The organism is Vibrio hyugaensis (assembly GCF_002906655.1).
GTDB lineage: Bacteria > Pseudomonadota > Gammaproteobacteria > Enterobacterales > Vibrionaceae > Vibrio > Vibrio hyugaensis.
The window spans coordinates 3,455,270-3,512,940 of sequence record NZ_CP025794.1; the positions used below are offsets into that span (position 1 = coordinate 3,455,270).

Consider the following 57,671-nt stretch of genomic DNA (forward strand, 5'->3'; position numbering starts at 1 on the left):
GCCAATGGTTAAGCCCACTGCGTCTTATTCAGATTGCGTTACGAGGCTTTTTTTCGGAATTAAGAAGTGAGTTGGGATCAAGTATGCATGATGCAATAGTAGAAGGACAAACTGGTGTATCGGTGCTCGGTTACGATACTGATAATCCAAAACAAGCACTGGTGCATGCAGCGCAAGCGATGGTTTCTTCTCCGAGTGGAGGCCAGAACTACTTCAGTTTTTATAATAGTGAACTGCATGATGAACTCGTCAAGCGTCATCATCTCGAAGCCTTTCTAAGAACACAAATTGAGAGCCAACTTGTTGACGTCTATTATCAGCCGATCATTGAAACACGTACGGGCAAAGTGGTGAAGTTCGAAGCGTTAGCACGTTTCTATCATCAGAATAAAACCTATGATACCCAAGAGATGATCGCGGTTGTCGAGGATTTAGAGTTGATTGCTGCGTTGGATGATCTCGTTTGCCGCACGGCACTCAAGCAACTTCCTCATATCCAGAAAGTTTACGGAGAAGAAATAGGATTAACGTTGAATCGTTCACTGAATACCAAGTTGGATGCGCTGCAAGTTTTGCAAAGTTCCTATGATTTGATTGCTGAAAGTGGTGTTGATCCGAATCGAATCACTATCGAACTCACGGAAACTGCGTATTTTGAACAAGATAAAGAGCATACCCTTGCTTTGAGTGAACTGCGTGACAAGGGCATCAAGATCGCTATTGATGATTTTGGTACTGGCTACTCTTCCTTTTCTTACCTTGAAGAAGGGCAGTTTGATCTACTCAAAATAGATCGAAAATTTATCAGAGGTATCGAAGAAGGGAGCACTCGTTACAACATCGTCAAAATGATCACTGAGTTAGCACACAAGCTTGGCGTGAAAGTGGTTGCTGAAGGGGTTGAGTCGCAACAAGAACTAAAAGAGCTTGCAGACCTTGGTGTTGATTTTATGCAGGGTTTTTTGTTTTCCCAAGCGGTGCCTGTGGTGCTACTGGACAAGCCACAGTGTCACAAAAAGCACTTTAACAACGTGAAAGTAAAACCGACGCAAGATGCACCACTGATGTCTCTCAGCCATACCGATGTTCGTCGACTTGATCCGGGTGAGCCATTGTCACTCGCCGTTGAGTACATGAACTTGAGCCCAACGGCGCCTTTGGTGGTCATTAATGAAAAGCAATGCGTTGGTCTGATTACTAAAGCTCAAATCAACTTGCACTTAACACCAACGATGGGGACCGATTTGGAATCGGAACGTGAGAATAGGATTTGGAAGCGACCAGTGAATCAAATCATGAATACAGAGTTTGAGCTGGTGGATGCGAACTTGCCTGTCTCGACCGTTCGAGAGCTAGTGACAGTAGGAACGGCCTTTCCATGGATACTTTGTGATTCACAAAATCAGTACCGTGGTTTGTTAACTCAAGAAGATGCGTTGAGTTATCTGGCAAAGAGCGAGTATTAGTTGCATCGCTCTTTTATACGGGCAGTGTTGGGGACTGGTAAAAGTGCTCAATGCTGCTTTCATTCAGTTCACTGCTCATTACATACAATTACGGCACCTTTTTCTACTTCTGTAATGGTATTTGGTCGGTAAGTTGTTGGTACTGAGACGGCCATCGGTGTACCAGTTTCGTAAGACAGCCCCACTTGAGTTCCGTATTTCTGATATTTCGTTTGAAAATCCATCATATCTCTTGAGCGAAATGGCTTTAATGTTCCTAGGTTGAGTCCTTTCTCTTTGCAGAACTGTTCCGCTTCAATTGGTGAGAGTGTATTTACTTCATTGGTGAAGACGTTATTGTCATTTTTATTCCATTGCTTGGTTAGATAGACGAACTGTCCATCTTTGCTGACAAATCCTCCTGAACCTGAGTAGTTGATTACGAGGTTCGCTTGTTGCTTTGTATCTTCCCCGTTACCACCGATAAAGATGATAGATGTAGGGATGTTGTTTGTATTTGCTTGTTCTGGTTTATCAAAGACAAAAATGAGTTTTGACGCGACTGGTTCAGAGTTCGCCTCACTTATGCTTTGAGGTTGAATTGGCTCAATATTGTTAAATACATACGTGTGCTCATAACCAGAGTCGAGTTCTGGGTAAATTTCGGTGGCATTGTTATTATGATCAATTAGATAGCTACGCTCTAATTTAGCCAAAGAAGTGGTGAGTAAGATGAACTTATCAATATGTCGGTTTGATGGCGCCGATGTGCTCTTATCTAAAAATGAAATCTCTAACTTAAACTGTTTACCCAGATCTTTGAGTTCGTATTGGCTTGCTAGTGTGGGTGTTGATGCCTCAACCGCGCCATCTTCGTAAAACTGTGTCCAAGATTGATTTACAAACTTGCCAGTCTCAGCGGGGTAACCATAGGTCATTCCACCTTTATGGCCGAAGCCGTGGTTGTGCATCTTTTCGTGTAGGTAGGTTGTTTTAGGTGATGTAGCTCCTTCAGAAAACAACCTAAAATCACGTACGCTTAACCACCCATCTCCAACCGTTGCAACGCCGTTGGCTTCTCGGGTCAGCATCATGTAGGTCGCACTCGGCTTATTTGCGATAAGACTTACGTGTTTCAATGTATGTGGTGAAGTATCGTTACCTTTGAATTTAGCAAAGTGGTCAGAACTGCTTTCTATTGAACGAGTTGATGTCAGTAGCGTTTCTACTTCACACCAATGATCTTCATGCCGGATCATGCGGGTTCTTGAATTCATATAGTTTTGAATGAAGCCGATAAACCGATGGTTATAGTCATAGTTATTCATTAACTGTTTAAAGCCACGCAACTCTTTTTCATATTGATAAACGTTCTCTGTCGTTGGCTGTGCGTATTTGTCGTCATTTTGTTTGACGTCGGCATAAGCTCGTATATGTGCTTTGAACAATGGTTGCTCATCAACGAAATAAGCAGAAGTGATGGGTTCATCAAACCATTCTGGCAGCTCAAAATTCACAGCTTGAAATGGTGAGATAACCCCCGTAATGCGAAAGTGTTGTCGATTGACTCTGACTAAAGGATTATTCAAGTAGCGTGGTGTTGTGTTCAACAAATCAAAGCTTGTTAAACCGTTATATCTAATTTTTACATCATCGATGTCATAACCTTCGAAAACGGAGCGACTTAGAGGAGATATCGCTTCTTCTACCAATGTAATCGTGTAGTCCTTAGGGACAACAGTGAATGTTTTCTGAGTTGTGACCATTGAGGGAAAAGACTCAGCAGTAACAGAGACTTTGATTTCACCTTTTTCAATTCCGGTAAGCGTTATCCCTTCCGTTGATAGAGTAAGCTCTGCGCTATCAACGGGTTCGACGTTCCAATCTAATGTTGAGCTGTTTGTTACGTTAACTTCAGACCCGTCGGTCATGGTTGCGATAGCTTGCAGTTCCAGAGGTACACCAGCCGTGATTTCTGCAAATGTTGATTCTAAAGAAAGTCGTTTTATTACGGGAGGCGTGACGAACAATGCCATATGGTTTTGATGTTCTAATGAATTAAATTTGGCGAGCGCTGTAATTGTGGTCGAGCCCATATTCTTTCCGACAACCACGTTTCTTTCTTGGTCGTCAAAGTCGGCAAACTCGTTATTGTTAACAATAAAGCTAATCTCAGGAGAGTTGGAAATATCAATGATACTTCCATCTGACAATAGGGCGTTTACTTTCAAAGGATGCTCTAGCCCTACGGGTAAAGAAAGCTCAGCTTCGTCAAAGCTGATCTCTGTAACGATAGCATCTGAAACCGTTAATGTAGCGGTACTTCGCCATCTATCAGAGAGTATGCCTGTTATGTTGGTTTCACCAACTTGAACGCCGGTTATCGTTCCTTTATGAGGACTAAGTTCAAATGTCGCGATGTCTGTATTATCTACGCTCCACTGAAATTCTGAGGCAGACGTAACTTCGTCAATGGAACCGTCTGAGTATGTGGCCCACGCTTGAAATGAATGAGATAACCCTTTAGGCAATGAATCGACATTGGGAGATAAACTAAGTTTGGTCACGACAGGTTCGGATACGCTAAACGGTACTTGATAGCGTATTTGTCCATCGTTCAGCGAGGCAATGAGCGTCGCTTGACCAGGTTTAAGCGCTTTGATGGTCAGTTTGTTCTCTTTTGTTTCTATTCGAGCAATGGTTACAGGGAGCACAGACCAAATCACTCGAGGGTCTTGTGTGACATTGATAGTGGATTGGTCTGTAAGTTCTGCCAGTGCTTGAACATGCGTTGAGAGGCCCGAAGGTATTTCAGCTTTATCGAGGGTTACATTGAGAGCAGAAAACTCAGCTGGAGTAATGACGATTGATACTTCGTCGGACAGCTCTGTGTTTTTAATTTTCGCCGTCAAGATTGCTGTCCCGGTAGAGGTAGCAAACAATTGGGTTTGATCTTGCTCTTGAACAATAGACGCCAGCGAGCGATCCCTGATGTCTAAATGGAGCTCCGGCGCGTTTGTAATTTCTTGCGTTGAACTATCCGAAAATTTAGCGAACGCGAGTATTTGAGAGCTCGAACCGACAGGCAGTTTTGAATGCTCTAGGCTAAGGGACAATTCGACGGGTATGGCTTTGCTGATAGAGATTTTCTTACCTGCCTCTAAGCTGGTATCTCCATATGTGCAGTTAAGTACAGTATTCCCTACACTCATTCCTTGGATGAGGTTGGCAGGATTCCCGAGTGTGAGTTGGGCGACAGTAGAGTCTGCGATATGGCACTGAAGTTCCGAAGAGTCAGTCAAATCAATGCGGTTTCCATCTGAATATTCCCCCATGACTTGAAAGGGAAGCATTAAGCCTTTAGGTGTTGAACCTTCGTTTGCCAATACGAGAGTTAATTTTGAGAGCGTTGCTTCGGATACTGTGATTTCTAAGCTTACAGAGAAGGCGAGACCATCTTTATTTACTGATGCGGTGATGGTTGTGGCTCCTTGTGATTTCGCAAGTAATAAGCCGCTTGAGTTAATCGTGGCGACCTTCTCATTCGAGCTATTCCAAATCACGGTATCTGTTTCGGTAAGCCAACCGTTATTTTCTGAATCAAGGAGTTGAGCGGTTAAATAGAGCTTATCCCCTTTGGGTAGTGACTGAGATTCAGCGTGAATGACTAACTCACGAGAAACCGTGGACTCTTCGTATGATAGGGAGAGAACTGGCTCTTTGTTGAAATCACAGCCTGTTAACGAAAATAGACAAAAGAGAATAGAGATGAGCGTTCTGTTTTTCATGTTGTTTTTGACTTTACACTTTCATTTTATTGCAAAATGTAAAGTTCAAGCGGAGAGATTAAATAGCAGGTTTGACGGCTGTTTCGCGGCGATGCTAACACGGAAAGCGAATCAGCCCTTCAAGAGATGCTGGCTTTTGAACTCTGCGAGCGAGTGGTGAAGTAACGGGCTAGTCGATCATTAGGCGATTTGCTATTATCGCCACCCCAAAATGACTTTTGAGTTTGCATTCAACATGATTCAACAATTGCTGTTAACTTTTCCTCCAATGCTATTTGGCGCCCAAGCGCTGTTGACCTTACTTTTGATTAAGGGTGATACCTGCCCAGGTCAACGTGGTCGCCTGCATAAGATGTTGCCATCAATTGGCGTACTTTGGTTGGCAGTGGCGTCGCTTCGTATTGAAGCTTTCATGATCGTATTCGCGATCTTCTATTTTTACTCTCAAGTTCAGACTAAGAAGACACGTGAGAAAGGGCCATTATGGGCTCTGCATCTAGCGAACGGTTTGGCCTTCGCGTACGTGAGCATTCAACTATTTGAGCAACCGCATTGGGCGGCAAGCGCTTCGGTGGCATTGATGATCTTCTTCTTAGGTGCCGTGTTTGCGCAGTTACTTCTGGTTATCGCACGCAGCCGTTTGCAAGCATTTCACCGAATCTTACCGGTTACGGGTGTTGTCTCAGGCATGCTGCTGGTCGTGATGACGTTGTTTTCTGCTTATCAGTTGGATGAAGCGACATTGAATAGCGTGACACAACATATTCTAGCGTCACTGGCGATGCTGATTATGGCAATCGTGGTTTGGTGCTGGCATATCTTCACTCATAAAGCGCCAAACAAAGTGCAATTGGCGGCAGCGCTGCTTCTTGCGTTGGCTTCAATGACAAGCTTACAAGGTCTGTTCCTATTGGGGGCATAGACCGAACGAATTAACACTTCTGTCTTCTTTTCTTTTTGTGAGCTCGGGATTTAGATCGAGCTCACTTTCAAATCGTTCGATTAAGTCTACGCTTTAGTTATAGCCTCATTCATTTCGAGAGAGTCTTGACGCACGTGCTCAACGGAATTGGGGTCAAATACCTTGTCTTAGAGGAGTGTCGCGATGGATTTAAGCAACGTAAGTAACTGGGACAGCATCATCTTGCTGGGTATCGTTAATGAAAAGCTGCGCTTAGAATGTGATAGCTTTGAAGAGTTGGTATCGATGTACGAGATGGATGTGGAATCGGTAGTGGGCAAGCTCGATATGCTTGGCTATCAATATGACCCACTGACCAATCAATTTAAATCTTACGAACGTTAGTTTCGTTTAATTGTCGAACTTTAAGCCATCTTGATCCCATCAAGGTGGCTTTTACATTGTTGGCGGGCCGTGGCAAAGAAGGCCTGTAAGTAACGTTTCTCTTTTTCTGAGTTGCGTGTTGCTGCGAACAATCTACGCCATAACCCTTCGCCGAAAGGCATACTGGTAATCAAACCTTGGCGCGAGAACTCAGAAATCGCCCAATTTGGCAATGCCGCTACCCCCAATCCCGCTGACACCATTTGTACGAGCATTAACGTGTTGTCTGCTTGTTTCCACTTGGCTGGCTCAACTCCCGCAGGGTGTAAGAAGTGTTTGACCACATCCAATCTTTGTTTCTGTACTGGATAAGAAAGCATGGTTTGATCTGCAAGATCTTCGGGTTCTATGACACTTTTGTTCGCTAAAGGATGGCTGGTAGAGGTAATCAAACGCATTTCGAAGTCAAACAGCGGCTCATAATGGACTTCGGAGCGTGGCTGAATGTCTGATGTAATCACCAAATCAAGCTCGCCAGCTAACAAGGCGGGAAGCGGCTCAAAGCCAAAACCGGAAGAGAAATCGAGCGTCACACTTGGCCAAGCTAATTGGTATTCCTTAAGTGCAGGCATTAACCATTGGAAGCAGGAGTGGCATTCGATCGCCATATGTAAGCGCCCATTCACGTCTTCTTTCAAGCTTGCGAGTTCGTTTTCTGCTTTGGCGAGTTTTGGCAAAACTTCATCAGCAAGACGAAGAAGAATTTCACCTTCTGAAGTGAATTTTACAGGACGGGTTTTGCGCAAAAATAATTGCCCGCCAATCCGAGATTCAAGATCTTTGATTTGATGAGAAAGGGCAGATTGCGTCAGGTGCAAAGTAGTTGCGGTTGCCGTTAATGACCCAGTGTCTCTCAGTGAAGTGAGGGTGCGTAAGTGTTTCAACTCTATCATGAATCCCATTCATCCTTTTATATCTGCCATGAGCTTTATTAACTTACCCATAAAAAATGGATATGTAAACGTCTAGACGTCCATTTATGCCGTTTGAATGCGAGTAATACCCCTCAATATGAATTTTTTTAATAAACAAGTTGAATAATTGGATGTTGTTCAATTTTATCACCAGAGCGATAGTTTTAGCCATCCAGACATCTTGTAAGGTTTTCTCTCGATGCTCTGACCTCAATATCAAACACTGTGAATAAGGAATACGGACATGGCAACGACAACGCATATTCTTGGTTACCCACGCATTGGTGAAAAACGAGAGCTTAAGTTTGCTCAGGAAAAATACTGGCGTGGCGAAATCGATCAGACGGAGCTTAAGCGAGTAGGGGCAAGCTTACGAGAACAAAACTGGAACACGCAAACAGAGGCGGGTTTGAGCTTCACAACCGCGGGTGATTTTGCTTGGTACGATCATGTCCTAACCACAACATTGCTATTGGGACATGTACCAAAGCGACACGCAAGTGGGTTCCCAGATTTAGACACACTATTTAAAGTCGGCCGTGGTCAATCTCAATCCGCTTGCGAATGTGCGGGTGCGGCAGCCTCTGACATGACAAAGTGGTTCAACACCAACTATCACTACATTGTGCCTGAGTTCAGCAAGGACGATACGTTTGAAGTTAGTTGGCCCCAACTGTTTGAAGAAGTAAACGAGGCGATCAAATCAGGTCACAAAGTAAAGCCTGTACTGCTTGGCCCGCTTAGTTACCTCTATCTAGGTAAGGAAGTGGAAGAAGATTTTGATCGTTTGACTTTATTGCCAAGGCTACTCACCGCGTATCAAGCAATTCTTTCTAAGCTTGCTAGTCAAGGTGTGGAATGGGTACAAATTGATGAACCTATTCTCTCGCTCGAGCTAGAAAGCAAATGGACTGATGCATTCAAACTGGCTTACCAAGTGATTCGTAGTGACGTAAAAGTGCTACTGACCACTTACTTTGATTCGGTCACGGATACGTTGGATAAAATCATCGAGCTTAATGTTGATGGCCTTCATATTGACTTGTCTGCGTCGCCAGAGCAATTGGAAGAGGTTGTGGCGAAGCTGCCTGAGGGGTGGGTACTTTCTGCTGGTGTGGTGAATGGACGAAATGTGTGGCGTTCAGATTTAAGTACTCAACTGGATCGCTTGCAGCCCCTCAAAGACAAACTTGGCGACAAGTTGTGGGTAGCGAGTTCTTGTTCGCTATTGCATAGCCCGGTTGACTTGGATTTAGAGCCGACTTTGAGCGATGAAGTGAAAAGTTGGTTTGCTTTCGCGAAACAAAAAGTAACGGAAGTAGCCTTGCTTGGCCGTGCGCTTGATGGGGACCAAAATGCGATTTTAGCTTGTGATACGTATAGTCAACCCATTAAAGATCGTAAAACCGCTTCGCATGTTAACAAACCCCACGTTCAGACTCGTTTGAACCAAATCACGGCGGCGCTCAGCCAGCGCAGCGCAGCTTATGCAGAGCGTGCCGTACACCAAGCTGAAGTGCTTGGCTTGCCACTCTTGCCGACCACGACTATAGGATCTTTCCCACAAACGGGAGAAATTCGGGGTCAGAGAAGTGCGTTCCGCAGCGGTCAACTTTCAGAATCGGATTATAAACAGGCATTAAAAGGACACATCGCTGATGCGGTGAAACGCCAAGAAGCGCTCGATCTTGATGTTCTTGTGCATGGAGAGGCTGAGCGTAATGACATGGTGGAGTATTTTGCTGAAAACCTGGCGGGCTTCCAAACCACTCAATTTGGTTGGGTACAGAGCTATGGTTCTCGTTGTGTCAAACCAGCGATTGTGGTCGCAGATATTGAGCGTGTAAAACCGATTACGGTGGAATGGTCGACGTATGCACAATCGCTGACCAACAAGCAAATGAAGGGCATGTTGACCGGCCCAGTGACGATTCTGTGTTGGACATTCCCACGTGAAGACATTACTCGCAAAGAAATTGCAGACCAGCTGGCTCTTGCACTTCGTGATGAAGTCTTTGACTTGCAAGAGGCGGGTATCAACATTATTCAAATCGATGAGCCAGCGATTCGTGAAGGCTTACCATTGAAGAAGCGTGACCACAAAGAATACCTAAACTGGGCTGTTGACGCCTTTAAGATCTCTGCCGGTAGTGCTAAGCCAGAAACGCAAATTCATACTCACATGTGTTACAGCGAATTCAACGAAATCATTGATTCAGTTGCCGCGCTTGATGCCGACGTGATTACTATCGAGACGTCGCGATCCAATATGGAACTGCTGAAAGCGTTCGAAGACTTTAATTATCCGAATGAAATTGGTCCGGGAGTTTACGACATCCATTCTCCGAACATTCCAACGGAGGAGTGGATTGAAGGCTTACTCAAGAAAGCGGCTGAAAAAATTCCGGCGCAACGTTTGTGGGTGAACCCTGATTGTGGACTTAAAACGCGTAATTGGGCAGAAACCGAAGCCGCATTAGGTAACCTTGTTTCTGCGGCTAAGAAGCTCAGAGCTGAACTCGCATAAGCGCTTAGCATCCAGAAACAAAAAAGCGAGGATACCTATCCTCGCTTTTTTATTTTATCGAGCGTCTAACTCAAGAAGATCGAGTCGCTTATTACTGTGCTTTTTGACCTGCGCTGCATGTTTGCGCTGACACCAACTCATCCGCCATTAATTGGCCGCGGGAGTTGCGTACTTTGATCCGGTACATCAAGCCCATATCAATTTGCTCACGCACCGCTGGTGTATTGCAGTAAGTGTATATACTGGTGTTCACTACTTGATTTAACGGCTTGGCACCAAGCGCATCATCGTTATAAATCATCATCATCTCAACCACATTTTTGTTGGATGAAATGCGTAAGATTTTTAATGGGCCGTATTCAAGCGGTAAACCCGCAGAAAGAACACCCGCACGGTTAGAAGCCATCAACTCAAGTTGATGTTGCTTATCATCATTTGATGAACAGCCTGCTAGTGCACCAAATGCGAGGAAAAGACACAGTAATTTTTTCATAACTTAAAACACTTTCTTGAACGGTTTTACGATGACATTTTCGTAAACGCCCGCCGCGATGTATGGATCGGCATCAGCCCATGCTTGAGCTTCTTCCAAAGAGGCAAATTCTGCTATGACTGTCGAGCCAGTAAAGCCTGCTTCACCCGGATTATCGGAATCAATGGCTGGCATTGGACCTGCAGTTAGTAGACGTCCTTCGTCTTGAAGTTGCTGCAAGCGCTCAAGATGTTGAGGGCGAACACTTAGACGTTTTTCCAATGAGTTCTCGACGTCCTGAGAAAAGATGACGTACCACATAGCATATTTCCTTAATTGGTAGGGTAAAGTCCTAATTTAACGCCTTTTTTGTGCTACTCACAAGTCAACAATGGAATTTGTGAGGTTGTTCCTAGCAATTCGTTATATTAAACCAACTTATTACTTTTGAATTGGGCGCGGCTTACCTTCGCTATCGATCGCGACATAGTTAAATGTAGCGTCGCACACCATGAAACGCTCTTCAATGCCGTGTTCTTTAATCGGTTTTACCCAAACTTCTAGATCGATGCTCATCGACGTTCTGCCGATTTTTGTGCATTCACCGTAACAGCACACTACATCGCCAACGCGTACGGGCTTTTTGAATGTAATACTCGAAACAGAAACAGTAACGATACGACCAGAAGAAATCTCTTTGGCAAGAATGCCGCCAGCTAAATCGAGCTGAGACATGATCCAACCACCAAAAATATCACCATTAGCATTGGTGTCAGCTGGCATAGCAAGGGTACGAAGCAGCAATTGGCCGCGAGGAGTGTGAATTTCCTGACTCATTTTGACATCCATTAACTCAAGCAACGCAATCCGAGAGGAATGCAATAGGGCATAACCAAAAGCTCGGACAGCAAGAAAAAACAGCGACCCTAGAGGTCGCTGCGAATCATCAATATGAGAAGATTATAGCAAAATTGAGCTTTTAATCATCAACCGAAGCATCGGAAGAGTTTTCTTTCTTCTCTTTTTGTTCTTTTGGCATGTGCTTGTAGATATAGAAGCCCGTCGCGATCATGTAAGTGAAGGTCGCGATCAACAAGCCAAAGACTTTGAAATTAACCCAAACGTCGAGTGGGAGCTTGAATGCAACGTAAACGTTGAGGCCAGCACAAAACGAGAAAAAACCGACCCATGCCCAGTTTATCTTGGTCCATACGGCTTCAGGTAGAGTGATCTCTTTACCAAGCATGCCTTTAATGGCGGATTTACCCATAGCATGACTGACGGCCAAACCGATGGCGAACAAGGCATAGATGATGGTTACTTTCCATTTGATGAAGTTGTCATCGTGGAAGAATATGGTCATGCCGCCAAAGATCGCCACCATTGAGAAGGTGATCAGTTGCATCTTTTCAACTTTTTTGTACAAAGCAAAGGTCAACACGATTTGAATAGCCGTCGCGACAATCAGTGCACCGGTCGCAACGTAGATATCGTGCATCTTGTATAGGACAAAGAAAACAATGAGTGGAATAAAATCAAGGATTTGCTTCATGTTGCAAAAAACTACCTAGTTATTGAGTTGAAGACAGTCTAGCGGAATCTGACGCAATGTGAATGGTTATAGCGATGTGGAAAATAAAATTGCCGCATTCGAAGCGGCAATTTCTGCGGTGTGTTGGTTTAGGCGACTTCTTGATAGCGAGTAATGAGCGTCTTCACGTCTTCAAGGTAACCTTCACGAAGTAGATTGTCGACCGTCGCTTCCAATTCGTCGTGAGACATGGTGAAGCAGGTTGATTTGCCCGTCATCAGGTTGAGGTACTGGTGATATTCTTCTTCTGTATAGTGCCCAACACGGTCTAGAAGCAAGGTTTTAATACCGTGGTGAATCAAGCCATAATAGGTATGTCGATGAAGCATCATAATCGTCTCCTTATCAAGTTTCCTCGCTAATAAAGAGAGGGCTCGAGTCTATGGATAAGTCGTTTGTACTTCAGCAATGCATATCGAATGCCAATTATTAATTCTCAGTTTCGAAATAGTTCGATGCTGCGTCTTTGTTTAACCAGTTATTCAACACATGTCTTAATGCGTTCAATGTCGTCGGCTTTTCTAAACGTCCATCCATCAATTTAGCGATCATCTCTAATTCTCTTTCTCCGGACTCACCTGAGAGGGCGATGATAGGCGTGTTTGGAGACAGGACTTTTATCTTTTCACTTGCTTCAAACCCATTCATTACAGGCATTTGAACGTCCATTAAGATCAAATCGACGTCATTGTTTTCAAACAGTTCGACCGCGTTTTCACCATTTTTAGCTTGTATGCTATTGACGCCAAGTTGGTTTAAATACATTTGTACCAACGCGCGTTGCACCTCTTTGTCATCAACGATGAGCACCGTTGGTGCATGTTTATCTATTTGTGCGCTAGATTTGGTTTTTTGTTCAGTGTGCCCATTTTTCCAATCCGTGAAATACGGTGTGCGCAAGGTTTCTGCTTTTGGTGCATTAGGGACGACAGGGAAGTAAAGGTGGAATTCGGTAAACTCTCCCAGCTTGGAGTGACACTCAATTCTGCCGCCGAATGAACGCATTACGCGCTGACAGTAGCCAAGGCCCAAACCGCTACCGCCGCTCTTTTGGTAAGAGAAGAAGTCGTCGAAGATTTTGTGAGAGATGGTCTCGTCGATACCTGGACCTGTGTCGCGGAACACCAAAACGTTCTCATAAGCGCCCGTATCAGTACTGATTTCAATTTGACTGTCTGGAAAAGAATCAAAATAGTAAATCGCGTTACGGATTAGGTTAAAAATAACGAAGTTAAATAAGGTCTCATTGAGCTTCGCCACAAAGTCGGTATGTTGTGGTAAACGAATCCTCTCAATTATCTTCTCATTTTCAAAACCGTAGTGGCTTACTGCCTGATCGACCGCCTTATGAATCGAGGACAGAGCGATAGGCTCGTGTGCTGGGGAACTGTCACTGACTTCTCGCAGAATGATATCAATCAGTTGCCGGCCTCGCTGGATCGCAGCTTGACCATTTTCGATGTCGATTTTTAACTGCTCAATCGGTGCTTGATTTTCAATGTGCTGCTTCAAAGCCTCAAATTGCAATTGAACCTGTGCAAGTGGGTTACGCATTTCGTGGGCGATTGAGTTGGCGAGAGCGCGACTTTGACGAATGCGACGATCAGCTTCAATCGTGCTTTGTACTCGAGTAAGTAAGGTTTGCAGCGCTGAAATCTCTTCATTTGAGAACAACTGATTGTTGATCTTATGCGGAGAGACCAATAGGTGCGTAACGGATTTCCCTTGACCGAATAGTGGCATGACTAACGCGGTATTGTTTGAGCTCATTTTCTCATACAAGGCTTTTATTGAACCTTTTGATGAACTCGCATAATCAATCTCGTCAGAGAGTTCATCCAAAACTAAGACAGACTTGTTTGATAATAAATAGTCTTCGTAAAACGTTTCGGTGTAATTACTGGTCACTAAGCGGAGTTTGTCGTTTGGGATTTGAAGCAAGATACCCAAACGTCGCATCGCGTCATCAATCGACAGTTTGAAATCTTCTTCTAGTGCTAAGATTTGTTGTACTGGCGTTTTCTTATTGCCGTAAATTAAAAACGACGAATAACGGCTAACTCGCTTGTAGAGTAGGCCCCAAGTAATGCCGATCAGAGCGCAGATAGGTGTTGCGATTAGCCATTGTTTGCTATCAGTTAGTGGGATGAAAATTGCGCCCAATGGCAGAACAAATATCGCGCACACGAGTAGTGAACTGAGCGACATGTATGCGAGGTATTTGACGCTGTAAAAACGAGAGGTTAGCAATGCATAACCGACAAATAGCATCTCACTGATGGATAAGGCTGGTGGCAACCAGGTTAAGGAGAAGTCCCCTAGGAAGTAAGTCATGCCAAGGTGGATGGTGGCAGTGGATAGCATGAATACCAAGATGCCAGCGATCATATAGTTGGTTTTGGCGAGCGTCAGTCTACTGCTATTCGCGCGCATTGCGACCAGATTGACCAATGTAAGCACCACAAAACTCACTAAGCCAATGAAGAAATAGGAAGTATGCGGGCCAAACTCGATGACGAACTCACTAGGTCCAACGATATCGACATGCTCTACGGTTAGGTTAGGCTGCAAGTTGATAAACAATGAGTAGACCGTTAGAGTGATGAAGATAAGCTGTTGCCAAGGGTGAACTTTGCCTTTTCTTTGCTCAGCAGAAAGCTGACAAGAGAAGTAATAGGCAAACGCAAATGCGAAGAAGGATGCCAGGTTGGCAAATTTGGCCATAAACACACCTGCGTCTGCCCCCAAATTAGGCAATAAGTCGGTGTGGAAATAGGCGTTGCTGCTTATCCAGGCAATGATACAAACTGAATAAGCGATGTACGGAGCGTGATGCGTCCCAAAGATGACTTCATTCTTTTGCTTCAGACGATAGCAATAGTAAATGAGCCACATGAATACCACAGCGACGGTAGCGAGCAGTGTGATGGCTTTTGCGTAGGTCAGTGCTTCTAGGTTGAACTCAAACATATTCATCCCTTGCTAATGAACCTTGTTTTCGAATCTCTCGAATCGCGTGCTTATAGGCACGAAAATCGGTTTGACTGAATGCTTTGACCATCATTTCGAAATTCCAAAATCCCCGGTAAGTATCTTTGCCGTCATTGTTGAGATCGCAATATCCTGAGTGGAAATACGCGTTCTTATCGATAGACTGATAAAAGTTGAGCATGAAAGGTTGCTCAATAATGGTGAAGCCTACTTTATAGCCTGCTTGATGCAGGACGTTCATCAATTCTTTTTGCGCAAGGTAGAGGAAGTAGAGTTTTTGTTGTGTATTTCCACTTACTGTCAGGCGCAGGACTTCACACACAGATTTTGTGTCAGACAATAGTAACTTGAATTCACGATCAAATTCTGGGAGAGAGTAACATTTTAACAGAGCCGATGGTGTAAAAAGCTGCAAGCGTGTTAGCTCGGAATGCCCGTGGTTTGGTAAGCAGTAGTGCCAGTGCTTATTGCTAAATTGTGGTGCGTAACTTAACCAGGTTTCATGGGTTGACCAGTCTTGGATTAATGCAGAAGCAACCAATGTCGGGAGCGTTTCACCGTCTGGATGTTTGAGTAGAATGAAGTGCTTACCTGTTTGTGATAGCGACAACAAAGGCAGCATTTCGTACCACTTCTCACCTTGTACAAAAAGCTCAAGGTTGCTTAAGGTAATAGCATTACTGAGCGACATTGCATGTAAGTGTGTCGGTGTTTTTACCAAAAGTTGAGTATCTTCTACATGTTCGATCAATGCACCGTAGTAATTGCTGTCTTCAAAAGGTAATTTTGTATTATCGTTTGGGCTTTCTGTTTTTGACGATGTTGCTTTGATCGCTGCGATTTCGCATTCACACCAAAACTCTAACCAATGTATGAAACACTGTGCAACAACTTGTTCCAAAATTGCAATGTAAGAAGACAACGTTGAAGGGTAGCGTTGTACTAAATCACGATAATCCATCGATTCAAACAGCACTGAATAGCTTTTAGAACGATGCTCTGGGAATAGAGCAATGAGTTGTTTTCTTCGATAGTCAGTGACAGATTGAAATAGGGATTGGCGTTCTTGCGAATTAAAACCAGTAAGGACAGCATTGATCAGCGCGCGTTGTTTTTTTTCGATTGGCATGCTGCTCGCGGAAAGCACACCTAAAGGCGACGTAAAGTTCATGAGATAACCTAGCCAAGGTTTATGGTTTTTTATTTATGTCGCTCTTATATCATTTAGAAGAAAATATGCCATCAGTTTCTATTTAAATAGTTACCTAAGGCAAGCTTATAGTTAAAAAGCCGCTCGTTGGAGCGGCTTGACTAAGCGATAACCTAACTATGCTTCTTGCTTTTGAAGCTCAGCTTGTTCTGCTTCTTCTTCAATTAGCGCATCAACGATAACCGCACAAGCAGCATCACCAGTGATGTTTAGCGCTGTACGAATCATATCGAAGATACGGTCAAGAGCGAACAATAGTGGTAGACCTTCGATAGGAATACCAGCCGCTAGAAGTACCGCAACAACAAGGAATGAAGGTCCTGGAACACCTGCTTGACCAACTGCGCCCAAGGTAGAAGTCACGATGATCGCAATGTAAGCACCCATACCAAGGTCGATGTTGAACAGCTGTGCAAAGAAGATAGCAACCAAACCGTAGTAGATTGCGTTACCAGACATGTTGATGGTCGCACCAAGTGGCAGAACAAATGACGCAGTTGAGTTCTTAACGCCTAACTCTTTCTCACATGTGTCCATTGTCACTGGCAGCGTTGCCATAGAAGATGCGGTTGATAGAGCAACTGCTTGTGGCTTCTTCATTGCTGATACGAACTTCTTCGCAGAAGTTTTAGTGAAGATGTGCACCATGGCAGGGTAAACCACGAAGCCGAATACGAGGATAGCTGCTACGTAAACGACGAACAGTTTGAATACCACCATTAGAGCACCGAAACCGAACGTACCCACGGCTTCTGCCATCAGGCCAAATACACCGATAGGAGCAATGATCATCACCTTGTTGATCATCCAAACCATTGCGTCAACGATGCAGTTAACACCATTGATGATTGGCTCGCGACGTGATTTTTCTTGTTTTGAAATCGCGATACCGAAGAACATACAGAACACAAGGATCTGAAGGATGTTCGCTTCGTTTAGTGATTGGAAAACGTTAGTTGGGATCATACCAGTGATGGTTGCCCAGAAAGTAGGTAGCTCACCTTTTGAAGCGTATTCTGCTGAGAACATGCCCTCAACGCCAGAGACGTCGATGCCCATGCCCGGTTGGAATACTTCACCCATGACTAGCGCAAGTGCTACTGCTAGAGCGGATGTCAGACCAAAGTAACCTAGGGTTACCAAGCCCACTTTACCTGCAGATTGGCTGTTGCCTAGACCTGCTGCACCTGAGATAAGCGCTACCGCGACCAGAGGGATCACAAGCATCTTGATCAGGTTGATGAAGATAGCACCTAGTGGTGCAAATACTGTCGCGCTTTGACCCATGAAGGCACCAACGGCAGTACCTACGATCATTGCAATGACGACTTGTACGCCAATGTTGTTTAGCAAACTCTTTTTGTTTAACACTTCCATAACCTCTGTGCTAATAAAATGTAAAATCCTAAAATTACCCACCAATCTAAAGTTGTTATTTGGATAATTATATCGCCTTGCTTTTTACACTTATCATTCACAATTAGCAATACAATTCCGGTACAAACTCACCGACTAATTGGGAATTTCTTGATTGATGATAGTTTTTTAATCAATAGCAATCGTTTGCTATTGTTCGAGGTAATGGTTTTGGTTGGTGTTGTTTATAAAATGGATGGTAATAGAGGGGCGGTTTTAGAAACTGAATGTTAAAAAAAAGATCGATTCCTAATGTTTGATAAGGAATCGATCTCATATTCGTTAAATCAGTAATACGTTATTTTTGTGTTGCTGCTTTCATAGCAGAAACGAATTCACCTAGCTTGTCGAGCATAATTTGCGGTTGTTCAACGTGCGCTTCAATGATCTTCACCACGGCTGAACCAGAAATCGCACCAGCGGCGCCAGATTCTAGTGCTTGTTTCACCTGCGCTGGCTCAGAGATGCCAAAACCAAGCAGCGCTGGTGGCGCATCAAATTGGTTCAGTCTATCGAGCATATGGCCTACTGGCATGTTTGCTTTGGTTTCTGCACCAGTTACCCCTGCACGAGATAGTAGGTAAGTGTAGCCGCCACCCAGTTCTGATACTTGCTTCAGTGTTTCGTCACTTGCAGTAGGTGGTGCGATAAAGATTGGGTGAATACCAAACTTCTCGGCCGCAGCCACAAACTCTGAACTCTCGTTGGTTGGTACGTCAGCAATCAAAACAGAATCGATGCCTGCTTTTGCACAGCGCTCATAGAAGTTTTCGATACCGCGTGAGTAAACAAGGTTTGCGTACATCAGAAGACCAATAGGCAGCTCTGGGTACTTAGCTCGAATCTTACCGATTTGCTCGAAGCAGATATCCGGTGTTGCACCAGAATCCAGCGCGCGAATGTTAGCACCCTGAATGGTTGGGCCATCTGCAAGTGGATCAGAGAATGGAATGCCAAGCTCTAGGGCATCAGCGCCAGACTCAACCAGTGTTTCCATGATTTTATATGACTGTTCAGCGTTTGGATCACAAACCGTTACGAACGGTACAAATGCGCCTTGGTTTTTCTCGTTTAGACGCGCGAACATCTTTTCATAACGGCTCATTAGATCGCTCCTTTTTCTTCTAGGATGGCATGCACAGTGAAGATATCTTTATCACCACGACCGGATAGGTTGACTACCAACAATTGTTCTTTCTCTGGATTCTCACGAGCCATGCGTAATGCATGTGCCACTGCGTGAGAAGATTCTAGAGCAGGGATAATGCCTTCGTGACGTGCAATTTCTTGGAACGCTTCTAGCGCTTCATCGTCTGTTACGTTGTCGTATTCTGCACGGCCAATTGCGTTTAGGTGCGCGTGCTGAGGACCAACTGAAGGGAAATCAAGACCCGCAGATACAGAGTAAGACTCTTCAACTTGGCCGTTAGGATCTTGCATCAATGGCGCTTTCATACCAAAGAAGATGCCCGTTTTACCATGCTTAAGTGGTGCTCCGTGTTGGTCGGTGTCGATACCTTTACCTGCTGGCTCAACACCAATGAGGCGAACGCTTTCTTCTTCGATGAAGTCAGCAAACATACCGATAGCGTTTGAACCGCCGCCCACACACGCGATAACTGCGTCAGGAAGACGACCTTCACGTGCCAAAATCTGATTCTTAGTTTCTTCACCAATCATTCGTTGGAAATCACGCACGATGGTTGGGAATGGGTGAGGACCTGCCGCTGTACCTAATAGGTAGTGCGCGTCTTCATAAGTTGCAGACCAGTCGCGTAGCGCTTCGTTACACGCGTCTTTTAGCGTTGCTGAACCAGAGTGTACAGGAATCACTTCTGCACCCATTAGCTTCATTCGGAATACATTCGGGCTTTGACGCTCAACGTCTTTTGCACCCATGTAAACGCGACACTTAAGGCCAAGTAGTGCACACGCTAGTGCGGTTGCAACACCGTGTTGGCCTGCACCTGTTTCTGCGATGATTTCGTTTTTACCCATGCGTTTCGCAAGCAGAGCTTGACCTAACACTTGGTTGGTCTTGTGCGCGCCTCCGTGAAGCAGGTCTTCACGTTTTAGGTACAGTTTGGTCTTCGTACCTTTGGTTAGGTTACGAGTTAGAGTCAAAGCCGTTGGACGGCCCGCATACTCTTGAAGAAGCGTCATGAATTCGCTGCGGAATTCTGGATCTTCTTGCGCGTCGATAAACGCTTGCTCTAGTTGCTCCAATGCTGGAACTAGAATTTGCGGAACGTACTGACCGCCGTATTCGCCAAAGTAGGCATTCAGTTTTGCCATCGTTATATTCCTTCTCGTATTTTTCGCTACGAATAGCTTTAAATTTTTTAGCTGATATCCAGCTTTAGTAGTTGCGAATGGCGGTGAATGCCGCGAGCAACTTCTGTGAATCTTTTTTGCCTGGTGCGCTTTCTACACCAGAGTTTAAATCTAATCCCAAGCAACCTAGTGCCGCTGCTTGTTGAGCATTTTCTGGCGACAGTCCGCCCGCTAGCATAATTTGACTTGGGTCACCGATCAGTGACCAGTCGAACACTTGACCGGTTCCGCCAGTTTGAGTGCCAACTTGCGCATCTAATAGATGGCGGTCAATGTGGTCTGCAAGCAGTTCTGGCTTCGCGTCAGTCACGCCGTAAGCTTTCCAAATTTCTACTGTTGTTGGCAGTTCGGCTTTGAGTTGGTTTACGTAAGCTTGGTCTTCTTGACCGTGCAGTTGCACCGCTTTTAAACCCAAAGAGGTCACGACAGAAGCAACAAAATCGATATCGTGATTTTGGAAAACGCCTACGTAGTTAAGTGGAGCACCGCTCATGGTTAAGCGAGCACCTTCAAGGTCGACCGCACGCTTAGACTTCTCGACAAAAATCAGGCCACCAAATACTGCGCCAGATTGATACGCTTTTGCTGCGTCATCTGGGTGCGTTAAGCCACACACTTTGTTTTCACCCAACGTCACTTTACGTACTGCAAGTTCAAGGTTCTCTTCCGCCATCAGCGAACTACCAATCAAGAAGCCGTCTGCGTATTCCGCTAAATCACGAACTTGTTGATGCGTATAAATGCCAGATTCTGAGATTACTGTTGCGTTAGGAGCCAGTTCGCGAATTGTCGGTGCCAGTTCTTTAGTACGATTCAAATCAGTACTTAGGTCGCGAAGGTTACGGTTATTGATGCCGATAACGCGTGCGCCTAGCTTAACGGCACGATGAAGCTCTTCTTCGTTGCTGACTTCGGTCAGGATACCCATGTTCAGGCTGTGTGCTGCTTCTTCTAGCGCTTTGTACTCTTCGTCATTTAAGACAGAAAGCATCAGTAGCACGGCATCAGCACTGTAATGACGCGCTAGATAAACTTGGTAGGTATCTACCATGAAGTCTTTACACAGAACGGGCTGTTTGACTTGACCACGCACTTGAGGAAGAAAGTCAAAGTTACCTTGGAAGTACTTTTCGTCTGTTAAGACTGAAATGGCATCTGCATGGTTGTTGTAAACCGATGCAATGTAATCCAAGTCGAAGTGATCACGAATCAAACCTTTAGAAGGAGATGCCTTCTTACATTCGGTGATGAATGCCGTCTTTTCGCCACTCAGAGCATCGTAGAAGCTGCGGTCCGATGGAAGCAAATCAGACTGAAATGTGCTTAGCGGTTGAGACACCTTACGGTCTGCTACCCACTGATATTTGTCGCGGACAATTTTCGCCAGTACTTCTGCCATTTCTGCTTCTTTCTTAGAAACGTGTTCAGACAGGTTGTTAGCTTGCTGAGTGTTGAAGTCAGTCATCTTCTTCAATTCCTTAAGCGTGTGCGGCAAGTTGTTGTACCAATTGGTACGCCTTGCCTGAATTCATTGCCTCAATCGCTTGTTGCGTGTTGGCTTTTAAATCTTCGTGGCCGAATAGACGCATTAGCAGAGCAACGTTCACCGCCACTGCGCCCAATTGTGCGTCTGTACCTTTACCCGTCAGAATATTGGTAATGATCGCTTTGTTTTCTTCAGGATCACCACCTTTGATCGCTTCTAGTGGGTGTGCTTCTAGACCGAAGTCTGCAGGCGTTAGTTTGTATTCTGTGATCTTACCGTCTTTGATTTCAGCAACGGTTGTTTCACCGTGAATTGCTACTTCGTCCAAACCACTGCCGTGTACTACTGCTGCGCGCTTCATACCCATTTGTAGCATGGTTTCTGCGATAGGACGAACCAGTTCTTCACTGTAAACGCCCATCAATTCGATGTTTGGACGAGCTGGGTTAATCAGTGGGCCAAGAATGTTAAAGATGGTGCGTGTTTTCATGGTTTGACGCACTGGCATCGCATGGCGCACACCACCGTGGTATTGAGGTGCAAATAGGAAAGCAACACCGATGTCGTCTACCGCTTTGCGCGTATCTTCTGCGCTCATTGCTAGATTGATACCAAATGAATCAAGAAGGTCAGAAGAACCAGATTTGCTCGAAACGCTGCGGTTACCGTGTTTCGCTACTTTTAGACCACATGCTGCAGCAACAAACGCCGCTGTGGTTGAAATATTGATGGTGTTGTGACCGTCACCACCTGTACCTACGATATCTGCGAAATCGTAATCTGGGCGAGGGAATGGGTTTGCATTTGCCAGCAGTGCTTTCGCCGCGCCTGCAATTTCATCTGGTGTTTCGCCTTTGATTTTTAGTGCAGTCAGTGCTGACGCCATCAAAATTGGGTCTAGTTCTCCACGGATAATGATGTCGAATAGCTGTTGGCTCTCTTCCTGAGTCAGCGATTCTTGCTCGTACAATTTGGTAATAATAGGGTTGATGATTGCTTCCATATTTCCTCTCCTAAATTTCTTATGTGCCAAGTGCTTTTTAAGCAGTGAGTGGGCTTGCTGAAGTTTGTTCTTCAAGTGCCCATTCAATGGCATTGGCCAACAGTGTTGCTCCGTAGGTCGTCATAATAGATTCCGGGTGGAACTGGAACCCGCAAACTTTATCTTCTTCATGTACAACAGACATTACCAAGTCATCCACTTCTGCTGTTATGGTTAGGCTCTCAGGAACCTTGGTAGCAACCAGCGAGTGGTAACGTGCAATTGCAAGTGGTGATGGTAGGTTTTGGTAAATCGCATGGTTTTGGTGCTCCATCATAGAGACCTTACCGTGAATGATTTCGCCTGCGCCAGCAACGGTGCCGCCGTACGCTTCAACAATCGCTTGGTGACCAAGACAAATGCCGATCATCGGAACTTTGCCTTTCATCAGTTGAATCAGTTCTGGCATTGAGCCTGCTTCTGACGGTGCACCAGGACCTGGTGATAGCAGAACCACTGGGTTTTCAAGCTCGTTTACCGCTTGTTCAATGGTTTGTGCTGGGATGTTGTTTCGGTAAATCTTGACTGAGTGACCTAGCGAGCGGAATTGATCCACAAGGTTGTAGGTGAACGAGTCAAAGTTGTCGATAAAAATGATATTAGCCATCTCTGAACCCTATTCCTTATTGTGACTTATGCGCTGCTTGGATAGCAGAGATTACCGCTTGTGCTTTACCGCGTGTTTCATCTGCTTCCGCTTGTGGATCAGAATCGAATACCACGCCAGCACCGGCTTGAACTTGAGCAATGCCGTTCTCAACGTACGCCGAGCGAATCACAATACAGGTGTCTAATGTGCCTTCACCGGTTAAGTAACCTACTGCGCCGCCGTAGCTACCGCGACGTGCGCCTTCGACATCGCGAATCAACTGCATCGCACGAATCTTTGGTGCGCCAGTGAGTGTGCCCATGTTCATACAAGCTTGGTATGCGTGCAGTGCGTCTAGGTCTTCACGTAGTTGACCGACCACACGAGATACCAAGTGCATCACGTGACTGTAGCGGTCCACTTTCAATAGGTCTGCCACGTGGCGAGTGCCAGCTTGAGCAATACGCGCTACATCGTTACGTGCTAAGTCAACCAACATCATGTGTTCTGCGTTTTCTTTCTTGTCGGTGCGCAGTTCAAGTTCGATACGGCTGTCTAAATCAAAGTCAATTTCACCGTTCGGACGTTTACCACGGCGACGAGTCCCCGCGATTGGGTAGATTTCAATTTGGTTGGTATCGGTTTCGTACTTAAGCGCGCTTTCTGGCGATGCTCCGAACAAAGTGAACAGCTCATCTTGCATGTAGAACATGTAAGGACTTGGATTGCTCTGTTTAAGTTCTTTGTAGGCTGCCAATGGAGAAGGGCAAGGTAGAGTGAATCGACGAGATGGTACGACTTGGAATACATCGCCTTTCACTACGTACTCTTTTAAGTCGCGAACGGTTTGGCAGAAGTCTGCATCAGACACGCTAGGTTCTACCGTTACTTCAGCGATTTGCTTTGCACTTGGCAACAGTTTTGGTGCCGCGCATTGAGCGCTGATTTCTGCAATGCGAGTCTCTAACGCTGTTTTCTCTGAACCATCAACAAACAACGTCGCTTGAAGCTGGCAAGATTCCGTTTGATGATCCACAACCAATAGTGTTTCCGCTACGTAGAAAACGTAATCTGGACATTGGTTGGTTGCTTCTGCATTGCCCAATGGTTCGAAGTTCGCAACTAAGTCGTAGGCAAATAGACCACCAAGGAAAATTGCGTGTTTGTCTTGCTCTGAGATATCGAAGCTGTGTTGAACCAAGCGAAGTGCATCAAAAGATGACGCTTCACGTAGACGAGAATCTTCATCCAGTGTGTCGCATGGTTGTGTAAATTCTAACGTTAATGTGTCAGCGTCAAATTGACGAGAGACATCACCACGGACGTTTTGGTTTAAGTGCGCTAGTAGGTTTTTGCCGTTATCCGTGAGGGCTTGCATGGTGACAGTGTGACCAAAGCAGACGATACGAACTGCCGAATCAACCAGTAACAGGGATTTCAAGTCTTGCTTTGAATCGATTTCAGCAGATTCCAGCAATAGGCTGTCAGTTTTGTTCTCACATAGCGTGTGGAACAACCGAGTCGGGTCTTGAGTATAAGGGACGGAAGCCGTTAGCACTTCAAGCTGTCCAAGTTTCTTAATTTCAATGGCCTTGTTCACAAGACCTCCTTATAGCTGTTTACATCTTCCTGCCGTACATAGTCGCATAAAGCAAACGTTCACCCAATCAAGTTTTGGTCATATTCGATGAATGTTTAAGCAGTTGAATGTGAGATGGACGACAAAACAAAAAGCCCGCTGAAGTAGCGGGCTTTGTGACATTTAATTCTCTAAACTAGAAGTACACGTTCGCCCACCAAGAACTTGTCCAAGTGCGCCACCAAGCAACGTCTGCGGAATTCATCTTATTCAGACGAACCGCAACTTTCGCTTTCTGGTTTTGGTTAAATTCTTGTAACATGGTGAGCCTTAAATAGGTACTTCGTATTTGTGTACTAGTTAACTAGTGCAGAGATAAAAAGTCAACCCCAAAACAGCATTAAAACGACAAAAAGATGAGAATTGATTTACACAGCCACACTACAGCCTCGGATGGTCGATTTGCACCGAGTGATTTGGTGGATCGGGCACTAAGTTTTGATATCGAGGTTTTGGCGATCACGGATCATGATACGGTTGACGGCTTAGCTCCGGCCAAGCAATACGTTGAAGAAAATAATCTGCCGCTCAAAATCATTAACGGTATCGAGCTCTCGACTGTTTGGCAGAACAAAGACATCCATATTGTGGGTTTGAATATTGATCCGGAAAGCCCAGCATTGGTTGAGTTAATTCAGCAACAGAAAACGCATCGCGTAGCAAGGGCGCAGCTGATTGCAGAGCGTCTACAGAAAGCCACTCGCGATGGGGTGCTCGAAGAAGTTCAGTTAATTGCCGGTGATGCGCCAATCACACGAGCTCACTTTGCTAAATGGCTTGTGGACAATGGCTACGCAAAGAACATGCAGATGGTGTTCAAGAAGTTTTTGACGCGTAACAATCCAGGTTATGTTCCACCAAACTGGTGTTCGATGAAAGACGCTGTCGACGCGATTCATGCCGCTGGTGGACAAGCGGTTTTAGCACATCCAGGGCGATATCAACTTACCGCCAAATGGGTGAAGCGAATGCTGGCTGCGTTTGTGGAGGCGGGTGGTGATGCTATGGAAGTGGCTCAGCCCCAACAAGCACAACAAGAAAGACGCAACTTGGCCGATTATGCTATACAATACAAACTATTAGCTTCTCAAGGCAGTGATTTTCACTATCCGTCACCGTGGATGGAGCTGGGAAGAAACCTCTGGTTGCCTGCGGGTGTAGAACCAGTTTGGAAAGATTGGGGTATTGATCCTTCGTTGAATGCTCAACCTGACGAAGTCGAAACGCCATAAAAAATATAGAGCCGAGAGGTTCGATAATGAGGAATTACAATGAGCCAGTTTTTTTACGTTCATCCAGAAAACCCACAGGCTCGCTTGATCAATCAAGCAGTAGCAATCATTCGTAACGGCGGTGTGGTGGTTTACCCAACCGATTCAGGTTACGCACTAGGCTGTCAATTGGAGAACAAGCAGGCGCTGGAACGAATTTGTCAGATCCGTCGTCTGGATGACAAGCATAACTTTACGTTGTTGTGTCGCGATTTGTCGGAGCTTTCTCTGTACGCACGAGTGGATAACTCGGCATTCCGACTACTGAAAAACAACACACCGGGTCCTTACACTTTTATCTTCAAAGGCACAAAAGAAGTGCCGCGTCGTTTGATGAACGCAAAACGCAAAACGATTGGTATCCGTGTTCCAGATAACCGTATCGCATTGGACTTATTAGAAGCGCTTGGCGAGCCGTTGATGTCAACATCGCTAATTTTGCCAGGTAGTGACGTGACGGAATCGGACCCTGAGGATATTCGTGACAAATTAGAGCACGCTGTTGATGTCATCCTTAACGGTGGGTATCTGGGTGAGCAACCGACAACAGTGATTGACTTTAGTGATGGTGAGCAAGTGATAGCGCGCGTAGGTTCTGGTGACCCAGCGCCATTTGAGTAAGCTCGTCAACTCAAAATCAAATACGAAATTAGCACAAAGCTAAATAAGAAAGGGAGGCGAAGACGCCTCCCTTTAATTTTTGAATCAATGAGTAGAAGTTCACATTCGCGGATTATGCGAAGTCAAAGATATCGATATTGTGGTGCTCAATGTAGTTCATGTAACCTGCATCAATACCTTTCAACGTTACTTCCACATTAAACTCGTCGCTAGAGAACACAGCCCAACCAAAGTCGTTGTAAGACAGCGTTAGGTCGTCTGCGGAATCGAGGAACGTGTCGCGAATACCATCGTCGTTGGTATCGAGACCCATATCAAATACAAGCTTATCGTGGCAAATGTTGAAGTCTAGGATCTCTGCTTTCACTTCAATGTCGTTTGAGGAAACTGGCTGATCTGGAACGCCAACCGCAAGACGGTTTGTCATTACGAACGTGTCATCACCACATCCACCAGCAATCACAGAGTTGCCATCACCAACGACGACCGTATCATCACCCCAACCGGCATTGATGAAGTTGTTGCCAGAGTAGTCGAAAATAGTATCGTCACCACAACCACCAAATAGAGAGTCATTACCCAAGCCGCCAGACAAGTAATCGTCGCCTGAACCACCAGCCAGTAAGTCATCACCTCTGCCGCCTAATAGAGTGTCGTCACCACGGCAACCAAAGACATAGTCATTTCCGTCGAAACCAACAAACTTATCATCGCCACCAAAACCGACGAAAACGTCGTTGGTATCTGAGCCTTTTGTGCCGGTCATGTTGTCGTCTTCTGAGGTGCCAAATATCCAATTTAGGTCAAGATTTGTATGAGACATTTATTATTCCTTTTCATCTGATTAAGGGAGCTAGCAAGCTGAACAGTTATCTTTCTTATAACCTTGATAATTTTATCAGGTGCACCAAAAATTCAGAGGTGTGGACAGACCCATAATAGTGCGGTTCTACCCTAGTGCGGCTTAGTACTAAGTTGGAGAAGATGATGAGTTAAGTGTGAGTTTTAGAGCGAGATTTTAACGAGAGAATCTGGACGATTTCACTTACATTAAATGGGAGAATCTCGTATAATGTCCGACCGAAAAAATCCCATTTACATGGGTAACTTGCAAAATGAAGACCAATTCTGGTCTCGACGTCTGTGAAGACGACACATAGGTAGATAAATGAGCGAAAAGTTACAAAAAGTATTAGCACGCGCAGGTCACGGTTCTCGTCGCGAGATTGAATCGTTAATTAAATCTGGTCGCGTTAGCGTGAACGGAGTCGTAGCTAAACTTGGTGAAAGACTAGAAGATGAGAACAGCGTAGTTCGTATCGATGGTCACGTTGTGTCTGCGAAGGTACAAGAAGAAGTGATCTGTCGTGTTTTGGCTTATTACAAGCCAGAAGGTGAACTGTGTACTCGTCACGACCCAGAAGGTCGTCGCACTGTTTTCGATCGTCTGCCAAAGATCCGTGGTTCTCGTTGGATTTCAGTAGGTCGTCTTGATGCTAACACATCAGGTTTGCTGCTGTTTACAACAGATGGGGAACTGGCGAACCGCCTTATGCACCCAAGCCGTCAGGTTGAACGTGAATACCTTGTTCGTGTTTTCGGCGAAGTAACTGAACAGAAAGTGAAAAACCTAGTTCGTGGTGTTGAACTTGAAGATGGTATGGCACGTTTCGAAGATGTGGTATATGCGGGTGGTGAAGGTATGAACCACACGTTTTATGTTGCTATCAACGAAGGTCGTAACCGTGAAGTTCGCCGTCTGTGGGAATCGCAAGATACGACGGTTAGCCGCCTAAAACGTGTTCGTTACGGTGATATCTATCTGGATAAGAAACTGCCTCGTGGCGGTTGGATGGAACTTGATCTTAAAGAAGTAAACTACCTACGCGAATTGGTAGAGCTTCGTCCAGAAAAAGAAACCATGCTTGATCTGAACAAAGACAACACCTCACGTAAACGTGAACGTGCTCGTAGCCAAAAAATCCGTCGCGCTGTTAAGCGTCACGAAGAGCGCGTAAATACGCCTAAAGGCCGCAGCAACAACCCTTCTCGCCGTAAGCCAAAGAAGAGCGCAGGTGATCAGGGTGCACGCAACAAGCATCGTTAATCGATAGCGAAAATTAGAAAGGCTTGCCACTTGGCAAGCCTTTTTCTTATCTAGCGTTTCGCGTTCGTGATCTTTCGTGTTTGCCAATCACACGTAACTTTAACTTGCTGGCATAAAAAAACACCAGCGCGAGGCTGGTGTTTTTGATCATGATGAGGAAATCGTTAATCACGTTTCCAAAGCATATGGCAGAACTTATGTTCTGGGTCTCGACTGATTAGCATACGAGCAAAAACGTCATCAAGTACGTCATTTTCCTCGTTTACTAAGCCGATTCGAACTTCTGCATACACTTCTTTGTCGATGTCGAAGCCAACATGTTCAACCCAGTCATCACTAGTTTCAACAAGCTCTGCGGCACCACGATCTTCAAATTGCGCAGTAAACAGAATGACATCAGCTGGCTCTAGGTTATCTGGAGCCATTTCAAGGAAGATGTCGTACGCAGCGTCGATAACGTCGTCGTAAGAAATCAAATCAGACATGCTTATGCTCGGCTCATGTATTTACGTTCAGTCGTGTTGATGATCACGCGGTCACCAGTCGCAATGTACTCAGGAACTTGAATTACAAGGCCTGAAGCAAAGCGTGCTGGTTTAGTACGTGCAGATGCAGATGCACCTTTAATTGAAGGGTCAGTTTCTTCAATCACTAGCTCAACAGAAGAAGGAAGCTCGATACCAACAGCAGAGCCGTTGATTAGAATAAGGTGGATACCTTGAGTGTCTTCGTTGATGAACAGAAGCTCATCTTCAACTTCGTTGTGTTTGAATGTGTATTGTGAGTAGTCTTCGTTATCCATGAAGATGTGCTCATCGCCATCAGCGTATGAGTACACAACTGCACGTTTGTTCATTTCTACCGTTTCAACCACATCATCAGATTTGTAACGCTCATCTACACGAGCGCCAGTGTTTAGATCTGTACAACGCATTTTGTAGATCTTAGCGCCGCCACGACCACCAGGAGTCGTAACTTCGATGTCTTTAACTAGAAGAGTTTTACCATTAGACTCGATTGCGAAGCCTTTTTTGATTTCACTTGCCTTTGGCATTGTATTTTCCTATTTACACTTATTAAGCAAAACTTGGTGATTATAGCGCTAACTTGTTTGTCTGGCACCAAAATTAATCGTTGTTGTTTATTCCTAATGAAACGGCTGAATGGGCTTGATTCAAAACCATAGCTAGTGGATCATATTGACCATCGTTCGCTAAAAACTCGAGATCGCGTTTCAATCAATGTCTCTCTCTGTTATCAATCCAAAACAACCTTTCCAACCAGAATTTGAACCTCTTATTCGAGAGGTGCTAGCGTGCCTAAAAGGCGGCCTCGGTGCTAACCTGCATAGTGTTTACGTGTATGGCAGTGTTGCGCGAAAAAGTGCCATTGCAGGTAAATCAAATCTTGATCTGGTGGTGGTAACGAAGTCCAGTTTTGAAAATAACCGAGCAACAATACTCAACACCATCAAATGGCGAGCGCAGCAGGGACACCCACAAGTTCAAGGTGTTTCTATTCGTACCGCACTGGTGAGTGAGGTAGCAAACCTAGACAGTATTTTTACTTGGGGGTTTATGCTCAAGCATTGTTGCGTTTGTGTGTATGGTGAGAGCTTAGGCGATTGTTTTGGCGATTATGTTCCAAGTTGGGAAATTGCTAAACACTGGAATATGGATGTGGAAGGTTGGATCTCAGTCTATCGAAGTAAGATTAGCCAAGCCAGCAGCGTAAAAGAGCAGGTAGCGGCACAAATCGTGATTGCAAAGAAATTACTGCGGGCGTCTTATTCGTTGGTGATGTATCGAGATAAGCGTTGGTTTGATGATCCTGTTGAATGCGGCGAGGTATTTTTGAAGTATCACCCTGAAAAGCAATTGGAGATCGAACGTTTGGGTATCTTGCTGGCTGGTCGAGCAATTCCCAAACGCTCTGTACTTGGTTTGATGGATGGCTTTGGAAGTTGGCTTGTAAAGCAGTATCAAAAAACCGAGTTCCGAATAGGTTAAGCCACGCCATCTATGCGCAGTATCTTCTAAAATAATCCCATTTGAGGCGCTGACAGTTGCTCAAAGTCAGTGCCGATAAACGGCAGAATCGCATCGGCGACCGGCTTTAGTTGTTTATCAATGTAATGTTGGTAATCGATAGGACTGTTTCTGTATTCGTGTGGCTCTGGGCCATTTACGGTAATCAGGTATTCGATTCGACCACGGTTTTGATACTGCAACGGTCTACTAAGTTTAGCATTGATGTCATCTGCTAAGCGTGCGGCTCGCACCTGTGGTGGAATGTTCTTTTGGTATTCGTGCAGCTTTCGACGTAGGCGTTTCTGATACACCAATTGATCATCGAATTCGCCGCTGTTGGTTTTCTCGACCATTTCTCGCACATAGTCACTTGGATCTTCACCGTGAAAAACCATTTGATACAAGGTGTTCTGGAACTTCTGCGCCAGAGGCGTCCAGTCAGTTCGAGCGCTTTCTAACCCCTTGAAGATAATGCGTTCTTGTTCGCCTTCGCCAATCAATCCCGCGTAACGTTTCTTAGAGCCTGTCTCTGCCCCACGAATTGTCGGCATTAAGAACTTGCGGTAATGGGTCTCGTATTCAATCTCGAGAATAGACGTTAAGTTGTATTCACTCCGTAAGTGTTCCGTCCACCAATGGTTGATGTAGTCGACCAACGTATTCCCAATCTCATCCGCCTCTTCTTGGCTATAAGCACCATTTAAAGATACGAAGGTGGAATCGGTATCGCCATAAATCACTTGATAGCCTTTGTCTTCAATCAGCACTTTGGTCTGCTTCATGATCTCGTGCCCACGCATGGTGATACTTGAAGCAAGACGGGTATCAAAGAAACGGCAGCCAGACGAACCTAACACACCATAGAACGAGTTCATGATGATCTTAATTGCTTGCGAAAAGGCTTTCTCGTTGTTCTTTTTGGCGACATCACGCGCGGCCCACAGCTTCTCAATCATCTCTGGTAGGAAGTGTTTCGAGCGATGGAACTGACCGCCACGGAATCCGGGGACGGCTTCATCATCTGCCTTGCCGATATCAAGCTGTAAACCTTCGACTAAGCCCATTGGGTCAATCAAGAAAGAACGAATGATCGATGGATACAGGCTTTTAAAATCCAATACCAAGACTGAGTCATACAGATTCGGGATAGAATCCATCACATAACCGCCTGGGCTAGCGATCCAGTTCTCGGGATGCAGGTTAGGTGCGACATAACCTGCACGGTGAATCTGTGGCAAATACAAGTTAGTAAACGCTGCCACTGAGCCCCCGACGCGATCCAGTTCCACTCCCGTTAAACGTGAACGTTCAATCGCGAAGTCGAGTAGGTGGGTATGGTCGAAAATCTTATTTACCAAAACGCAATCTTGCAGGTTATATTTTGCAAGAGAGGGCTTATCCAACCGATACATGCGATTGATCTCGTCCATTCGGTCATGCACGTTATGAATTTCTTTACCTTCGCCAAGCAACTCTTGAGATACAGACTCAAGTGACCATGAACGGAAATGATATGTTGCCGTCTTTAAGGTATCGATACCATCGAGAACCACACGACCGGGAATAGAGATAAACCCTTGCTGGCTTTGCGCTGAACTGCGGAAAAAGCTGGCTTGATCCGCGCGACCAATCATTAGCTTCATACTGTGCCATTCTGCACGTTTGTGTAAGAGGCGGAAGTCGAAGTCAATGACGTTCCAGCCAACAATGACATCTGGGTCGAACTGCTTAAACCAATCAGTCATAGCCTCAAGTAATGCTCTCTCGTCTTTCACCCACTGGATTTTTGTTTCTGCTGGTTCCGGTTCGCCAATCATGATTACGCGAGAATCTACAGGGCTGTCTAAACCGATCGAATAAAGAATGCCTTTCTCTGAACATTCCAAATCAAGGGAAACCACGTGCAAATTTGGTTCATATTCGCCACTACGGCATTTCGCATTTTGGATACGTTGGAAGCCATTAAGGAACTGTTGGTTGCCCGTAAACTCAATACTACCTTTGATAAAACGTTCCATAAGGTAGCGATCAGCTAAGCGCACATCCCCTTCATAATGAATGATGTCATTTTGTGTCAGAGCATCTTGCAAAGCGAAAGCGTCTTTGGTGTTTTGGGTGTAGCAAGCGGCGAGAGCTGAGCGTTGGAAGTTTTTGAGTTGGAGTGGTTTCACTGACACCACGAGCTGTTTTGAAGCAGCCAGCATATTGACTTGTTCAAGGTGCGCTTGTTCAACAAAGAACACCGGTTTTTCCCCATGAATCAGCAATTGAGTTGGTCCGTCCTCTGTCGAAAGCCAAAGTTCAATTTGCGTTTGGCCTTTGATGTCTCGTGCTTGACGAGTGAGTAGGAAGCCTTGTTGGATATTCAAAAGAGAGAAACCTTATAATTCTTTGAGTTCACTATTCTAACATTAAGAACTGTAAAAATAACCAGTAAAACCCTGAGTCGGTATGGGGGAAGAAGAGCCCATGTTTTCGCTTGTTAGGCCACGTTTGCTCGCTTATGGAATAACCATTTAGGGTTGATATTGCGCACTGCCAAACAATATGAAACCTAGTTGCTTGATTTATGGGAATTTCTGTTGTTAATTAGCTTGTCTTAAATTTCGGCTTTGCAGGTCTTTCACTCAAATAATAGAGTGGTTTATGAATAAGTTCTTGCCAAACTTTGCGTTTGAGCACATATTCATAGAAAGTAATTTTTTGCCTAATGCGTTATTATATAGGCACTCATGCTGATATCCACATTTAACCAAGTTATGTGGGTGCAGAGCCAATAAAAGTGTGGAGATACAAGTTTGATAAATGTTTTCCTTGTAGATGATCACGAGCTGGTTCGCACAGGGATACGACGTATTATTGAAGACGTCCGTGGAATGAACGTAGCAGGAGAAGCTGACAGCGGTGAAGAAGCAGTAAAATGGTGTCGCAGTAATCATGCCGACGTTGTTTTAATGGATATGAACATGCCAGGAATTGGCGGCTTGGAAGCCACGAAAAAAATTCTTCGCGTGAATCCAGATGTAAAAATCATCGTACTAACCGTTCATACGGAAAATCCGTTCCCTACTAAGGTGATGCAGGCAGGGGCTTCTGGTTATTTGACCAAAGGCGCAGGTCCTGATGAAATGGTTAATGCAATTCGTGTTGTTAATAGTGGGCAGCGTTATATCTCCCCAGAGATCGCGCAGCAAATGGCGTTGAGTCAATTCTCACCAGCCTCTGAAAACCCATTTAAAGACCTTTCAGAACGCGAATTACAGATCATGATGATGATCACCAAAGGTCAGAAAGTTACGGATATTTCTGAACAATTGAATTTAAGTCCAAAAACAGTCAACAGCTACCGCTACCGTCTGTTTAGCAAACTGGACATTAACGGTGACGTTGAGTTAACACACTTAGCGATTCGCCATGGAATGCTGGACACCGAGACCCTTTAGTGTGAATCCTCCCTTCGATTCGGCTTCCTTTCTCAAGACAGTAACTCATCAGCCCGGCGTTTACAGAATGTACAACGCCGAGGCTGTTGTTATTTATGTAGGCAAAGCCAAAGATCTCCAAAAGCGTCTTTCTAGTTACTTTCGTAAAAAAGTAGACAGTGAAAAGACCCGCGCCCTCGTTAGCAATATCGCCAAGATTGATGTCACAGTAACTCATACAGAGACGGAAGCACTCATTCTTGAGCATAACTACATCAAGCAGTATTTACCCAAGTACAATGTCCTACTACGTGACGATAAATCCTATCCTTACATTTTTATTAGTGGACATAAACATCCTCGATTATCTATGCATCGTGGTGCTAAAAAACGTAAAGGTGAGTACTTTGGTCCATATCCTGATTCTGGTGCAGTGCGCGAGACGTTGCATTTATTGCAAAAAATCTTACCCGTTCGACAGTGTGAAGATACGGTTTACTCTAACCGAACTCGACCGTGCTTGATGTATCAAATTGGTCGCTGTGCAGGACCTTGTGTAAGCACCATTATTTCCGACGAAGAATATGCTGAACTGGTGGGTTTGGTCCGGTTGTTCTTGCAAGGCAAAGATAAGCAAGTGCTAGAGCAACTCATCGAAAAGATGGAGTTGGCCAGTCAGCAGCTCCGCTTTGAAGACGCGGCTAAGTTCCGAGACCAAATTCAAGCCATTCGCCGTGTTCAGGAGCAGCAATATGTTTCTGAAGACAGCATGGACGATATGGATGTACTCGGTTTTGCACAAGAGAACGGCATCGCTTGTATCCATATCTTGATGATCCGTCAGGGTAAGGTGCTAGGCAGTCGCAGTCATTTCCCTAAGATCCCGCACAATACCAGTCAACAAGAAGTCTTCGATAGCTTTCTTACTCAGTACTATTTGAGTCATAACGAGGCGCGTACCATCCCTTCCCGCATTATTTTGAACCAAGAGCTAAGTGAGGATGTGTTGTCTATACAACAAGCGTTAAGTGACGTAGCAGGGCGTAAGGTGCAATTTCATACTTCACCGACAGGCTCTCGTGCTCGTTACCTCAAACTGTCCAACACCAACGCATTGACGGCGATTACGACTAAGATTAACCATAAGATGACCATTAACCAACGCTTCAAAGCGCTGCGTGAGGTGTTGGGAATGGAGTCGATAAGTCGTATGGAATGTTTCGATATCTCGCACACGATGGGCGAAAGTACGATTGCGTCGTGTGTGGTATTTAATGGTGAAGGCCCAGTAAAACAAGAATATCGCCGTTACAATATCACGGGCATCACAGGTGGTGATGACTATGCTGCGATGGGGCAGGCGTTAGAGCGTCGTTATTCAAAGCAGTTGGACGTAGAAAAGATCCCAGACATCATCTTTATCGATGGTGGTAAAGGTCAGCTAAATAGAGCTCATAAGATCATTTCGCAATATTGGGGAGACTGGCCAAAGCGTCCAACGATGATCGGTATCGCAAAAGGGGTAACCCGTAAGCCGGGGCTTGAAACCTTAATTACCGTAGATGGTGAGGAGTTTAACTTGCCAAGTGATGCGCCAGCACTGCACCTCATTCAACATATTCGCGATGAAAGCCATAATCATGCTATTGCAGGTCATAGAGCTAAACGCGGTAAAACCAGACGTACCAGTGCGTTAGAAGGGATTGAAGGCGTTGGTCCCAAACGTCGTCAAGCTTTGCTGAAATACATGGGTGGTTTACAAGAACTCAAGCGGGCAAGTGTCGAAGAAATCGCCAAAGTGCCAGGAATTAGTCACTCTTTGGCAGAAATTATTTTCCAAGCATTGAAACAATAAGGAAAATCCCGCAACATTAACACGCAATGTGTAAGAGAATAATAAAATGCGTTTGAATATCCCGAACATTCTGTCTCTACTTAGACTGTTCCTAATCCCAGTTTTCGTGGTTGTTTTCTATCTACCTTACTCTTGGGCTCCTTTTGCTGCGGCAATGGTTTTCTGGGTTGCGGGTTTTACCGATTGGTTAGATGGCATGTTAGCCCGTAAGTTAGGCCAAACCTCTCGATTCGGTGCTTTCATTGACCCAGTAGCAGACAAGGTACTGGTGGCGACAGCGCTGATTTTGATTACTGAGCATTACCACTCGATTTGGGTAACGATTCCAGCAGTCACAATGATTGCTCGTGAAATCATCATCTCTGCATTGCGTGAATGGATGGCAGAAATCGGTAAACGTGCGAGTGTTGCGGTTTCTTGGGTCGGCAAAGTCAAAACCGTATCTCAGATGTTCGCCCTTTGGGTTCTGATCTGGCGTTACGACGACTGGATGGTATGGCTTGGCTTTGGAGCGCTTTACGTTGCCACGTTCCTGACATACTGGTCTATGGTTCAATACCTAGCTGCGGCGAAAGATGATTTACTTAATGAAGAACATCACTAAGTAATCGAAACAGATGAATTTAGAAAGCAGGCTATTAGCCTGCTTTCAGACTGCTGACAAAGGTCTAGCCATCAGGCTAGACCTTTGATCTAATAGGGGTATCGAAAAGTGGATACTCCAATATGCTACAAGATCCTTCTCCTCAACAATACGAATTTGAAATGGTGACGATGGAGCAGTTAGTTCCTAAAGGCCATTTAGTCCGCAAAATTGATAAAGCCATAGACTTCGAATTTATCCGGGACCAAGTCGCTCACCTCTATTGTCAAGATAACGGTCGACCACCTGTTGACCCTGTTCGACTTTTCAAAATCATTTTTATTGGCTACCTCTTCGGAATCAAAAGCGAGCGACAGCTCGTTAAAGAGATTGAAGTCAATGTAGCCTATCGTTGGTTCTTGCGCATGTCGTTAACGGAGAAGGTTATCCATGCTTCAACACTGAGCCAAAACCGTATTCGCCGCTTCAATAATACCGACGTATTCGAACGTATCTTTATCAACATCGTTGAGCAGGCTATGGCCAAAGGCTTGGTCGCTGGGCAGCAACTCTTTACCGACAGCACTCACCTCAAAGCAAACGCTAACAAAAATAAACACACCAATGAGGTCAGAGACGTTCGAGCCAGTGCTTACCTCGACATGCTTGATGAAGACGTTGCATTAGACCGAGAACGAGAAGGAAAGAAGTCGCTTAAGGCACGAGTATCCGAGCCTAAAACAAAGAATACGAAAGTCAGTACTACAGACCCAGAAAGTGGTTTTATGACGAGAGACAATAAACCACAAGGCTTCTTCTACCTTGACCATCGTACCGTCGATGGTCTGCATGGGATCATCGTCGACACTCATGCGACGGCAGGTAATATCAATGACTCTCAACCCTATATTGAACGACTGGACTACACGCTAGAGCAGTTCAACCTTAACCCTATAGCTGTTGGTCTCGATGCCGGCTATTTTACCGCTCCCGTGGCAGAGTCATTAGAGCGCCGAAATATCTTAGGTGTGTTCGGCTACCGTAGGCCATCAAGAACAAAGAACACGTTCAAGAAGAAGCACTTTATCTACCACAAAGAGAGTGACAGTTATCGATGTCCAAATGGGCAAACGCTTATCTACAAAACGACGTCACGAGATGCTTATAGAGAGTATCACTCAGACCCGAAAGAATGCGTGCTCTGCCCAATGCGAAATGACTGTACTCAAAGTAAAAACATGAAGAAAGTCATCACCAGACACATCTATACAGATGCAGTGGAGAGAGCGAACCAAATGCGGCTCTCTCCCTATGGGAAGAAGACGTATAGACGAAGAAGTGAGACGGTAGAAAGAAGCTTCGCTGATGCTAAGCAGCACCATGGGCACCGTTATGCCCGCTTCCGTGGGCTAAGCAAAGTGCAAATGCAGTGTTGGTTAGCTGCCGCAGCTCAAAACATCAAGAAGATAGCTCTAGTAATGAGTTATTTACAAAAAATGGGGTTCAATATGGCTCAAATAAGACAAATATTAGCTTCTAAATACTTGTTTAAGAGTTGGAACAGATTAAATCTGGTATAGCGAAAAATATCGCGATCGCGACCTACGGTCGCTTATAAAAAAGAACCCCACCGAAAAAGGTGGGGTTCGTCATCAATCTGAAAGCAGGCTATTAGCCTGCTTTTTTATTGCTTGAGAGAAAGCTGCCTTAAATAATAACTGTGATCTAAGTCTGGTTTTTACTCGCTGGGGCGTGGTCGGATACTCAAGTACGAATTTCTCTACTGTTGGGGGCTAGCGGAATACATGATAAAGGGAGGGAAAGTAGCCCAAAATTCATGATAAACAAGTGTATTTGGGAGATTTTCAGTATTAAAACTAATCAATTTACCGTCTTTCGCACAAAATCTGGTCAAACGATTTAAAAAAATAAAAATAGTGTTGACTCGATCGCTCGAATCCGTAGAATGCATCCCGTACCCAAGAGAGTATTGCTCGAAAGGGTGGTGAAAGAAGTTAATCTTCCTTCACAAATGAGGCGCCTTGGCAGAGTGGCTATGCAGCGGATTGCAAATCCGTGGACCTCGGTTCGACTCCGGGAGGCGCCTCCATTATTCTTTTGAGAGTGAATAGCTTTCGAGAATAAATGCGACACTAGCTCAGTTGGTAGAGCGCAACCTTGCCAAGGTTGAGGTCACGAGTTCGAACCTCGTGTGTCGCTCCAAATAAAAATGATATGGCATTAAGCGGTATCAGATGATGGTGTTTTACTTTTCTGTAAAGGCATCACAAAGAAATTTGTGTGCCCTGGTGGTGGAATTGGTAGACACAAGGGATTTAAAATCCCTCGACGTTCGCGTTGTGCCGGTTCAAGTCCGGCCCGGGGCACCATCTCAAATCTGCGACACTAGCTCAGTTGGTAGAGCGCAACCTTGCCAAGGTTGAGGTCACGAGTTCGAACCTCGTGTGTCGCTCCAGATTCGGAAAGCCCAGCATTTATGCTGGGCTTTTTCGTTTCTATCGATTCAATTTCAATTAACTCAGTTTTCTCATCCCTTGAGCTTCGCACCACTGATTAGAACCTGTTTCTCACATCTTCAATATTAGCCTTATTATTTCCTAAGTTTACCTTCGCTGCTGCCTTACTCTTTCTTTGGGCATTTCAGATGTTCCACTTCTGACGCTAATTTCTGCGATAGATATCAATATTACGGATAAACGTTTGCTGTGATTGTGATCTCAATCAATATGCAACCTGTGAAAACATATTGCCAGAGGATTTTAGTTTGTGATAAATTCGCGCGCAATCTCGGAGCGTATTATTACGACTTTGATTCTCTGGGGGATACGCGTAGTGAACATTCAAGCTGATTGTGACACTACGTAGGGTAGGTATCGGCAAAGCCATTTGTCGATAGACGGGATACTAGTGCTGTAAGAAACAGCATGTTAATGGGAAACCCAACATTGAAACCTTTAAACAAACACACACTAATCAGCTTCATACTGCCGAAATGTCCTGTTTTACAAAACGGGTGCATTACGGAACCTTGATTACTCCCCAAACAAAGTAAAAGTCACGCTCGTCGTGACGGGTTATCTGTATTTGTCATTTAATCGATGACGAATGCGGAGGTGTATCTATATCTCCTGTTATTTAATACTAACGAGAATAAATACAGGAAAGAGAATTATTATAATTCAAGGGATTATGTAGTATGAGCACTGCCTTTGAAGTCGATAACACTATCGCAAATTACTTTTCCTCCCAGGTTCCAGTTGTTGAAGGAACGTATGATTTAACGCCTGATCAAGTTCTTATCGAACAAGCAGAGCATGAATCTGAGGTGCGTTCTTACCCACGCCGCTTGCCGATCGCAATTAAACAAGCTTACGGCTGTTTGGTTGAAGACACGCGCGGTCAAATCTTTCTAGATTGCCTTGCGGGCGCGGGTACGTTGGCTTTGGGTTATAACCACCCAGAGATTAACCAAGCACTAAAAGAACAATTGGATTCTGGTTTGCCTTACCAGACTCTGGATATCGCAACGTCTGCGAAAACGCATTTCATCAAGTCTGTTAAAGGCTTTTTACCGCAAGAGCTGAGCGACAACTATGTGATTCAGTTTTGTGGCCCTTCTGGTGCAGACGCGGTTGAGGCAGCTATCAAACTGGCCAAACAAACCACTGGTCGTAACACCATGTTTGCTTTCCGCGGTGCCTACCACGGTATGACAAATGGTACCATGGGCATGATGGGCAATCTGGGTACCAAAGCTCGCCGTACTGGCTTGATGTCAGACGTACACTTTATGCCATTCCCATACAGTTTACGCTGCCCGTTTGGTCTAGGCGGAGACGAAGGCGCAAAAGCGAGCATTCGTTACATCGAGCGCCTATTGAATGACGATGAAGCCGGTATCATGAAGCCAGCAGCAATCATTGTAGAGCCAGTACAAGGTGAGGGTGGTGTTATCCCAGCTCCTGCATTCTGGCTACGTGAGTTGCGCCGCATCTGTGATGAGCACGGTATCCTTCTGATCTTTGATGAAATTCAATGTGGTGTGGGTAAATCTGGTTACAACTTCGCATTTGAAGAAGCGGGCATTGTTCCTGATATTTTGTGTTTGTCTAAAGCTATCGGTGGCGGCTTGCCGATGTCGCTACTTGTGATCAACAAGCAACACGATACATGGAAGCCAGGTGAACACACCGGTACTTTCCGTGGTAACCAACTAGCGATGGTATCAGGTGCGAAAGCACTAGAAATCATCCAGCGCGACAACCTTGTTGAGCATGCAAACGTTGCAGGCCAGTACCTTCGTTTTGGTCTTGAGAGCATTCAAAAACGCGTTAACTGTATCGCGGATGTTCGCGGTAAAGGCTTAATGCTGGGTGTAGAAATTAAGAATCCAAACGGCGAACTAAATAAGTTCGGCGAGCCTTTGTCGGATGGCCAACTTACTCTAGATATTCAACGCGCGGCACTTGAACGTGGCTTGATGGTAGAAAAGGGCGGCCGTGACGGCTCTGTGATTCGTTTCCTTCCACCACTTATCATCTCTTTCGAGCAAATTGACTTTGCCCTCCGAGTATTGGAAGACGCCATTATCGCGGCGGGTGGTAGCCACGTTGAAACAGACCCACAAGAAGAGTGGAAGAAGCACTTCATTCAAACCGGTGAGCTTGGTGGTGCTGAGTTTGCGTCTGTGATGAATCACATGACTGCAGCAATGAAGTCAGTGTTTGAGCAGGTGAATTCACCATACTCGGGAATGGATCCTAAATTGCTGGAAGCGGCGATTAACGCGGTCGATCTGGACAACAAAAACGCATCGCTAAAATCAGTGATTGATGAATCAGCAGAGCTTGTTGCGAAGAATGCGATTTTCACTCAGCACCCTGATTGTATTGCTCACCTGCATACGCCTCCTCTCATGCCTGCGGTAGCAGCAGAAGCCATGATTGCAGCGTTGAACCAATCAATGGATTCATGGGATCAAGCATCGTCTGCGACTTACGTTGAGCAGAAGGTAATTAACTGGCTTTGTGACAAATACGAGCTTGGTGATAAGGCGGATGGCATCTTCACTAGCGGCGGTACACAAAGCAACCAGATGGGCTTAATGCTGGCGCGTGACTGGATTGCAGACAAGCTAAGCAACCACTCAATCCAAAAGCTCGGTCTTCCTGATTACGCAGACAAACTGCGCATTGTGTGCTCTAAGAAATCACACTTCACGGTTCAAAAGTCAGCATCTTGGATGGGGTTAGGTGAGAAAGCCGTGATGACCGTCGATGCGAACGCTGACGGCACAATGGACATTACTCAGTTAGATCACGTTCTAACGCAGGCAAAAGCAGAAGGTTTGATTCCATTCGCAATTGTTGGCACAGCGGGTACGACTGATCACGGTGCAATTGACGATCTAGATTTCATTGCTGATATGGCAGCGAAACACGAAATGTGGATGCACGTGGATGGCGCTTACGGTGGCGCATTGATTCTTAGCAGCCACAAATCACGCCTGAAAGGTGTAGAGCGTGCACACTCGATCAGTGTCGACTTCCACAAACTGTTCTACCAAACAATCAGCTGTGGCGCGTTGCTGGTGAACGACAAGTCTAACTTTAAGTTCCTGCTTCATCATGCTGACTACCTAAACCGTGAACATGATGAGCTACCAAACTTGGTGGACAAATCTATCGCAACGACGAAGCGTTTTGATGCATTGAAAGTCTTTATGACGATGCAAAACGTGGGTCCTAAAGCGCTGGGCGATATGTACGATCACTTATTGGTACAAACGCAGCAAGTTGCTGACATGGTTCGCAACCACGAGCAGTTTGAACTTCTCGCTGAACCAGCACTTTCTACGGTTCTATTTCGTGCAACAAACGTCCGCGCAACAAATGCATCTGCAGATTTAGATGAGCTGAACAAAGCACTGCGTCTAGAAGCGTTGACTCGCGGTATTGCAGTTCTTGGTGAAACCATCGTTGATGGTAAGACCGCTCTTAAATTTACGATTTTGAATCCTTGTTTGACGACAGCGGACTTTGAATCTTTGCTCTTGAAAATCAACACGCTAGCAGTTGAGCTAGTTTAATAAAGGTAACGGAAAACTATGGCAGTTCTACAGATTGGTGCAGGCGGCGTTGGCTGGGTTGTTGCACATAAAGCAGCACAAAACAACGACGTTCTGGGTGATATCACAATCGCATCACGTACTATTGGTAAGTGTGAGAAGATCATCGAATCGATTCAGAAGAAAAACAACCTGAAAGATTCAGCTAATAAACTAGACGCGCGTGCAGTGAATGCTGACGACGTAGATTCTCTGGTTGCTCTTATTGAAGAAGTAAAACCGGATCTAGTGATTAACGCGGGTCCTCCGTGGGTTAACATGCCAATCATGGAAGCGTGTTACCGAGCAAAAGTTTCATACTTAGATACATCAGTAGCGGTTGACCTATGTTCTGAAGGCCAACAAGTACCAGAAGCTTACGACTGGCAATGGGGCTACCGTGAGAAGTTCGAAGAAGCGGGCATCACAGGTATCCTAGGCGCTGGCTTTGATCCAGGCGTAGTATCGGTATTCGCAGCGTACGCAGTGAAACATCTGTTTGATGAGATCGATACGATTGACGTTATGGACGTGAACGCGGGCGACCACGGTAAGAAGTTTGCGACCAACTTTGACCCAGAAACGAATATGTTAGAGATTCAAGGTGATTCATTCTACTGGGAAAACGGCGAGTGGAAACAAGTACCTTGTCACTCTCGTATGCTAGAGTTCGATTTCCCGAACTGTGGTTCACACAAAGTGTACTCAATGGCGCACGATGAAGTTCGCTCAATGAAAGAGTTCATCCCTGCGAAACGCATTGAATTTTGGATGGGTTTCGGTGACCGTTACCTAAACTACTTCAATGTAATGCGTGATATCGGCCTATTGAGCCCAGATCCGCTAACGCTACACGATGGTACAGTCGTTCAACCTCTACACGTACTAAAAGCGATGCTGCCAGACCCAACGTCTCTTGCTCCAGGCTACACTGGCCTAACGTGTATCGGTACTTGGGTTCAAGGTAAGAAAGACGGCAAAGAGCGTAGCGTGTTTATCTACAACAACGCAGACCACGAAGTGGCTTACGAAGATGTAGAACACCAAGCGATCTCTTACACTACAGGTGTGCCAGCAATTACAGCCGCGCTGCAATTCTTCCGTGGCGAATGGGCAGACAAAGGTGTGTTCAATATGGAACAGCTAAATCCAGACCCGTTCCTAGAAACGATGCCAACTATCGGCCTTGATTGGCATGTTCAGGAATTAGAAGCAGGTCAAGGTTTGCCGCTGATTCACGAACTGAACAAATAAGTTTAACGTCAAACTTATTTAGATAACTCGAGCAGTCATGGTGAAAAGCCGTGGCTGCTTTTGTCGTATTTGAGGTTAACCCCTCCCAGCCTCCCCTTAAAAAGGGGAGGAGCAAAGACAGGCCGAGCTTAGTTTCAAATCTTCCACCTTTAAAAGGGGGGAAGCTGAGGCAAACCGAGTACAGTTTCCACTTTCCTTTGTAAGGAGAAGAACAGAGACTTACTGGGTGTAGCTTCAATCTTTCCACTTTTTTGGCAAGAGTAGAGGTGGCTTGGTTTAATCCTCCCCCTTTCTAAGAGGGAGTTAGAGGGGGTTAATCGTTGATAAATGGTTAGTTATGAGTAAAAAGCAACTGAAAACCCCGTACTTCATGATCAATGAAGACAAGTTGGTTGAGAATCTAGAGAAGGCAAAGCAGTTAAAAGACATCTCTGGTGTGAAGCTAGTATTGGCGCTGAAATGCTTCTCAACATGGGGCGTATTCGACATCATTAAGCCTTACTTAGACGGCACAACCAGTTCTGGTCCGTTTGAAGTGAAACTTGGCTATGAAACTTTCGGCGGTGAGACTCACGCATACAGCGTGGGTTACAGCGAAGATGATGTCCGTGAAGTTGCCGATATCTGTGACAAGATGATCTTCAACTCTCAGTCACAGTTGGCGGCATACCGTCATATTGTTGAAGGCAAAGCGTCGATTGGCTTGCGCTTAAACCCAGGTGTGAGCTGCGCAGGTCAAGACTTAGCGAACCCTGCTCGTCAGTTCTCTCGTCTTGGCGTACAAGCAGACCACATCAAGCCGGAAATCTTCGATGGCATTGATGGCGTGATGTTCCACATGAACTGTGAAAACAAAGACGTCGATGCGTTTATTGGCTTGTTGGATGCCATCTCTGAACAGTTTGGTGATCATTTAGATAAGCTTGATTGGGTAAGTATGGGCGGCGGCGTGTTCTTCACATGGCCGGGCTATGACATTGAGAAGCTAGGCTTAGCACTAAAAGCTTTCTCCGAGAAGCACGGTGTACAAATGTATTTAGAGCCAGGCGAAGCCATCATTACCAAGACCACGGACCTTGTGGTTACCGTAGTGGACGTCGTAGAAAACGTGAAGAAGACGGCGATTGTGGATTCTGCAACGGAAGCGCACCGCTTAGACACGCTTATTTACAATGAGCCCGCGTCAATTCTGGAAGCCTCTGAAAACGGCGAGCACGAGTACGTGATTGGTTCTTGCTCTTGCCTAGCGGGTGACCAGTTCTGCGTGGCGAACTTCGACCAACCGCTTGAGATCGGCCAACGTCTACATATTCTAGATAGCGCGGGCTACACCATGGTTAAGCTGAACTGGTTTAACGGTCTGCGTATGCCTTCGGTATACTGTGAACGTTCAAACGGCGAGATTCAAAAACTGAACGAGTTTGATTACTCAGATTTCAAACGTTCGTTGTCTCAATGGACAGTGAAGTAACCACCAAATTGTCCAAGACAAAACGAAAAAGAGCAGCATAACGCTGCTCTTTTTATTGGATGAAAGAATAGGAACAGCGCGTTAACCTTCCACAATAACACGCGTATCTTCGCTTAGTGCTTCTAGCTCATTCGCTACGTCATCAATGCCCAACTCACTTGGTAACTTAATCGCCATTTTTGCACTGAACAGACTTGAGCTAACACCGCCGCCGCCAGCAATAAACACACGTTGGCAGTCCATATCGAGAATAGAGATGCCTTGTCCGTCTAGGACATGAGTGATTTCATTGACGATACCAGCTCGGTCGTTTGCATCCAGACGCAATTGAAAAACCGTCTCCTCTGAGTGAGCATGCGGTTCTGAATCAACAAATCTCACCACCAATGTTTGGCAAGCTGAGAACGCCTCTTTAACGATATCTACGTTCTTTTCAGGAAGTTCAACCTTGATAACACCAGCGACCTGGTCCTCAATAAAGTTCACTTTACTGATTAACCATTTGCCGTCGTTTTCATGTGTAACCGCTGCTAACTGTTTAATGGTTGCGGGTGATGCTTGACCAACAAAATTAACGATAAACACTGTGTTCATAATGTCCCCTCCCGGAATAAGGTTTGGGTGCGGCACGGTTAGACGTATCGCTATAGTTATTTGAGCTTAAGGTTCAAGAACTTAAGTATTGGTATTTTTCTCGTAATTTCAGTGTAGGTGCAGGAGGAGGGTTAGGTTTGACAGAGGTCAATTTTTCACACTAATTCGTGATGCAAATAATGAAAACTATGCTGAGGACACAAAAAAGCAGCCCGTAGACTGCTCTTTAAATGCTTGGCTTTAGAAGGTTACCTTCATTTCAAAACCGTAGAAGACGTTGTCGTAGCTTGCGCCAGCATCCATCGCGAACTTTGCGGCGTCTTGGTTACCGAACCATGGTGATGAGCTGAATTGGAATTCTGCACTGCCTCCCCAAGCATCCGATACCCAGTAGTGGATATGGCCAACAGGGTTTAGGAAAAACAGGGAAACATCGCCCATTGTCTCTGACCCCATCACTTCGCCACCACCTGCAATAATATCTTGTTCAGCTGTTAGCATCATCTCACCAACCACGGCACCAAAGAATGGGGTAATAAACAAGTCTTGCCATGATGGAATTTCTGCAAATGCTTCTACCCCGTATTCCCAAAAGAACGTCGACATGGTCGCAGAATACAAGAAGGATTCGAACTCGTTATAGCCAGCATGACGTGCAGCCGTATAGTAAACACCACCAAAATAAGGGTGCATGACATAGTTTAGAAAGTGTTCATCACGATCCCAAACTGGACCGCTTGAAACGTTGTCTTTCCATTTGCTACCAAGCTTACTCATGTCACGATCTTCGTCGTCCCATTTCGTAATGCTTTCAGGTAGTAGAGTCATCAAACCTACGGTGGCGATACTCAAACCAAGAATGGTGTAAGTTTGCCCCATTAAGTAATCCCAATCTTTGTCTTTAGGGACGATAAGGTGTTTTGGTTGAAGACCTGCGTCGAGGTTTAAAGAGTCATCATTATCCAGACCCATAGCGAAACTACGATTTTGTGGCTCGAAGCTATACAGAGTGGTTGTTTCGCAGTAACCTGACAAGCAATCAGGCGTGTAAGAAAACTCAATATGGTTACTCATATCGTACTGGCTAGCATTTGCTGAAGCAGATGCTGTCAGAACAAGACCACTTAGCGTTTTCTTGAACATGGATGATTTTGACACAGAGGTCTCCGAGTTGTTTGTTTGATGATCGGGCTCACAATTATCCCTTAAAAGAACAGCCATTTAAATACTTGACCTACATTTAATCTCAACAATTTGACTAAGAGATTAGTCTAATAAAAAGAAAACGATATAGGCACAATGTCGAAAAAAAGTGAATTTTGCCTATTTCCAGGAGTCAGTTGTGAAAATTGCGATGCTTAGTACCGGAGAAGAAGTGCTTCACGGTGATATTGTTGATACGAATGCAGCTTGGTTGTCGAGCTTGTTTTATCAACATGGATTTGGCTTAACCAAGCGCTCGACGGTCGGAGATAAACAGTCGAGCCTTATTGAAGAATTTCTCATGCTTAGCTTTAACAACGATGTTGTTATTGTTAATGGAGGTTTGGGCCCAACTACAGATGACATGAGCGCCGCGGCAGCGGCAAAAGCCGCCGAATGTAAGTTAGTACTGTTCAAAGATTGGTTAGAGAATCTGGAGTCGATGTACGCTCGTCGTGGTATCCCAATGCCAGACAGCAACCTCAAGCAAGCGATGTTGCCAGAGACGGCAGAAATCGTAGATAACCCAATCGGTACCGCTTGTGGTTTTAAGATGCTGGTCAATGATGCGGTTTTCTATTTTACTCCTGGTGTGCCAAGTGAATTTAAGTTGATGGCAGAGGCGCAGATTCTGCCTGATTTAAAAAAACAGTTTCCTGAAATCGAAAGCTCGTCATGCAGTCGAATTTATACCTTTGGTCTCTCTGAATCTGGTATTTCTGACAAGCTCGATCAAATGAAATTGCCGCAAGGTTATGAGCTTGGCTACCGCTCTTATTTGCCTTTTATCGAAGTGAAGCTGTTTGGGCCATCTAATCAACTAGAGCAGCGTATGAAGCTCATGCAGCTCATTCACAAGCACCTTGAGAGCAACACGGTGAGCGTTGACACACCAATGGTTGAGCACGTCGGCCACTTGCTGGTGGAGAAAGGGTTAACCTTATCGGTTTCTGAGAAGAGCAGTGCAGGGCATTTAACTTATTGGCTCAATGGCGATGAGAACGTCGAAAAACAATTTGGACATGGATGGGTGCTCTCAGCGCAGAGCCAAACCATTACTGATGAAGGTGATCCGTTAGCGGCGACGTTTGCGCTGGCGGGGGCGACGCGTGAGAAGTGTGGTACTGATTTAGCGTTAGTCACAGGTAAGCTTGATGAGGGCGTTTTCTCTGTCGCACTTTCCACTTCAACGGGAGAGTGGGGCGCGTTGTATAAGTTATCGAGAAAATACCAACGTGACGACCAAGTGAAAGTCATCAGCGCGGCGGCACTAGATATGCTACGTCGTTATTTGGAACGCAAGCCAATGTCTGCACAATACGCTTTCTTAGAGAAAGTCAAAGAAATGCACATTCCAAGTAGTGCGCTTTAGGCTAATGGCAGACTGCCCAATTTACATAGCAAAAAGCCAAGACGATTGTCTTGGCTTTTTTGTATTTGTTAGAGCTAAGCTTATGCGCGTTTTTCTTTCATCGCATAGTTTACGCCACTAAGCGAAACACTGGATTTCGCTTTGCAAATACAAGGCAGAATCTCATCTGGCTGAGTGTAAGCCATTGCAAAACCTACATACTCTACTTCACCAGATTCTAACTTGCAGCGACAAGCACCACAGTGGCCGTCTCGGCAGTTATATTCTGGTAACAGTCCAGCTTGCTCCATCGTCTCCAAAATAGTATTGGATGGGTTAGACTCAATGCTGACGAGTTTGTTGATTTTGATGCTTGGCATTACAGCTCAAATCCTTCGAAGTCGTCTGCGCTTACTTCGTTGTCAATTTGACCAACAAGGTAAGAAGAAATCTCTGCTTCTTGTGGCGCTACTTGAACGTTATCCGATGACAACCAAGCGTTGATCCATGGGATAGGGTTCGTTGTTGCTTCTGGGTATGCCATTGGTAGACCTACCGCTTGCATACGGATGTTGGTGATGTACTCAACGTATTGGCTCAGGATATCTTTGTTCAGACCGATCATTGAACCGTCTTTAAATAGGTACTCTGCCCATTCTTTTTCTTGCTCAGCCGCTTCTTTGAAAAGATCAAAACAGTCTTGTTTTGCTTCTTCAGCGATTTGCATGAATGTGAAGTCATCTTGGCCGTTGCGTAGCAAGTTGATCATGTGTTGCGTGCCGTTCAGGTGAAGGGCTTCATCACGTGCGATCAGCTTGATGATTTTCGCGTTACCTTCCATCAACTCGCGCTCTGCGAAAGCGAATGAACAAGCAAAACTTACGTAGAAGCGGATGGCTTCTAGTGCGTTTACTGACATCAAGCACACGTACAATTTCTTCTTCAAGTCGTACAGGCTAACTTTAACCGTTTCGCCATTCAGAACGTGCTCGCCTTCACCGTAGCGGTGGTAGTCATTTGTCGCTTGGATTAGGTCATCGTAGTAGTGTGCGATGTCTTTTGCACGCTTAAGGATGTGCTCGTTTTCAACGATATCATCGAATACCACACTTGGATCATTCACGATGTTACGGATGATGTGTGTGTATGAACGAGAGTGGATCGTTTCAGAGAAAGACCAAGTCTCGATCCAAGTTTCTAGCTCTGGCAAAGAAACAAGCGGAAGTAGTGCTACGTTCGGGCTACGACCTTGGATTGAATCTAGAAGCGTTTGGTACTTCAAGTTTGAGATAAAGATGTGCTTCTCATGATCTGGTAGCTTGTTGTAATCGATGCGGTCGCTTGACACGTCAACTTCTTCTGGACGCCAGAAGAAAGACAATTGTTTTTCGATTAGCTTTTCGAAAATTTCGAATTTTTGTTGGTCATAACGAGCAACGTTCACGGATTGACCAAGGAACATTGGTTCCTTTAGCTGGTCATTTTTGTTCTGGTTAAAAGTACTGTAAGCCATAATGCCTCAATTCCTTTTAGACCTCCCCAAGAGGGGAGGCGTTCGATAGTCTGTTTTTACGGATTGTTCAGTGGGGAAGATTAAATCTTACAACCGCCGCCTGCACAATCGTCATCTTGTGGTTGAACTGCGTCTTTCTGGTCGTCTTTCGCGCCATCACGAGTGTTATGGTAGTAAAGTGTCTTCACACCAAACTTGTACGCAGTTAGCAGGTCTTGAAGAAGCTTCTTCATTGGAACCTTGCCAGTTTCGTAACCTGATGGGTCGTAGTTTGTGTTAGCTGAGATCGCTTGGTCAACGAATTTCTGCATGATACCCACAAGATGCAAGTAACCGTCGTTAGAACCGATGTTCCAAAGCAGCTCATAGTTGTCTTTCAGCTCAGTGAAATCAGGCACAACTTGCTTCAGGATACCGTCTTTCGATGCTTTTACTGATACATAACCACGTGGTGGCTCAATACCATTTGTTGCGTTTGAAATTTGAGAAGAAGTCTCTGATGGCATCAGCGCAGTCAGTGTTGAGTTACGTAGACCGTGTTCAACGATTTCTTTGCGTAGACTATCCCAGTCGTAATGGAGTTCTTCTTCACAGATAAGATCGATGTCTTTCTTGTAAGTGTCGATTGGCAATAAGCCTTTCGCGTAGTTCGTTTCGTGGAACGAAGGACACTTACCTTGTTCTTTCGCAAGTGCTACCGATGCTTTCAATAGGTAGTATTGAATCGCTTCGAATGTACGGTGCGTTAGACCGTTTGCGCTACCGTCAGAGTATTTAACACCGTTCTTCGCTAGGTAGTATGCGTAGTTGATAACACCAACGCCCAGCGTACGACGGTTCATTGTCGACTTGTATGCTGCTGGTAGTGGGTAATCTTGGTAATCAAGTAGTGCATCTAGTGCACGGACTACAAGTTCAGATAGCTCTTCGAAATCATCAAGAGATTTGATTGCACCAAGGTTGAACGCAGAAAGCGTACATAGTGCGATCTCGCCTGAGTCATCTTCAACGTTCTTCAGAGGCTTAGTTGGCAGTGCGATCTCTAAACATAGGTTTGATTGACGAACTGGCGCGACTTCTGAGTCGAACGGGCTGTGAGTGTTACAGTGGTCTACGTTCTGAATGTAGATACGACCCGTTGATGCACGCTCTTGCATTAGCAGAGTGAACATTTCAATCGCTTTAACGGTCTCTTTCTTGATTGAAGGATCGTTCTCGTATTTCACGTATAGACGTTCAAATTCTTCTTGGTTTTCGAAGAATGCGTCATATAGGCCTGGTACGTCAGATGGTGAGAACAGCGTGATGTTGCCACCCTCTACCAAGCGTTGGTACATCAGTTTGTTTAACTGAACACCGTAATCCATGTGACGAACACGGTTCTCTTCAACACCACGGTTGTTCTTAAGAACCATCAGTGAACGAGCTTCACCGTGCCATAGTGGGTAGAACACCGTCGCAGCACCACCACGAACACCACCTTGAGAACAACATTTCACTGCAGTTTGGAAGTATTTGTAGAATGGGATACAACCAGTGTGGAATGCTTCACCACCACGGATTTCAGAACCTAGCGCACGGATACGACCTGCGTTGATACCGATACCAGCACGTTGAGATACATAACGTACGATTGAGCTTGCGGTTGCGTTGATAGAATCAAGGCTATCACCACACTCGATCAGCACGCATGAGCTGAACTGACGAGTAGGAGTACGTACACCAGACATGATCGGTGTAGGTAGAGAAATCTTAAATGTCGATGTCGCATCGTAGAAACGCTTGATGTAATCAAGGCGTGTTTCTTTCGGGTAATTTGCGAACAGACAAGCTGAAACTAGGATGTATAGGAACTGAGCACTTTCGTAGATCTCGCCAGATACACGGTTCTGTACGAAGTACTTACCTTCTAGCTGTTTTACAGCAGCGTAAGAGAAGTCTAGATCGCGTTTGTGGTCTAGGTACGCATCAAGTTCGTCTAGTTCTTCTTTTGTGTAGTCTTCCAGAATGTGCTGATCGTACTTACCCATATCAATAAGACGAGCTACGTGATTGTATAGCGTTGGCGGCTCGTATTGGCCGTATGCTTTTTTACGTAGGTGGAATACCGCTAGGCGAGCAGCTAGGTATTGGTAGTCCGGTGTTTCTTCTGAAATCAGGTCTGCGGCAGACTTGATCATCGTCTCATGGATATCTGACGTGGTGATGCCGTCGTAAAACTGGATGTGAGCACGCAGTTCTACTTGAGATACTGAAACGTTGTTAAGACCTTCGGCAGCCCAAGTGATAACGCGATGGATTTTTTCCAGATCGATAGTTTCTTTACGGCCATCACGCTTGGTGACGGTAAGTTGTTGGTTCATTCTGCTTTATTTCCCTAAGAAAACTGATAAAAGCCGTGTTTTTGTTTGTTTATGTGCAAAACTTGTAAAAGTTGCGGCGGCTTTGTGATCAAAGTCTATCTATATATTGTAGCTTAAACACAACATATAGGGGTTAATTTGTTTTCGAGTTACAAGATAGTGCTGTTACCCCAATTTTTCAAGGCACAGGTTTGGGATGACTTGTGGATAACTAACAAAATAAAAAAAAATCAGTAAGTGAACACTAACCGATGAGAAAAGGGCGGACTTGAATGGGGAAAATTACGTTTTTCAGATCGGTTCATAAATAACCGCATGTAAAAATATTTTCCTTGATCTTTGATAGTTTTTGTCTGTTAAAAATAGATTGGTCAAAATGGAATCTAGAGCACTATTTTTATACAGAATATGACAAAAAAAGCGGTGCATTTATGCTACCGCTTTTCACTTAATTTCATATTTTAATGAAAGGATATCTCTTGGCGAGATGGTGACATTATCAATACTTCTGAGTGTGCACGATGTAGTTTACATCCACATTACGGCCTAGTTTGTAACTGTCGTTTAGCGGGTTGTAATGTAAGCCGGTGATGCCCATTTCTGTTAGGTCAGTTTGGTCTATCATCTTCATCATTTCTGCTGGCTTGATGAACTTTTCATGGTCGTGCGTGCCTTCAGGAACAATCTTCAACAGCTTTTCTGCGCCCACGATCGCAAATAGGTAAGATTTGATGTTGCGGTTTAGAGTAGAGAAGAACACATGGCCGCCAGGCTTTACGAGTGCCGCGCATGAACGGATAACCGAAAGCGGGTCTGGCACGTGCTCCAGCATTTCCATGCAAGTGACGACATCGTAAGACCCTGCATTTTCTTCTGCATGGTCTTCGATCGTGCTTTGGATGTAAGTCAACTTGGTGCCTGTTTCAAGCGCATGAAGACGAGCAACTTCGAGAGGCTCTTTACCCATATCTAGCCCGGTAACGACTGCGCCTTCTTTTGCCATACTCTCGGCAAGAATGCCACCACCGCAGCCAACATCGAGCACTTTCTTCCCAAACAGGCCATCGGCTTTGTCTAGGACATAGTTCAAGCGAAGCGGGTTAATTTGGTGAAGAGGTTTGAATTCGCCCTCTAAATCCCACCAACGAGAAGCCATCTCTTCGAATTTCTTAATTTCACTAGGGTCGACGTTTTGTGCTTTAGTCATGATAGTTATATCGCTTCGCTAATAGTCCTTTGGAAGGCGAGATTATACTCCAATGGTACGATACGTTAAAACTGCTTCTTTTCTCACAATCGCTACAGGGGAGATTTTTGAACGACGTTGGTGGAAATATAGTCAGTTTTCAGAAAGATATGGGATGAATGTGCAAATTCTCTTCATTTAACTCATAACGAAGCTCACAACCTGATAAAAGGAGCGGGAAAGTGATGCCCCGTTGATGAATTGTGTGTTATATTTTTGCACCTTACACGTATCGTAATTACGATCAGATAATAGAGGGATAATGGCTCTATGAGCGATTTAGCTAAAGAGATCACGCCCGTAAACATTGAAGATGAGCTTAGAGGTTCATACCTAGACTACGCGATGTCAGTAATCGTGGGTCGTGCTCTTCCAGATGTGCGTGATGGCCTAAAACCAGTACACCGCCGCGTTTTATTCGCGATGAACGTACTAGGCAACGATTGGAACAAACCATATAAAAAATCAGCCCGTGTTGTCGGCGACGTAATCGGTAAATATCACCCACACGGTGATAGTGCTGTGTACGACACAATCGTACGTATGGCTCAGCCGTTCTCACTTCGTTACATGCTGGTCGATGGTCAAGGTAACTTTGGCTCGATCGATGGCGACTCTGCTGCGGCAATGCGTTATACCGAAGTACGTATGGCGAAAATTGCCCACGAGCTTCTGGCTGACCTAGATAAAGAAACCGTGGACTACGTACCTAACTACGATGGTACGGAGCAAATCCCAGCGGTTCTTCCAACGAAAATTCCTAACCTATTGGTAAACGGTGCTTCTGGTATCGCGGTAGGTATGGCAACCAACATCCCGCCACACAACCTTGGCGAAGTGATCGATGGCTGTCTTGCGTTCATCAATAATGAAGAAATCACCATTGATGAACTGATGGATTACATTCCTGGTCCTGATTTCCCAACGGCAGCGCTTATCAGCGGTCGTAAAGGCATCGTAGACGCGTACAAAACTGGTCGCGGCAAAATCTACATGCGTTCAAAAGCGGACATCGAAGTGGAGAAGAATGGTAAAGAAACCATCATCGTCACTGAAATCCCTTACCAGGTAAACAAAGCTCGCTTGATCGAAAAGATCGCTGAGCTAGTGAAAGATAAGAAAGTAGAAGGCATCAGTGCACTACGCGACGAGTCGGATAAAGACGGTATGCGTATTGTTATTGAATGTAAGCGCGATGCAGTGGGTGAAGTGGTTCTAAACAACCTTTACGCACAAACTCAGCTTCAAACGACTTTCGGTATCAACATGGTTGCGTTAAACAACGGCCAGCCACAGCTATTTAACCTAAAAGATATGTTGAAGTGCTTCGTTGACCACCGTCGTGAAGTTGTAACTCGTCGTACTATCTTCGAACTACGCAAAGCGCGCGAGCGTGCTCATATCCTTGAAGCATTGTCTCTTGCTCTTGCAAACATCGATGAAGTTATTGAGTTGATCAAAAACGCACCAACACCAGCAGAAGCAAAAGTTGGCTTGGTATCGCGTGGTTGGGATCTTGGTAACGTAGCATCAATGCTTGAGCGTGCTGGTACTGATGCAGCTCGTCCAGAATGGCTAGAAGATCAATACGGTATCCGTGATGGTCTGTACTACCTAACTGAGACTCAAGCGCAAGCAATCCTAGAACTTCGTCTACACCGCCTAACCGGTCTAGAGCACGAGAAGATTCTTGATGAATATAAAGCACTTCTAGAAGAAATTGCAGAGCTAATGCATATCCTTGCAAGCACTGAGCGTCTAATGGAAGTGATCCGCGAAGAATTAGAAGCAGTTCGTGATAGTTACGGTGATGTTCGTCGTACAGAAATCACAGCAGCAACCCATGACATTGACATGGAAGAGCTGATTGCTCGTGAAGACGTCGTTGTGACTCTGTCTCACGAAGGTTACGTTAAGTACCAAATTCTAAGCGACTACGAAGCTCAGCGTCGTGGTGGTAAAGGTAAGAGTGCAACGAAGATGAAAGATGAAGACTTCATCGAGCGTCTACTTGTTGCAAATACTCACGATAACATCCTATGTTTCTCTACTCGTGGTAAGACTTACCGTCTGAAAGTTTACCAATTGCCGCATGCAACTCGCACTGCTCGTGGTAAGCCAATCGTAAACATCCTTCCGCTAGAGGAAGGCGAGCGTATTACTGCAATCCTTCCTGTTGATGAGTTCTCTCCAGAGAAATTTATCTTCATGGCAACGGGTGACGGTACGGTTAAGAAGACACCTCTGAACCAGTTTGCAAACGTACGTTCAAACGGTCTAATCGCTGTTAACTTACGTGATGATGACTCGCTAATTGGTGTTGATATCACCAACGGCGATAGCGACATCATGCTGTTCTCTAAAGCAGGTAAAGTGGTTCGCTTTAGCGAAGACAAAGTACGTGCAATGGGTCGTACAGCGGCGGGTGTTCGCGGTATGAAGTTAGCAGACGATGACCAAGTGGTTTCTCTGATCGTTCCATCGAACGAAGGCGACATCCTAACCGTTACTCAAAACGGTTATGGTAAACGTACTGAACTAGCAGAATACCCAACGAAAGGTCGTGCAACTCAGGGCGTTGTGTCTATCAAGGTTTCTGAACGTAACGGTCCAGTAGTTGGTGCGGTACAAGTAGAAGAAGGCGACGAGATGATGATGATCACCGACGCTGGTACTCTAGTTCGTACACGTGTTGCAGAAGTTAGCCAAGTTGGTCGTAACACTCAAGGTGTGACTCTGATCCGTACAGCAGAAGACGAATCAGTGGTTGGTCTACAGCGTATCGATGAAGTTGAAGAAGTTGAATTGCCTGAAGGCGAAGAAGCAGCGGAAACGACAGAAGCGAATGCAGAGCAACAAGCACCTGAAGCGCCAAAAGCAGACGACGCAGAAGAAGGCTCTGAAGAAGAATAATTTTCACCTTCATCGCTAAATGTGAAAGCCGAGCGAAATGCTCGGCTTTTTTGTATTTGTATCACCGCAATTCAAATCATAAACCAGTAAACTGTGCGTATATTCTCCGATAGGTCGTGTTATGTCTGTTTGGTTTTTTGTTGCCATTACGTTGATGGGTTTGTTCATCGTCTTGTTGTCCTTGAGCGCGTCTCGAATAAAACCGGCAAAATGGTTTGGTTTTTGCGTATTAGTTTTCGTTCTGACGACCGCCGGCTTTTTGCTATTTCGACAACCGCCACCACCGCCGATTCAAGCCGAAATGTCACGCATGATGACCACTCGCGACATCATGGAAGAGATTCAAACCCAACTTCGGGAGGAGCCTAATAATGCCGAGCTTTGGTTCCAGCTAGGGCAGGGTTATTTGCTCGAAGGAGAGTTTGATGGTGCACTTATTTGTTTCGACTACGCGATCCAATTGACTGACCCAGTCAGTGCTACTCAGCTTGCCGCCAAAGCGACGACCTTGTATTACATTCATAAGCAAGCAATGACGGATGAAGTGGGTTTGTTGCTTGAACAAGCGCTACAACTTGAACCTCACAATGAAGCGGCTTTGTCTTTGATCGCAAATGACCATTTTTTGTCATTCCGCTTTCAGGAAGCCATTGATACTTGGGTACTATTATTAGATTCTAATGATCCAAACTTAGATAGAGTGCAAATCATTCGCTCTATCAACAAAGCAAAAGAGCTGTTGTAGGCGTACAATTTAATAAGCTGTAGAGGGAAAGGTGGGCAACGAATGAAAAATAAAGCACTGAGCATATTGGTTTTGCTGTGCGGCTCTATATTGGCGGGTTGTAGCTCTTCCGATCATTCTGGCTCTTCCTCTTCGGTTTATTATTCTTCAGGTTACTATGATCCTTGGTGGTACGATCATGACGACTACTGGATTTATTACTACCCGGGTTGT

At 45.2% G+C, this 57,671-nt stretch carries 46 protein-coding genes, 4 tRNA genes and 1 other annotated feature (2 of these 51 running past the window's edge); of the genes, 23 read left to right on the forward strand and 27 right to left on the reverse strand.

The features are described 5' to 3' along the window. On the forward strand, positions 1-1,466 hold the 3' portion of the coding sequence (locus tag C1S74_RS16865) for an EAL domain-containing protein (protein ID WP_045400942.1). Its footprint begins 997 nt before the window's first position; 1,466 of the gene's 2,463 nt are visible here — the last part of the coding sequence; its start codon lies beyond the left edge, outside the window; its stop codon occupies positions 1,464-1,466. Between the two features lie 68 nt (positions 1,467-1,534). Here the strand turns inward: C1S74_RS16865 and C1S74_RS16870 are convergent, their stop codons facing one another. Then, positions 1,535-5,233, reverse strand: coding sequence for an Ig-like domain-containing protein (locus tag C1S74_RS16870; RefSeq protein ID WP_082039062.1), 3,699 nt, complete (start codon positions 5,231-5,233; stop codon positions 1,535-1,537). 211 nt (positions 5,234-5,444) lie between these two features. Between C1S74_RS16870 and C1S74_RS16880 the strand changes: the two genes are divergently transcribed. Together C1S74_RS16880 and C1S74_RS16885 are read left to right on the forward strand one after the other, a co-directional pair. Next, positions 5,445-6,155, forward strand: a complete 711-nt coding sequence (locus C1S74_RS16880) for a hypothetical protein (protein WP_045400947.1) — start codon at positions 5,445-5,447, stop codon at positions 6,153-6,155. Between the two features lie 183 nt (positions 6,156-6,338). After that, positions 6,339-6,539 carry a DUF4250 domain-containing protein gene (locus tag C1S74_RS16885; protein WP_005445023.1) on the forward strand — a complete coding sequence of 67 codons (201 nt, stop codon included), beginning with the start codon at positions 6,339-6,341 and terminating at the stop codon, positions 6,537-6,539. 20 nt (positions 6,540-6,559) lie between these two features. Here C1S74_RS16885 and metR read toward each other — a convergent pair whose 3' ends face one another. After that, on the reverse strand, positions 6,560-7,471 hold the full coding sequence (gene metR / locus C1S74_RS16890) for an HTH-type transcriptional regulator MetR (RefSeq protein ID WP_045400949.1): 912 nt from the start codon (positions 7,469-7,471) through the stop codon (positions 6,560-6,562). Positions 7,472-7,736: 265 nt separating this feature from the next. On the opposite strand from metR, the gene metE reads away from it, so the two are divergent. Next, on the forward strand, positions 7,737-10,019 hold the full coding sequence (gene metE / locus C1S74_RS16895; protein WP_045400950.1) for a 5-methyltetrahydropteroyltriglutamate--homocysteine S-methyltransferase: 2,283 nt from the start codon (positions 7,737-7,739) through the stop codon (positions 10,017-10,019). 91 nt (positions 10,020-10,110) lie between these two features. On the opposite strand, the gene C1S74_RS16900 is transcribed toward metE, so the two are convergent. From C1S74_RS16900 to trpL2, 15 genes are all read right to left on the reverse strand, one after another. Next, positions 10,111-10,512: a GspS/AspS pilotin family protein gene (locus C1S74_RS16900; RefSeq protein WP_045400952.1), complete on the reverse strand. Its 402-nt coding sequence runs from the start codon at positions 10,510-10,512 to the stop codon at positions 10,111-10,113. A 3-nt stretch (positions 10,513-10,515) separates the two neighbouring features. Beyond that, on the reverse strand, positions 10,516-10,812 hold the full coding sequence (locus C1S74_RS16905; protein WP_045400954.1) for a YciI family protein: 297 nt from the start codon (positions 10,810-10,812) through the stop codon (positions 10,516-10,518). A 120-nt stretch (positions 10,813-10,932) separates the two neighbouring features. Continuing rightward, the gene (gene yciA / locus C1S74_RS16910) at positions 10,933-11,328 is read right to left on the reverse strand and encodes an acyl-CoA thioester hydrolase YciA (protein WP_045400955.1); all 396 of its coding nucleotides are present in this window, start codon (positions 11,326-11,328) and stop codon (positions 10,933-10,935) included. A 142-nt stretch (positions 11,329-11,470) separates the two neighbouring features. Continuing rightward, positions 11,471-12,043: a septation protein A gene (locus tag C1S74_RS16915; RefSeq protein WP_045400957.1), complete on the reverse strand. Its 573-nt coding sequence runs from the start codon at positions 12,041-12,043 to the stop codon at positions 11,471-11,473. 128 nt (positions 12,044-12,171) lie between these two features. Further along, positions 12,172-12,414: a hypothetical protein gene (locus tag C1S74_RS16920; protein ID WP_009698417.1), complete on the reverse strand. Its 243-nt coding sequence runs from the start codon at positions 12,412-12,414 to the stop codon at positions 12,172-12,174. Between the two features lie 97 nt (positions 12,415-12,511). Then, a complete protein-coding gene (luxN, locus tag C1S74_RS16925; protein WP_045400959.1) occupies positions 12,512-15,052 on the reverse strand; it encodes a quorum-sensing autoinducer 1 sensor kinase/phosphatase LuxN in 2,541 nt (846 codons plus the stop codon). Continuing rightward, positions 15,045-16,244 (reverse strand): acyl-homoserine-lactone synthase, encoded by a 1,200-nt coding sequence (locus tag C1S74_RS16930; protein WP_045400960.1) that lies wholly within the window; start codon positions 16,242-16,244, stop codon positions 15,045-15,047. The genes luxN and C1S74_RS16930 overlap by 8 nt, the downstream gene beginning before the upstream one ends. Before the next feature lie 156 nt (positions 16,245-16,400). Then, a complete protein-coding gene (locus tag C1S74_RS16935; RefSeq protein ID WP_045400962.1) occupies positions 16,401-17,660 on the reverse strand; it encodes a dicarboxylate/amino acid:cation symporter in 1,260 nt (419 codons plus the stop codon). Positions 17,661-17,997: 337 nt separating this feature from the next. Continuing rightward, the gene (trpA, locus tag C1S74_RS16940) at positions 17,998-18,804 is read right to left on the reverse strand and encodes a tryptophan synthase subunit alpha (RefSeq protein ID WP_045400963.1); all 807 of its coding nucleotides are present in this window, start codon (positions 18,802-18,804) and stop codon (positions 17,998-18,000) included. Beyond that, positions 18,804-19,994, reverse strand: a complete 1,191-nt coding sequence (trpB, locus tag C1S74_RS16945; protein WP_005376781.1) for a tryptophan synthase subunit beta — start codon at positions 19,992-19,994, stop codon at positions 18,804-18,806. Before trpB ends, trpA begins: the two co-directional genes overlap by 1 nt. 64 nt (positions 19,995-20,058) lie before the next feature. Next, positions 20,059-21,498 carry a bifunctional indole-3-glycerol-phosphate synthase TrpC/phosphoribosylanthranilate isomerase TrpF gene (gene trpCF, locus C1S74_RS16950; RefSeq protein ID WP_045400966.1) on the reverse strand — a complete coding sequence of 480 codons (1,440 nt, stop codon included), beginning with the start codon at positions 21,496-21,498 and terminating at the stop codon, positions 20,059-20,061. Positions 21,499-21,511: 13 nt separating this feature from the next. Next, on the reverse strand, positions 21,512-22,522 hold the full coding sequence (gene trpD, locus C1S74_RS16955) for an anthranilate phosphoribosyltransferase (RefSeq protein ID WP_017635721.1): 1,011 nt from the start codon (positions 22,520-22,522) through the stop codon (positions 21,512-21,514). Positions 22,523-22,559: 37 nt separating this feature from the next. Then, on the reverse strand, positions 22,560-23,168 hold the full coding sequence (locus tag C1S74_RS16960; protein ID WP_045400969.1) for an aminodeoxychorismate/anthranilate synthase component II: 609 nt from the start codon (positions 23,166-23,168) through the stop codon (positions 22,560-22,562). Positions 23,169-23,184: 16 nt separating this feature from the next. Continuing rightward, on the reverse strand, positions 23,185-24,750 hold the full coding sequence (locus C1S74_RS16965) for an anthranilate synthase component 1 (RefSeq protein ID WP_045400971.1): 1,566 nt from the start codon (positions 24,748-24,750) through the stop codon (positions 23,185-23,187). Positions 24,751-24,875: 125 nt separating this feature from the next. Continuing rightward, positions 24,876-24,979 (reverse strand) — a sequence feature (Trp leader region). Continuing rightward, entirely contained in the window at positions 24,926-25,051 is a 126-nt protein-coding gene (gene trpL2, locus C1S74_RS16970; RefSeq protein ID WP_038871861.1) for a tryptophan operon leader peptide, read from the reverse strand. It overlaps the preceding feature by 54 nt. A gap of 94 nt (positions 25,052-25,145) precedes the next feature. Between trpL2 and rnm the strand changes: the two genes are divergently transcribed. Both rnm and C1S74_RS16980 read left to right on the forward strand, forming a co-directional pair. Beyond that, positions 25,146-26,021: an RNase RNM gene (gene rnm, locus C1S74_RS16975; protein ID WP_045400973.1), complete on the forward strand. Its 876-nt coding sequence runs from the start codon at positions 25,146-25,148 to the stop codon at positions 26,019-26,021. 39 nt (positions 26,022-26,060) lie between these two features. After that, entirely contained in the window at positions 26,061-26,681 is a 621-nt protein-coding gene (locus C1S74_RS16980) for an L-threonylcarbamoyladenylate synthase (RefSeq protein ID WP_038871858.1), read from the forward strand. A gap of 112 nt (positions 26,682-26,793) precedes the next feature. Here C1S74_RS16980 and C1S74_RS16985 read toward each other — a convergent pair whose 3' ends face one another. Then, entirely contained in the window at positions 26,794-27,504 is a 711-nt protein-coding gene (locus C1S74_RS16985) for a calcium-binding protein (RefSeq protein WP_038871856.1), read from the reverse strand. 345 nt (positions 27,505-27,849) lie between these two features. Between C1S74_RS16985 and rluB the strand changes: the two genes are divergently transcribed. After that, complete coding sequence (gene rluB, locus C1S74_RS16990; protein WP_038871854.1) at positions 27,850-28,788, forward strand: 23S rRNA pseudouridine(2605) synthase RluB; 939 nt, start codon at positions 27,850-27,852, stop codon at positions 28,786-28,788. Between the two features lie 164 nt (positions 28,789-28,952). Here rluB and C1S74_RS16995 read toward each other — a convergent pair whose 3' ends face one another. Next, positions 28,953-29,273, reverse strand: a complete 321-nt coding sequence (locus C1S74_RS16995) for an HI1450 family dsDNA-mimic protein (RefSeq protein ID WP_045400976.1) — start codon at positions 29,271-29,273, stop codon at positions 28,953-28,955. A gap of 2 nt (positions 29,274-29,275) precedes the next feature. Continuing rightward, positions 29,276-29,842, reverse strand: a complete 567-nt coding sequence (gene efpL, locus C1S74_RS17000; protein WP_005431209.1) for an elongation factor P-like protein EfpL — start codon at positions 29,840-29,842, stop codon at positions 29,276-29,278. A 187-nt stretch (positions 29,843-30,029) separates the two neighbouring features. On the opposite strand from efpL, the gene C1S74_RS17005 reads away from it, so the two are divergent. Beyond that, a complete protein-coding gene (locus tag C1S74_RS17005) occupies positions 30,030-30,797 on the forward strand; it encodes a nucleotidyltransferase family protein (protein ID WP_045400979.1) in 768 nt (255 codons plus the stop codon). Between the two features lie 26 nt (positions 30,798-30,823). Here the strand turns inward: C1S74_RS17005 and C1S74_RS17010 are convergent, their stop codons facing one another. Then, positions 30,824-33,187: a DNA polymerase II gene (locus C1S74_RS17010; RefSeq protein WP_045400980.1), complete on the reverse strand. Its 2,364-nt coding sequence runs from the start codon at positions 33,185-33,187 to the stop codon at positions 30,824-30,826. 429 nt (positions 33,188-33,616) lie between these two features. Between C1S74_RS17010 and uvrY the strand changes: the two genes are divergently transcribed. From uvrY to nspC, 11 genes are all read left to right on the forward strand, one after another. Beyond that, positions 33,617-34,261, forward strand: a complete 645-nt coding sequence (gene uvrY / locus C1S74_RS17015; protein WP_005434947.1) for a UvrY/SirA/GacA family response regulator transcription factor — start codon at positions 33,617-33,619, stop codon at positions 34,259-34,261. Beyond that, positions 34,233-36,095: an excinuclease ABC subunit UvrC gene (uvrC, locus tag C1S74_RS17020; protein WP_082039063.1), complete on the forward strand. Its 1,863-nt coding sequence runs from the start codon at positions 34,233-34,235 to the stop codon at positions 36,093-36,095. The genes uvrY and uvrC overlap by 29 nt, the downstream gene beginning before the upstream one ends. A 46-nt stretch (positions 36,096-36,141) precedes the next feature. Further along, the gene (pgsA, locus tag C1S74_RS17025; protein WP_005530466.1) at positions 36,142-36,699 is read left to right on the forward strand and encodes a CDP-diacylglycerol--glycerol-3-phosphate 3-phosphatidyltransferase; all 558 of its coding nucleotides are present in this window, start codon (positions 36,142-36,144) and stop codon (positions 36,697-36,699) included. A gap of 122 nt (positions 36,700-36,821) precedes the next feature. Continuing rightward, positions 36,822-38,258 carry an IS1182 family transposase gene (locus C1S74_RS17030; RefSeq protein ID WP_103415210.1) on the forward strand — a complete coding sequence of 479 codons (1,437 nt, stop codon included), beginning with the start codon at positions 36,822-36,824 and terminating at the stop codon, positions 38,256-38,258. Positions 38,259-38,714: 456 nt separating this feature from the next. Next, positions 38,715-38,788 (forward strand) — tRNA-Cys (locus C1S74_RS17035). A 37-nt stretch (positions 38,789-38,825) separates the two neighbouring features. Further along, a tRNA-Gly gene (locus C1S74_RS17040) sits at positions 38,826-38,901 on the forward strand. An 80-nt stretch (positions 38,902-38,981) separates the two neighbouring features. Then, positions 38,982-39,068, forward strand: a tRNA-Leu gene (locus C1S74_RS17045). A gap of 10 nt (positions 39,069-39,078) precedes the next feature. Next, a tRNA-Gly gene (locus C1S74_RS17050) sits at positions 39,079-39,154 on the forward strand. 741 nt (positions 39,155-39,895) lie between these two features. After that, positions 39,896-42,787 carry a pyridoxal phosphate-dependent class III aminotransferase gene (locus C1S74_RS17055; RefSeq protein WP_045398215.1) on the forward strand — a complete coding sequence of 964 codons (2,892 nt, stop codon included), beginning with the start codon at positions 39,896-39,898 and terminating at the stop codon, positions 42,785-42,787. An 18-nt stretch (positions 42,788-42,805) separates the two neighbouring features. After that, entirely contained in the window at positions 42,806-44,059 is a 1,254-nt protein-coding gene (locus tag C1S74_RS17060) for a carboxynorspermidine synthase (protein ID WP_045398214.1), read from the forward strand. A gap of 337 nt (positions 44,060-44,396) precedes the next feature. Continuing rightward, positions 44,397-45,530, forward strand: a complete 1,134-nt coding sequence (gene nspC, locus C1S74_RS17065; RefSeq protein WP_045398212.1) for a carboxynorspermidine decarboxylase — start codon at positions 44,397-44,399, stop codon at positions 45,528-45,530. Positions 45,531-45,611: 81 nt separating this feature from the next. Here nspC and C1S74_RS17070 read toward each other — a convergent pair whose 3' ends face one another. Together C1S74_RS17070 and C1S74_RS17075 are read right to left on the reverse strand one after the other, a co-directional pair. Then, positions 45,612-46,124: a glycine cleavage system transcriptional repressor gene (locus C1S74_RS17070; RefSeq protein ID WP_045398211.1), complete on the reverse strand. Its 513-nt coding sequence runs from the start codon at positions 46,122-46,124 to the stop codon at positions 45,612-45,614. Positions 46,125-46,364: 240 nt separating this feature from the next. Further along, positions 46,365-47,267, reverse strand: a complete 903-nt coding sequence (locus C1S74_RS17075; RefSeq protein WP_045398209.1) for a DUF3943 domain-containing protein — start codon at positions 47,265-47,267, stop codon at positions 46,365-46,367. Positions 47,268-47,466: 199 nt separating this feature from the next. On the opposite strand from C1S74_RS17075, the gene C1S74_RS17080 reads away from it, so the two are divergent. Continuing rightward, the gene (locus C1S74_RS17080; RefSeq protein ID WP_045398206.1) at positions 47,467-48,699 is read left to right on the forward strand and encodes a CinA family nicotinamide mononucleotide deamidase-related protein; all 1,233 of its coding nucleotides are present in this window, start codon (positions 47,467-47,469) and stop codon (positions 48,697-48,699) included. A gap of 80 nt (positions 48,700-48,779) precedes the next feature. Here C1S74_RS17080 and yfaE read toward each other — a convergent pair whose 3' ends face one another. The 4 genes from yfaE to ubiG form a co-directional block, all read right to left on the reverse strand. Then, complete coding sequence (yfaE, locus tag C1S74_RS17085) at positions 48,780-49,058, reverse strand: class I ribonucleotide reductase maintenance protein YfaE (RefSeq protein WP_005443370.1); 279 nt, start codon at positions 49,056-49,058, stop codon at positions 48,780-48,782. Beyond that, positions 49,058-50,191: a class Ia ribonucleoside-diphosphate reductase subunit beta gene (gene nrdB / locus C1S74_RS17090; protein WP_038871828.1), complete on the reverse strand. Its 1,134-nt coding sequence runs from the start codon at positions 50,189-50,191 to the stop codon at positions 49,058-49,060. The genes yfaE and nrdB overlap by 1 nt, the downstream gene beginning before the upstream one ends. An 80-nt stretch (positions 50,192-50,271) precedes the next feature. Next, positions 50,272-52,554, reverse strand: coding sequence for a class 1a ribonucleoside-diphosphate reductase subunit alpha (gene nrdA, locus C1S74_RS17095; RefSeq protein WP_038871826.1), 2,283 nt, complete (start codon positions 52,552-52,554; stop codon positions 50,272-50,274). 499 nt (positions 52,555-53,053) lie between these two features. Beyond that, positions 53,054-53,761, reverse strand: coding sequence for a bifunctional 2-polyprenyl-6-hydroxyphenol methylase/3-demethylubiquinol 3-O-methyltransferase UbiG (gene ubiG, locus C1S74_RS17100; RefSeq protein ID WP_038871823.1), 708 nt, complete (start codon positions 53,759-53,761; stop codon positions 53,054-53,056). Between the two features lie 309 nt (positions 53,762-54,070). Between ubiG and gyrA the strand changes: the two genes are divergently transcribed. The 3 genes from gyrA to C1S74_RS17115 form a co-directional block, all read left to right on the forward strand. Continuing rightward, a complete protein-coding gene (gyrA, locus tag C1S74_RS17105) occupies positions 54,071-56,713 on the forward strand; it encodes a DNA gyrase subunit A (RefSeq protein WP_045398204.1) in 2,643 nt (880 codons plus the stop codon). A 121-nt stretch (positions 56,714-56,834) separates the two neighbouring features. Beyond that, positions 56,835-57,458, forward strand: coding sequence for a TPR domain-containing protein (locus C1S74_RS17110; protein WP_045398201.1), 624 nt, complete (start codon positions 56,835-56,837; stop codon positions 57,456-57,458). A gap of 42 nt (positions 57,459-57,500) precedes the next feature. Beyond that, positions 57,501-57,671 carry the beginning of a hypothetical protein gene (locus tag C1S74_RS17115; protein WP_045398199.1) on the forward strand. Its footprint extends 384 nt past the window's final position, so 171 of the gene's 555 nt are visible here — the first part of the coding sequence; its start codon is at positions 57,501-57,503; the stop codon falls past the right edge of the window.

Excerpts from the sequence above, each read along its gene's own strand:
- C1S74_RS16870 (WP_082039062.1), bottom strand. The coding sequence starts at position 5,233 with ATGAAAAACAGAACGCTCATCTCTATTCTCTTTTGTCTATTTTCGTTA.
- C1S74_RS16880 (WP_045400947.1), top strand. The coding sequence starts at position 5,445 with ATGACTTTTGAGTTTGCATTCAACATGATTCAACAATTGCTGTTAACT.
- C1S74_RS16885 (WP_005445023.1), top strand. The coding sequence starts at position 6,339 with ATGGATTTAAGCAACGTAAGTAACTGGGACAGCATCATCTTGCTGGGT.
- metR (WP_045400949.1), bottom strand. The coding sequence starts at position 7,471 with ATGATAGAGTTGAAACACTTACGCACCCTCACTTCACTGAGAGACACT.
- metE (WP_045400950.1), top strand. The coding sequence starts at position 7,737 with ATGGCAACGACAACGCATATTCTTGGTTACCCACGCATTGGTGAAAAA.
- C1S74_RS16900 (WP_045400952.1), bottom strand. The coding sequence starts at position 10,512 with ATGAAAAAATTACTGTGTCTTTTCCTCGCATTTGGTGCACTAGCAGGC.
- C1S74_RS16905 (WP_045400954.1), bottom strand. The coding sequence starts at position 10,812 with ATGTGGTACGTCATCTTTTCTCAGGACGTCGAGAACTCATTGGAAAAA.
- yciA (WP_045400955.1), bottom strand. The coding sequence starts at position 11,328 with ATGAGTCAGGAAATTCACACTCCTCGCGGCCAATTGCTGCTTCGTACC.
- C1S74_RS16915 (WP_045400957.1), bottom strand. The coding sequence starts at position 12,043 with ATGAAGCAAATCCTTGATTTTATTCCACTCATTGTTTTCTTTGTCCTA.
- C1S74_RS16920 (WP_009698417.1), bottom strand. The coding sequence starts at position 12,414 with ATGATGCTTCATCGACATACCTATTATGGCTTGATTCACCACGGTATT.
- luxN (WP_045400959.1), bottom strand. The coding sequence starts at position 15,052 with ATGTTTGAGTTCAACCTAGAAGCACTGACCTACGCAAAAGCCATCACA.
- C1S74_RS16930 (WP_045400960.1), bottom strand. The coding sequence starts at position 16,244 with ATGAACTTTACGTCGCCTTTAGGTGTGCTTTCCGCGAGCAGCATGCCA.
- C1S74_RS16935 (WP_045400962.1), bottom strand. The coding sequence starts at position 17,660 with ATGGAAGTGTTAAACAAAAAGAGTTTGCTAAACAACATTGGCGTACAA.
- trpA (WP_045400963.1), bottom strand. The coding sequence starts at position 18,804 with ATGAGCCGTTATGAAAAGATGTTCGCGCGTCTAAACGAGAAAAACCAA.
- trpB (WP_005376781.1), bottom strand. The coding sequence starts at position 19,994 with ATGGCAAAACTGAATGCCTACTTTGGCGAATACGGCGGTCAGTACGTT.
- trpCF (WP_045400966.1), bottom strand. The coding sequence starts at position 21,498 with ATGACTGACTTCAACACTCAGCAAGCTAACAACCTGTCTGAACACGTT.
- trpD (WP_017635721.1), bottom strand. The coding sequence starts at position 22,522 with ATGGAAGCAATCATCAACCCTATTATTACCAAATTGTACGAGCAAGAA.
- C1S74_RS16960 (WP_045400969.1), bottom strand. The coding sequence starts at position 23,168 with ATGGCTAATATCATTTTTATCGACAACTTTGACTCGTTCACCTACAAC.
- trpL2 (WP_038871861.1), bottom strand. The coding sequence starts at position 25,051 with ATGTTACAAGAATTTAACCAAAACCAGAAAGCGAAAGTTGCGGTTCGT.
- rnm (WP_045400973.1), top strand. The coding sequence starts at position 25,146 with ATGAGAATTGATTTACACAGCCACACTACAGCCTCGGATGGTCGATTT.
- C1S74_RS16980 (WP_038871858.1), top strand. The coding sequence starts at position 26,061 with ATGAGCCAGTTTTTTTACGTTCATCCAGAAAACCCACAGGCTCGCTTG.
- C1S74_RS16985 (WP_038871856.1), bottom strand. The coding sequence starts at position 27,504 with ATGTCTCATACAAATCTTGACCTAAATTGGATATTTGGCACCTCAGAA.
- rluB (WP_038871854.1), top strand. The coding sequence starts at position 27,850 with ATGAGCGAAAAGTTACAAAAAGTATTAGCACGCGCAGGTCACGGTTCT.
- C1S74_RS16995 (WP_045400976.1), bottom strand. The coding sequence starts at position 29,273 with ATGTCTGATTTGATTTCTTACGACGACGTTATCGACGCTGCGTACGAC.
- efpL (WP_005431209.1), bottom strand. The coding sequence starts at position 29,842 with ATGCCAAAGGCAAGTGAAATCAAAAAAGGCTTCGCAATCGAGTCTAAT.
- C1S74_RS17005 (WP_045400979.1), top strand. The coding sequence starts at position 30,030 with ATGTCTCTCTCTGTTATCAATCCAAAACAACCTTTCCAACCAGAATTT.
- uvrC (WP_082039063.1), top strand. The coding sequence starts at position 34,233 with ATGGAATGCTGGACACCGAGACCCTTTAGTGTGAATCCTCCCTTCGAT.
- pgsA (WP_005530466.1), top strand. The coding sequence starts at position 36,142 with ATGCGTTTGAATATCCCGAACATTCTGTCTCTACTTAGACTGTTCCTA.
- C1S74_RS17030 (WP_103415210.1), top strand. The coding sequence starts at position 36,822 with ATGCTACAAGATCCTTCTCCTCAACAATACGAATTTGAAATGGTGACG.
- C1S74_RS17055 (WP_045398215.1), top strand. The coding sequence starts at position 39,896 with ATGAGCACTGCCTTTGAAGTCGATAACACTATCGCAAATTACTTTTCC.
- C1S74_RS17060 (WP_045398214.1), top strand. The coding sequence starts at position 42,806 with ATGGCAGTTCTACAGATTGGTGCAGGCGGCGTTGGCTGGGTTGTTGCA.
- nspC (WP_045398212.1), top strand. The coding sequence starts at position 44,397 with ATGAGTAAAAAGCAACTGAAAACCCCGTACTTCATGATCAATGAAGAC.
- C1S74_RS17070 (WP_045398211.1), bottom strand. The coding sequence starts at position 46,124 with ATGAACACAGTGTTTATCGTTAATTTTGTTGGTCAAGCATCACCCGCA.
- C1S74_RS17075 (WP_045398209.1), bottom strand. The coding sequence starts at position 47,267 with ATGTTCAAGAAAACGCTAAGTGGTCTTGTTCTGACAGCATCTGCTTCA.
- yfaE (WP_005443370.1), bottom strand. The coding sequence starts at position 49,058 with ATGCCAAGCATCAAAATCAACAAACTCGTCAGCATTGAGTCTAACCCA.
- nrdB (WP_038871828.1), bottom strand. The coding sequence starts at position 50,191 with ATGGCTTACAGTACTTTTAACCAGAACAAAAATGACCAGCTAAAGGAA.
- nrdA (WP_038871826.1), bottom strand. The coding sequence starts at position 52,554 with ATGAACCAACAACTTACCGTCACCAAGCGTGATGGCCGTAAAGAAACT.
- ubiG (WP_038871823.1), bottom strand. The coding sequence starts at position 53,761 with ATGACTAAAGCACAAAACGTCGACCCTAGTGAAATTAAGAAATTCGAA.
- gyrA (WP_045398204.1), top strand. The coding sequence starts at position 54,071 with ATGAGCGATTTAGCTAAAGAGATCACGCCCGTAAACATTGAAGATGAG.
- C1S74_RS17110 (WP_045398201.1), top strand. The coding sequence starts at position 56,835 with ATGTCTGTTTGGTTTTTTGTTGCCATTACGTTGATGGGTTTGTTCATC.